This window comes from Sorangiineae bacterium MSr12523, assembly GCA_037157775.1.
Classification (GTDB): Bacteria; Myxococcota_A; Polyangia; order Polyangiales; family Polyangiaceae; genus Pendulispora; species Pendulispora brunnea.
On record CP089982.1, the window covers coordinates 7,320,674 to 7,378,344 of the forward strand.

Annotated in this window: 47 protein-coding genes and 2 pseudogenes (1 of these 49 cut by a window edge); 29 read left to right on the forward strand and 20 right to left on the reverse strand. The window is 62.7% G+C overall.

All coding sequences use genetic code 11. From position 1 onward, the window contains the following. The first annotated feature begins 198 nt into the window (after positions 1–198). The 4 genes from LZC95_28585 (at position 199) to LZC95_28600 (ending at position 2,057) form a co-directional block, all read left to right on the forward strand. Positions 199–813 carry a hypothetical protein gene (locus LZC95_28585; protein ID WXA90408.1) on the forward strand — a complete coding sequence of 205 codons (615 nt, stop codon included), beginning with the start codon at positions 199–201 and terminating at the stop codon, positions 811–813. A 125-nt stretch (positions 814–938) separates the two neighbouring features. Continuing rightward, entirely contained in the window at positions 939–1,142 is a 204-nt protein-coding gene (locus LZC95_28590; protein ID WXA90409.1) for a hypothetical protein, read from the forward strand. A gap of 37 nt (positions 1,143–1,179) precedes the next feature. Further along, entirely contained in the window at positions 1,180–1,641 is a 462-nt protein-coding gene (locus LZC95_28595; protein WXA90410.1) for an Hsp20/alpha crystallin family protein, read from the forward strand. Between the two features lie 26 nt (positions 1,642–1,667). After that, positions 1,668–2,057, forward strand: a complete 390-nt coding sequence (locus LZC95_28600) for an Hsp20/alpha crystallin family protein (protein WXA90411.1) — start codon at positions 1,668–1,670, stop codon at positions 2,055–2,057. 24 nt (positions 2,058–2,081) lie between these two features. Here LZC95_28600 and LZC95_28605 read toward each other — a convergent pair whose 3' ends face one another. After that, positions 2,082–2,951 carry an NmrA family NAD(P)-binding protein gene (locus LZC95_28605; protein ID WXA90412.1) on the reverse strand — a complete coding sequence of 290 codons (870 nt, stop codon included), beginning with the start codon at positions 2,949–2,951 and terminating at the stop codon, positions 2,082–2,084. A 95-nt stretch (positions 2,952–3,046) separates the two neighbouring features. On the opposite strand from LZC95_28605, the gene LZC95_28610 reads away from it, so the two are divergent. Beyond that, positions 3,047–3,940, forward strand: coding sequence for a LysR family transcriptional regulator (locus LZC95_28610; protein ID WXA90413.1), 894 nt, complete (start codon positions 3,047–3,049; stop codon positions 3,938–3,940). 51 nt (positions 3,941–3,991) lie between these two features. Continuing rightward, a complete protein-coding gene (locus tag LZC95_28615; protein WXA90414.1) occupies positions 3,992–5,032 on the forward strand; it encodes a zinc-dependent alcohol dehydrogenase family protein in 1,041 nt (346 codons plus the stop codon). Between the two features lie 11 nt (positions 5,033–5,043). Here LZC95_28615 and LZC95_28620 read toward each other — a convergent pair whose 3' ends face one another. Further along, positions 5,044–6,933, reverse strand: coding sequence for a beta-lactamase family protein (locus tag LZC95_28620; protein WXA90415.1), 1,890 nt, complete (start codon positions 6,931–6,933; stop codon positions 5,044–5,046). 95 nt (positions 6,934–7,028) lie between these two features. On the opposite strand from LZC95_28620, the gene LZC95_28625 reads away from it, so the two are divergent. Further along, positions 7,029–7,907, forward strand: coding sequence for an arginase family protein (locus LZC95_28625; protein WXA90416.1), 879 nt, complete (start codon positions 7,029–7,031; stop codon positions 7,905–7,907). Here LZC95_28625 and LZC95_28630 read toward each other — a convergent pair. The 3 genes from LZC95_28630 to LZC95_28640 all read right to left on the reverse strand — a co-directional run bounded on the left by LZC95_28630 (position 7,870) and on the right by LZC95_28640 (position 13,065). Then, the gene (locus LZC95_28630) at positions 7,870–8,514 is read right to left on the reverse strand and encodes a YdeI/OmpD-associated family protein (GenBank protein ID WXA90417.1); all 645 of its coding nucleotides are present in this window, start codon (positions 8,512–8,514) and stop codon (positions 7,870–7,872) included. The genes LZC95_28625 and LZC95_28630 overlap by 38 nt on opposite strands. Positions 8,515–8,536: 22 nt before the next feature. Then, complete coding sequence (locus tag LZC95_28635; protein ID WXA90418.1) at positions 8,537–11,497, reverse strand: carboxypeptidase regulatory-like domain-containing protein; 2,961 nt, start codon at positions 11,495–11,497, stop codon at positions 8,537–8,539. Positions 11,498–11,844: 347 nt separating this feature from the next. Further along, positions 11,845–13,065: a serine/threonine protein kinase gene (locus tag LZC95_28640; GenBank protein ID WXA90419.1), complete on the reverse strand. Its 1,221-nt coding sequence runs from the start codon at positions 13,063–13,065 to the stop codon at positions 11,845–11,847. Positions 13,066–13,280: 215 nt separating this feature from the next. On the opposite strand from LZC95_28640, the gene LZC95_28645 reads away from it, so the two are divergent. From LZC95_28645 to LZC95_28655, 3 genes are all read left to right on the forward strand, one after another. After that, entirely contained in the window at positions 13,281–13,448 is a 168-nt protein-coding gene (locus LZC95_28645; protein WXA90420.1) for a DUF1328 domain-containing protein, read from the forward strand. 98 nt (positions 13,449–13,546) lie between these two features. Then, positions 13,547–14,473 (forward strand): phosphatase PAP2 family protein, encoded by a 927-nt coding sequence (locus tag LZC95_28650; protein WXA90421.1) that lies wholly within the window; start codon positions 13,547–13,549, stop codon positions 14,471–14,473. Positions 14,474–14,751: 278 nt separating this feature from the next. Further along, complete coding sequence (locus LZC95_28655; GenBank protein WXA90422.1) at positions 14,752–15,930, forward strand: serine/threonine protein kinase; 1,179 nt, start codon at positions 14,752–14,754, stop codon at positions 15,928–15,930. Here the strand turns inward: LZC95_28655 and LZC95_28660 are convergent. Genes LZC95_28660 through LZC95_28670 form a run of 3 tightly spaced genes read right to left on the reverse strand, consistent with a single transcriptional unit; the run spans position 15,911 to position 20,061 of the window. Next, complete coding sequence (locus LZC95_28660; GenBank protein WXA90423.1) at positions 15,911–17,017, reverse strand: DUF2236 domain-containing protein; 1,107 nt, start codon at positions 17,015–17,017, stop codon at positions 15,911–15,913. The genes LZC95_28655 and LZC95_28660 overlap by 20 nt on opposite strands. Before the next feature lie 12 nt (positions 17,018–17,029). Further along, positions 17,030–19,324, reverse strand: coding sequence for a serine/threonine protein kinase (locus LZC95_28665; protein WXA90424.1), 2,295 nt, complete (start codon positions 19,322–19,324; stop codon positions 17,030–17,032). Beyond that, positions 19,324–20,061 (reverse strand): sigma-70 family RNA polymerase sigma factor, encoded by a 738-nt coding sequence (locus tag LZC95_28670; protein WXA90425.1) that lies wholly within the window; start codon positions 20,059–20,061, stop codon positions 19,324–19,326. Before LZC95_28670 ends, LZC95_28665 begins: the two co-directional genes overlap by 1 nt. A 501-nt stretch (positions 20,062–20,562) precedes the next feature. On the opposite strand from LZC95_28670, the gene LZC95_28675 reads away from it, so the two are divergent. Genes LZC95_28675 through LZC95_28700 form a run of 6 tightly spaced genes read left to right on the forward strand, consistent with a single transcriptional unit; the run spans position 20,563 to position 27,755 of the window. Further along, entirely contained in the window at positions 20,563–21,789 is a 1,227-nt protein-coding gene (locus LZC95_28675) for a serine/threonine protein kinase (protein WXA90426.1), read from the forward strand. Positions 21,790–21,793: 4 nt separating this feature from the next. After that, entirely contained in the window at positions 21,794–24,073 is a 2,280-nt protein-coding gene (vgrG, locus tag LZC95_28680) for a type VI secretion system tip protein VgrG (GenBank protein ID WXA90427.1), read from the forward strand. Between the two features lie 10 nt (positions 24,074–24,083). After that, positions 24,084–25,076, forward strand: a complete 993-nt coding sequence (locus LZC95_28685) for a DUF2169 domain-containing protein (protein ID WXA90428.1) — start codon at positions 24,084–24,086, stop codon at positions 25,074–25,076. A 6-nt stretch (positions 25,077–25,082) separates the two neighbouring features. Next, positions 25,083–25,982: a hypothetical protein gene (locus tag LZC95_28690; GenBank protein ID WXA90429.1), complete on the forward strand. Its 900-nt coding sequence runs from the start codon at positions 25,083–25,085 to the stop codon at positions 25,980–25,982. Further along, positions 25,979–27,202 carry a DUF2169 domain-containing protein gene (locus LZC95_28695; GenBank protein ID WXA90430.1) on the forward strand — a complete coding sequence of 408 codons (1,224 nt, stop codon included), beginning with the start codon at positions 25,979–25,981 and terminating at the stop codon, positions 27,200–27,202. Before LZC95_28690 ends, LZC95_28695 begins: the two co-directional genes overlap by 4 nt. Before the next feature lie 16 nt (positions 27,203–27,218). Next, complete coding sequence (locus LZC95_28700; GenBank protein ID WXA90431.1) at positions 27,219–27,755, forward strand: hypothetical protein; 537 nt, start codon at positions 27,219–27,221, stop codon at positions 27,753–27,755. Between the two features lie 88 nt (positions 27,756–27,843). Here the strand turns inward: LZC95_28700 and LZC95_28705 are convergent, their stop codons facing one another. After that, positions 27,844–28,569, reverse strand: coding sequence for a polysaccharide lyase (locus LZC95_28705; protein WXB00235.1), 726 nt, complete (start codon positions 28,567–28,569; stop codon positions 27,844–27,846). Positions 28,570–28,931: 362 nt separating this feature from the next. On the opposite strand from LZC95_28705, the gene LZC95_28710 reads away from it, so the two are divergent. Then, the gene (locus tag LZC95_28710) at positions 28,932–30,113 is read left to right on the forward strand and encodes a hypothetical protein (GenBank protein WXA90432.1); all 1,182 of its coding nucleotides are present in this window, start codon (positions 28,932–28,934) and stop codon (positions 30,111–30,113) included. A gap of 79 nt (positions 30,114–30,192) precedes the next feature. Here LZC95_28710 and LZC95_28715 read toward each other — a convergent pair. Beyond that, positions 30,193–30,509 (reverse strand): annotated as a pseudogene (locus LZC95_28715) (hypothetical protein). Beyond that, a pseudogene (locus LZC95_28720) lies at positions 30,506–30,753 on the reverse strand (ArsR family transcriptional regulator). The pseudogenes LZC95_28715 and LZC95_28720 overlap by 4 nt, the downstream one beginning before the upstream one ends. A gap of 43 nt (positions 30,754–30,796) precedes the next feature. On the opposite strand from LZC95_28720, the gene LZC95_28725 reads away from it, so the two are divergent. The 3 genes from LZC95_28725 to LZC95_28735 are packed head-to-tail and all read left to right on the forward strand — an operon-like array spanning position 30,797 to position 36,002. Beyond that, entirely contained in the window at positions 30,797–32,119 is a 1,323-nt protein-coding gene (locus LZC95_28725; protein WXA90433.1) for an amino acid permease, read from the forward strand. Next, positions 32,116–33,996, forward strand: a complete 1,881-nt coding sequence (locus LZC95_28730) for a hypothetical protein (protein ID WXA90434.1) — start codon at positions 32,116–32,118, stop codon at positions 33,994–33,996. Before LZC95_28725 ends, LZC95_28730 begins: the two co-directional genes overlap by 4 nt. Beyond that, complete coding sequence (locus tag LZC95_28735) at positions 33,993–36,002, forward strand: formylglycine-generating enzyme family protein (protein ID WXA90435.1); 2,010 nt, start codon at positions 33,993–33,995, stop codon at positions 36,000–36,002. The genes LZC95_28730 and LZC95_28735 overlap by 4 nt, the downstream gene beginning before the upstream one ends. Here LZC95_28735 and LZC95_28740 read toward each other — a convergent pair. Beyond that, a complete protein-coding gene (locus tag LZC95_28740; GenBank protein WXA90436.1) occupies positions 35,995–36,432 on the reverse strand; it encodes a MarR family transcriptional regulator in 438 nt (145 codons plus the stop codon). The two genes, LZC95_28735 and LZC95_28740, sit on opposite strands and share 8 nt — an antisense overlap. Positions 36,433–36,483: 51 nt before the next feature. Here LZC95_28740 and LZC95_28745 point away from each other — a divergent pair, with 51 nt between their 5' ends. Together LZC95_28745 and LZC95_28750 are read left to right on the forward strand one after the other, a co-directional pair. Then, positions 36,484–37,185 (forward strand): DUF899 family protein, encoded by a 702-nt coding sequence (locus tag LZC95_28745; GenBank protein WXA90437.1) that lies wholly within the window; start codon positions 36,484–36,486, stop codon positions 37,183–37,185. Between the two features lie 570 nt (positions 37,186–37,755). Further along, entirely contained in the window at positions 37,756–38,439 is a 684-nt protein-coding gene (locus tag LZC95_28750) for a transposase (GenBank protein WXA90438.1), read from the forward strand. Between the two features lie 901 nt (positions 38,440–39,340). Here the strand turns inward: LZC95_28750 and LZC95_28755 are convergent. The 3 genes from LZC95_28755 to LZC95_28765 all read right to left on the reverse strand — a co-directional run bounded on the left by LZC95_28755 (position 39,341) and on the right by LZC95_28765 (position 42,243). Next, on the reverse strand, positions 39,341–40,465 hold the full coding sequence (locus LZC95_28755; protein WXA90439.1) for a hypothetical protein: 1,125 nt from the start codon (positions 40,463–40,465) through the stop codon (positions 39,341–39,343). A gap of 243 nt (positions 40,466–40,708) precedes the next feature. Then, positions 40,709–41,524: an ABC transporter substrate-binding protein gene (locus LZC95_28760; GenBank protein ID WXA90440.1), complete on the reverse strand. Its 816-nt coding sequence runs from the start codon at positions 41,522–41,524 to the stop codon at positions 40,709–40,711. 212 nt (positions 41,525–41,736) lie between these two features. Next, entirely contained in the window at positions 41,737–42,243 is a 507-nt protein-coding gene (locus LZC95_28765) for a hypothetical protein (protein ID WXA90441.1), read from the reverse strand. 427 nt (positions 42,244–42,670) lie between these two features. On the opposite strand from LZC95_28765, the gene LZC95_28770 reads away from it, so the two are divergent. The 3 genes from LZC95_28770 (at position 42,671) to LZC95_28780 (ending at position 45,809) form a co-directional block, all read left to right on the forward strand. Continuing rightward, the gene (locus tag LZC95_28770) at positions 42,671–43,684 is read left to right on the forward strand and encodes a hypothetical protein (protein WXA90442.1); all 1,014 of its coding nucleotides are present in this window, start codon (positions 42,671–42,673) and stop codon (positions 43,682–43,684) included. A gap of 379 nt (positions 43,685–44,063) precedes the next feature. After that, a complete protein-coding gene (locus LZC95_28775) occupies positions 44,064–44,762 on the forward strand; it encodes a hypothetical protein (GenBank protein ID WXA90443.1) in 699 nt (232 codons plus the stop codon). A gap of 39 nt (positions 44,763–44,801) precedes the next feature. Further along, the gene (locus LZC95_28780; GenBank protein WXA90444.1) at positions 44,802–45,809 is read left to right on the forward strand and encodes an AraC family transcriptional regulator; all 1,008 of its coding nucleotides are present in this window, start codon (positions 44,802–44,804) and stop codon (positions 45,807–45,809) included. A 17-nt stretch (positions 45,810–45,826) separates the two neighbouring features. On the opposite strand, the gene LZC95_28785 is transcribed toward LZC95_28780, so the two are convergent. The 3 genes from LZC95_28785 to fusA form a co-directional block, all read right to left on the reverse strand. Further along, positions 45,827–47,590 carry a monovalent cation:proton antiporter-2 (CPA2) family protein gene (locus LZC95_28785; protein WXA90445.1) on the reverse strand — a complete coding sequence of 588 codons (1,764 nt, stop codon included), beginning with the start codon at positions 47,588–47,590 and terminating at the stop codon, positions 45,827–45,829. Positions 47,591–47,665: 75 nt separating this feature from the next. Further along, positions 47,666–49,141, reverse strand: coding sequence for a hypothetical protein (locus tag LZC95_28790; protein ID WXA90446.1), 1,476 nt, complete (start codon positions 49,139–49,141; stop codon positions 47,666–47,668). 129 nt (positions 49,142–49,270) lie between these two features. Next, on the reverse strand, positions 49,271–51,400 hold the full coding sequence (gene fusA, locus LZC95_28795; GenBank protein WXA90447.1) for an elongation factor G: 2,130 nt from the start codon (positions 51,398–51,400) through the stop codon (positions 49,271–49,273). Between the two features lie 257 nt (positions 51,401–51,657). Between fusA and LZC95_28800 the strand changes: the two genes are divergently transcribed. Both LZC95_28800 and LZC95_28805 read left to right on the forward strand, forming a co-directional pair. Next, the gene (locus LZC95_28800) at positions 51,658–52,632 is read left to right on the forward strand and encodes a hypothetical protein (protein ID WXA90448.1); all 975 of its coding nucleotides are present in this window, start codon (positions 51,658–51,660) and stop codon (positions 52,630–52,632) included. A 140-nt stretch (positions 52,633–52,772) separates the two neighbouring features. Continuing rightward, positions 52,773–53,744, forward strand: coding sequence for a hypothetical protein (locus tag LZC95_28805; GenBank protein ID WXA90449.1), 972 nt, complete (start codon positions 52,773–52,775; stop codon positions 53,742–53,744). Between the two features lie 3 nt (positions 53,745–53,747). Here LZC95_28805 and LZC95_28810 read toward each other — a convergent pair whose 3' ends face one another. After that, on the reverse strand, positions 53,748–54,851 hold the full coding sequence (locus LZC95_28810; GenBank protein WXA90450.1) for a hypothetical protein: 1,104 nt from the start codon (positions 54,849–54,851) through the stop codon (positions 53,748–53,750). A gap of 187 nt (positions 54,852–55,038) precedes the next feature. Between LZC95_28810 and LZC95_28815 the strand changes: the two genes are divergently transcribed. Further along, a complete protein-coding gene (locus LZC95_28815) occupies positions 55,039–56,541 on the forward strand; it encodes a protein kinase (protein ID WXA90451.1) in 1,503 nt (500 codons plus the stop codon). Here LZC95_28815 and LZC95_28820 read toward each other — a convergent pair whose 3' ends face one another. Beyond that, positions 56,542–57,183 (reverse strand): HD domain-containing protein, encoded by a 642-nt coding sequence (locus tag LZC95_28820; protein WXA90452.1) that lies wholly within the window; start codon positions 57,181–57,183, stop codon positions 56,542–56,544. Between the two features lie 66 nt (positions 57,184–57,249). Here LZC95_28820 and LZC95_28825 point away from each other — a divergent pair, with 66 nt between their 5' ends. Continuing rightward, positions 57,250–57,671, forward strand: the beginning of a protein-coding gene (locus LZC95_28825; protein ID WXA90453.1) for a DJ-1/PfpI family protein. Its footprint extends 586 nt past the window's final position; 422 of the gene's 1,008 nt are visible here — the first part of the coding sequence; its start codon is at positions 57,250–57,252; the stop codon falls past the right edge of the window.

The window sequence follows — 57,671 nt, forward strand, 5'->3', positions numbered from 1 at the left end:
TCCATCGGCGTAGGCGCAAATGATGCGCCCGCGCGGATCCGTGCGGCTGCGCACATCGATATTGCACGCGTGTGCTCGCGCCGGCCGGCCGCGCTGCACTATCTTCGGTGCTCGAGGGGCAACTTCCCGGTGGGACGCGTGATATTAAACGCGTAACCTACGCTGGGCGATTTCGCTCGAGCACCCGGAGGGGAAAACATGATTCGTAAAGCAGTCTTCCTGTGGATTGCCGTGGCCGCCGCCATGGCCTTCGCGTGCGGTTCGTCGCAAACGACGACGGAGACCACCCCATCGGCCGCGACGCTATCCGGCGATGCCGGCCCCAAATTCGCATATTGCCCTCCTTCCAATTTTGCCAATTGCACCATCGCATCATGCGAACCGGAGAAGGACGGCTACTTGTGCAAATGCTTTGCCGACAATCGGTATTCGGCCACCGCGTACGATTCGGGATGCAAGCCGCAGGAGGGAGACAAATTGCAATCCCGATATCACCCCGTGGACAGCTACCAAGAATGCACCAATGCCAAGACGCAAACGCCGCAATGGGCCTGGTGCCTCGGCCAGCCCTGCGAGCTGACGCCCAACGGCGTGTTCTGCCACTGCATCCAGCCGCCCTCCGGCGTCTCGGCCTTCCCGTACGTCGTGGTCACCCCAAGGTACAAGGCCAGCGCCTGCGCGCTCGGCCAGACGGGGAAGTACTGGTCCTCGGCCAGCCCGAAAAACGTCTCCCAGATCACCGCCTTTCTGCAGGCTCAGCCGGGGCTGAAAGGCCTGCCCGCACCGGAGATCGTGCTCACCCCCAAGCAGTAACGGTTGAGCCTCCTTGCACCGCGAACGCGGGGTCTTGACCCGCTTCGGCGCGTGCTTATCCAGTTCGTGGATTCACGGTTCTCACCGTGTCCGTCAACGCAAGCCACGGGCTTGAGGAGGCGTGCATGCGTACAAGAGATCCTTGGGACGAATTGGCATCACTCGACGAGCTTCCGGATGACGAGCCGGCAGACCCCTTGGCGATCATGCCGGAGATCAAGCCGTACCTTCGCGAAGAGACGCAGGACGACGACATTGGATTGCGTTCGCTGCTCGAGCAACCGGAAGCTCTCTCCAAGTACATCTGGCGCCGCCACTTGCCGGCGTAGTGCCCATTGTCATTTCCAATCAGAGAGGAGGTTCATCATGTTTACCGGGTTCGGAGATTTCGACAAAACACTCACCACGTTCGACGAGCTGAGGCGCCGCATGGACCGCCTCTGGAGCGAGTTCGATGGCTCGTGGGACGACCCGCGCTGGCCGTCCACGTCCCTCGCGTCCTCCACGTGGCCGCTGGTGAATCTGTACGACGCTGGCGCGAACCTCGTCGTCAAAGCCGACGTACCGGGCGTGAGCGAGAAAGACCTGCAGATCCACATCAGCAACGGCACCCTATCCATCGGCGGGGAACGCAAGTCCGTCGTGCCGGAAGGCTACACGGCGCACCGCCAGGAGCGCGGGGAGGTGAAGTTCCTGCGCAGCTTCAGCGTGCCCTCCAAGGTGGATGCGGAGCGCATCACCGCCACCATCAAAGACGGTGTTCTGACCGTCACGATGCCCAAGGCTCCGGAAGCGCAACCCCGTCAAATCACCGTTCAAGCGCAGTGATCGCCAAAGGAAGGAGGAACACAGTCATGAATACGAGTCAGAATCTCGCGCAGCGCCCACGACACACGACGGACCCCATTCAACAACACGCCACAGTCGCCGCGCGCGTCGACGTTTTCGAGAACAAGGATGAAGTCCTCCTTCTCGCGGAAATGCCCGGCGCCACGGCCGACGGTGTGAATGTGCATCTGGATCAGGGCAAGCTCACCATTTCTGGGCGCCGGCCTCCGCTCGACGCGCCGGGCGTTCTACTCGCGGGCGAATTTCAGCCGCGCGATTACCACCGCACCTTCGCCATTCCGCAGGGCATCGACGGTGCGAAGATCGCAGCCAAGTTCGTCGACGGCGTCCTGCAGATCCACCTGCCCAAGTCGGAAACGCTCAAGCCGCGTCGCATCGAGGTCAAGGCCGGCTGACGGCGGGCGAAAGTACGATCCAGACTACCTCGAGCGGGCCAGCTCGCCGACGTACGCGCGCATCGTTCGCGGCGAGCGCCCCAACAAGGTTCGCAATACGGTGCTGTTTCCGCGCACGCCGTGCTCGTTGTAATAGGCAAAGATGTTCGCCAACGAGCCGAGCTGACGCTCGTCGTAAGGAGGGTTCGCCATCGTCCTCCATTCCTCGAAGCTCGGCTCGGCCGCGGCAATGGGTCGGCCGAGCACCTCGCCCATGATGGCGACGATGTCTTCGCGCGTGAGCTTCTCTTCGCCGCATAGCTCGAAGGTGCCATATGCGAGATGGTCCTCGGTGAGTGCCTTGGCGGCGACCTCGGCGACGTCACGGTAGTCGATGCGCGCGACGTTGGCCGACTTCGCGAAGGGCTCGGCGAACACGCCGTGGGCGAGCACGGCAGGCCATGCGGCCTCGATGTTCTGGTAGAAATTCGTCGGCTGCAAAATCGTGTACTGGAGCCCCGAGCCGAAGAGCGCCTCCTCGACGGGCTGCTTCATGGCGTGGGTGCCCAAGCGGCCGTTGGTCGGATGCATCACGCTCGAAAAGACGAACCTTCGCGCGCCGGCTCGCCTCGCCGTGTCCACCATGCGCAGTCCCAGCTCGGATTCGTCGGGCGCGAAGGCCGGGCCAATGTGAAATACGCCGTGAACCCCGCGGGCCGCCGCTTCGAGGCTGCGCGCGTCGCGCAGATCGCCAAGGGCGACTTCGGCGGCGCCAGCCCTGCGCGCCACGGCGGCATTGGCATCGTTCCGCACCAGCGCACGCACGGTAGCGCCGCGCCGTACGAGCTCCGGGACCAACAACCCCGCAAATCGACCAGCAGCCCCCACGACCAGGACAATCGGATTGGACATCATCGCCTCCTTCGTTCCTTGGTTCCATAGGCTTGGCCGATCTTCGATACAATGAGTCGATTTTGCGATATTGTCTTCCGATCTTCGGAAGAATCATCGTGGACCGAATCGACGACCTGGAAGCCTTCTTGGCGGTGGTGGACAAAGGGAGCCTCACGGCGGCCGCCCGTGCCCAGCGACGCTCGTTGCAATCGATCAGCCGCTCGCTTACGGCCTTGGAGGGACGTCTCGGGGTCGAGCTCGTGCACCGCACGACGCGGCAATCGACACCCACGGAGGAAGGCCTCGCCTTCTATCGCAGGGTCAAACCCGCCCTGGCCGAGATCCACGCAGCAAAACTCGATGCGATCCACCGCCGGAACGAGGTGTCGGGTGTCTTGCGTATCAGCTCCTCGGTGCTCTTCGCGCCCATTTACCTGGTGCCGGCGATTGCAGCCTTCATGGATAGGCACCCGAAAATCGAGGTCGAGCTCGTGCTCTCGGAGAGGTACGTCGACCTGGTGGAAGAGGGCTTCGACCTGGCCATCCGGATCGGCGAGATGCCCGATTCCGATTTGCGGGCGCGGCGCCTCGGCAGCCTTCGCGCGGTCGTCTACGGTGCACCGCGCTACTTCGCCAAGCATGGGAAGCCGAAGCACCCGCGGGATCTCGCGCACCATCAGTGCGTAATACGAACGGTGGATCGCCAGGCCCATCAATGGCGCTTTCGCATCGGTGGGAAAGCGACCACGGTCAAGGTCGATGGGCGCTTTCGGGTCGATGGATCCGCGGCCGCACATGCGGCAGCGGTGCACGGGCTTGGCCTCGGGTTCGGCCCGCTTTGGCAGATCCGCAAATTCGTCGATGAGGGAGCCCTCGAATTGGTGCTCGTCGACTACGAGCTGCCGACCATCCCCATCCATGCCGTGTCGCCGGCGAGCCAAGCGCCGCTGGCCAAAACGCGTCTCTTCACCGAGTTCCTCGCCGCCCAGTTGAAGCGCGAACGTTGGTGAAAGGGCGCTGGCCAGCCACCCGGGCGACAGCACTTCGCATACCATGGCCTCATGAGAGCCATCTACTTCGAGCAGTTCCGTCAGCCGCCGCGCCTCGAGACGCTTGCCGATCCCACGCCGTCGCCGCGCGGCGTGGTCGTCCGGGTGGGGGCCACGGGACTATGCCGAAGCGATTGGCACGGCTGGATGGGGCACGACGCCGATATCGTGCTGCCCCACGTCCCAGGGCACGAGCTGGCTGGCACCATCCAAGCCGTCGGCCGCGACGTGCGACGATGGCGTGTGGGCGATCGCGTGACGGTGCCCTTCGTCGGAGGATGTGGCGATTGCTTCGAATGTCGAACCGGCAATCATCAGGTTTGCGAAAAGCAATTTCAGCCCGGATTCACCGGGTGGGGCTCCTTCGCCGAATACGTCGCCATCGACTACGCGGACACGAACCTCGTCGCCCTACCCGATTGGCTCGACTTCACCACCGCGGCCTCCCTCGGATGCCGTTTCGTCACCTCGTTTCGAGCCATCGTCGACCAAGCGCGCGTTCAGCCCGGCGAATGGGTTGCCATTCACGGCTGCGGCGGCATCGGCCTTTCGGCCATCATGATCGCCGCGGCGATGGGCGCCCACGTCGTGGCCATCGACGTCACCGATGAAAAGCTGGAGTTTGCCCGCAGCATCGGCGCACACGCCACCATCAACGCCCAGACCACCACCGACATCGTTGGCGCGGTCAAAGAGATCACCGGCGGCGGCGCACACGTCTCCATGGACGCCCTCGGGCACCCGGCCACGTGCTTCAACTCCATTGCCAACTTGCGGCGCCGTGGCCGTCACTTGCAAGTCGGCCTCATGGTCGACGACCACGCGCACCCACGCATCCCCATGGACAAAGTCCTTGCCCACGAGCTGCAAATCCTTGGCAGCCACGGCATGCAAGCCTTCCGTTACGAGGCCATGCTGAGCATGATCGAGACCGGAAGGCTCGCCCCGCGAAAGCTCATTGGAAGCGAAATCAGTTTGGACGATGCCGTGGACGCCCTCGTGCAAATGGACCGATTCCAGGGTACGGGCATCACCGTGATCACGCGTCTTTAGTGCAGCCTGGATCACGGCGGCGCGGCGCGGCGGATTTTCTTCTCCATGCGCGCCGCGAATGCGGCTTTCTCGGCGGCGGTCGCCAGCGCGCTGCGATTCATCACCGCAATGGCGAAACGGTATGCCTCCGTCGCTTGTGCGCGTTGCCCCATCCACGCGTACATCTCTCCGAGATCCTCGTACGCCGCCGGCGAGTCCGAATGGACCGCTGCGCGAAGGCGCGCAACGCGAATCGCGGCCGCGTCGTGCTGTTTGCCGAGCAGATTCCAACCGATGCCGTCCAAGGTCCGCTCCGACGCTGCGACATCTTTCGGATCGGCAGAAAGCCGCTTGCGGAACGCTGCAACCGCGTCATCGAACCGGTCTGGGGTTTCCAGCAGGAAAATCGGCGTCGCAGCATCGCTCGTCACGCGCGAAAGGCGTCGCGGCGATTTCTCGTCCCCGAGCTCGACGGAATTGTCCGCCGTCAGCCTGAGGCGGGTGCCGCTCTCACGGCCGACGAAGTGGCCGTCCCCCGTGGGAACGAGCTCCTCGGGATCGTGCATGGGGAATCGACGCTCGAAGCGACCATCGCGAACCGCGAGCTCGAAGGCCAGTGCCCCACCGTCCGTCCAGCGCCCCACGAAGGGCGTCACGCGCGCAATATCGAGCGTTTTCCGCTCGACCGGCGCCTCGTCGTACCCTTCCCATCGGTACTCATGCGCGATGGCGCGGAGCAGTTCGTCGAAGAGCAATTCGCTCCCGTTGGAGTTGGCCATGATGACGGCGCCATACCCCTTGCCCTTGCGGGCGAGCGCGGTGGCCTCGAATCCCAAGTTCGAACCGCCGTGACCAAAGTACTCCGCATCGCCCTTTTTCGAAATGAACGTGCCCAGCGAGACGTCCTGAACGGGCCCCACCTCGGCGACCCTCGTCGTCATGAGGGTCGCGATCTCTTTCGACGCGTGCGATTCACGCCCGCCCAGCGCGCGCTGAATCTCAATGAAGAAACGCGAGAGATCGCCCGCGGTGGTCCACAGTCCGGCCGCCCCCATTTCTGGATACGTATTGCGCTTTCCGGGAATCGGTTTCCCAAACATGTGACCTGCCGATGCGAAGGCGAGACGCTCCGATGGCAGCGGCTGTTCGTAGGTGCTGTGGGTCATCCCCCACGGACCGAGCACACGTTCCGCGGCAATGCGCGGATAGGGCTGCCCGCCCTCGACATCGAGCACCGCCTGCTGAACGATGCTGATCCCTCCGCCCGAGTAACGAAACTTCGAACCCGGCAGAAGGTCGACCACGATGGCGGGTGTATTGGCGGGTCCTTGTCCGTCCAAAACCTGGCGCAACGAGGGCACCCCCTCGTCGGTGGCATATCCGGGAAAACCGTGCACGGTAATACCGGCCGTGTGGCTCAAAAGCCGCCGCAATGTGACGGGTGTCCGCCGCGCGAGTTCGCTTTCAGGGACCTTCCAGCTTTTCAGCGCCGTGTTGATGTCCGCGTCGAGCGAAAGCTTGCCCGCGCGAACCTCCTCCAGCGCCACGGCTGCCGCAACGGATTTGCTGATGGAACCACATTGCATCAAGGTATCTTCCGTCATGCGCGCGCCCGTGGACACGTCCGCCGCCCCATAGGCCTTGGTCCACGCGACGCGATAATCTTCGAACACGGCTACGACCAGACCGGGAACGCGGTACGCCCGCATGCGCTCTTCGATGGACCACGGCACGGTCTCGCCTTGGATGCGGACCGGTGGGAGCAACCCGTGCTCGACCTGCGCGATCTTCTCCGACGGTCGTGAGGACGCGACGCTCGCGGCCGAGATGCCCGAAGGCGCTGCCCTGGGCGGGGCCGTGCACGCTGAAAGGAAAAGGACGAGGAGCAGTGTTGGGGTCGAAATCTTTTCCGTAGCGCGCATATCGATAGCTTCGGCGAACACTACGGCAAAATTTCAGACGTGCCTACATGGGGTGCATCCCCATTGGGTGCAGCATTTGCTTCGGAATGCCGGGCATGCCGTACGCCATCATCGAAGCCCCATCCATTTTAGGGCTGAGGCCCAGCGGTGTGGAGAAGTTGCCCGAGCGATTGCTCTCGCATGGTCTGGCCGAGCGAATCCATGCCCGCAAGGCCTCGCGGCTGGACACGCCGCCGTACCGCACCGAGCGCGATCCTGAAACGAGCGTCCTCAACGCGCGTGCCATTGCCGAATGGTCTCCGCGGCTGGCCGATGCCGTCGGGAAAGTGATGGACGCGGGCGAATTCCCGCTGGTGTTGGGCGGCGATTGCTCCATCGTGCTCGGCTCGACCTTGGCGCTCAAACGGCGTGGCCGCTATGGGCTCTTGTTCATCGATGGCCATGCGGACTTCTATCAGCCCGAGGCAAGTCCCACGGGCGAGGCGGCCGATATGGACTTGGCGCTGGCCACGGGGCATGGGCCAGCGTTGCTGACGGATCTCGAAGGACGCGGGCCGCTGGTGCGCAACGAGGATGCGGTCGTCTTCGGCTTTCGCGATGCCGAGGATCAAAGGCAATACGGCTGTCAGCCCCTGCCCTCTGCTTTGCGTGCCGTCGATCTCGAGGCCGTACGACGGCTGGGCATCGAATCGGCTGCACGCATGGCCATCGAGCACGTCGCACGCCCCGAGCTCGATGGATTCTTCGTTCACGTCGATGCCGATTGCCTGGACGACGCCATCATGCCGGCGGTGGATTACCGCATGCCCGGTGGACTGCAGTGGAACGAGCTGGAGACCGTTCTGTCCATGGCCTTGGCGAGCGGATGGTGCGTCGGGCTGGAAGTGGCCATTTACAATCCGGCCTTGGACGAAGATGGCTCCTCGGGGCGCGGGCTCACCGAGGTGCTGGCCGGCGCGCTGGGGCCTTCGTAGCCTTCGCGGCCTTCTTGGCCCTGGGCGCGTGAATCGTCTCGTGCTTGGCGAGCATCTCGACGAACTGGGCAATGCGCGACGCCCGCGTTTCAGGCTTCTTGGCGGCTTGCACGCGGTACAAAATGGCATATCGATTGGCCGAATCGATGGTCTCGAAAAATTTCGCCGCCCGGGCATTCGCCGCCAAGGCACGCGCGAGATCGTCGGGCACGGACGCATTGCGCGGCGAATCGTAGGCGGCGTCCCATCGGCCGTCGGCCTTGGCGCGTTCCACTTCCGCGAGGCCCGGAGCTTTCATCTTCCCACTCGCGATGAGCGCCTCGGCCTTGTCCCGGTTGATCTTGGACCACGGGCTGCGCGGACGACGCGGTGTAAACCGCTGCAGCCACGAGGTCTCGTCACCCGGCATGGCTTGCCCATCGATCCAGCCCCACGCCAGAGCGCCCTCCACCGCTTGCGGCCGCGTCATGGATTCGATCCCACTGTCCTTTTTCGCCAATCGAACCCAAATACCCGCCGACGAGGCGTGGTGCTTCGCCAGCCAAGCCTCCCATTGTTTGGGGCGCGCGAAGAGAATCGGCCCGTCGTCACTCGCTCGTTCTTTCATTCCAGAAGAGACTCTAGCCCAATCAAAGAGGCTTCTCCGCTCGGATGACGATCGAGGCTCCGCGCCGTAGGCCGAGTGTCACCGAGGCGCCCTCCGGCGTTTCCGTGAGTGTATGATACAGATATCCAAGGGCACCCACCACATCCTGCCCCTCGACGGAGACGATTTCGTCGCCGACGGTAAGCCCGGCCTTCGCGGCCGGACCATGGGGGCGAACGGCGCTGACGATGAATCGGGTTTGTTCGAGGTCGGAGTCGGGAGGCATCTCCTGGGTCATGAAACCGAGATCGCCTCCTCTGCCGAGTCCCTTCGTCCTCCGACGGGGAACGCGGAGCGGAGGTGCTTCGTTGGCCATTCCGCTCTGGAGTGTCAGCGGCACGTGCGCAAAGCCGTACTCGGATGCAGCGTAATCACTGGGAAAGGCAAGCAGCATGACACGGCCGGGGGGACAATGTTGGATCTCGAAGCGGCCATCGGTATCGGTCACATTTTTTCGATTCCCCTCGTCGGGCATGCCCATCGGTCGTCCATTGGTGCCCTTCGCGGACTCCACGAACACGACCATCCCTGCGACCGGCTGGCCGGTGTCGAAGCTCAGGACGCGGCCGCGGAGCGATGCGCCTTCTTCGAGGGTCAGCGCGAGTCCATCGTACTTTTCGCCTTGCGCGAGCGGAACCTGTGCGAGGGCCCGCCCCTCCGAGGCCTCGGCAGAAACCTCGAAATCGCCGGGTGGCAAATCACGAAGTTTGAATTTGCCATCGGTCCGGAAGAAGGACTCCTCCCGCACGAAAGCTTTTTTCTTGTCGACAACCGCCACGGTAAACCGCTCGGGGCTTCTCCCTCGGGCACCGGAGACCGTTCCCGCGATCGATCCCGCGCGGCGAATCGTCAGGGTAACATGGCTTCCTACCTGCACGTGCTCGGTCACCGCCTCGCCGCCGCCCTTTCGATGGGCGCGCACCGTGTACGTGCCGGGGGACAGCTTCTTCACGGTGAACTTGCCGTCGAGATCCGTCAGCGGAGGGCTCTCGCGGTCCCACCCCCACCGCGTCTCGCGCTCCGCGTCGCCAGCGGACTTGCCCGCACTGTCCGATTCGCGCGCAGCCTCGATGAAGGCATCGGTCACCGGTTGTCCGCCGTCATCCACGACACGCCCGCGGATCTCACCGCGCTGGGCCTCCACCACGAGCTTTGCGCGCGTCGAGCTTCGTGCGCGCACGGTCACCACGACGCCCTGCACGTCATCGTCCTTCGTCCCTGGCGCTCGAATCACCGCCCACGAACGGTTCGTGGCCTGCAGACGGTATTCACCCGGGGGCAACCCCTTCAGCACGAAGGTCCCATCGTCCAGGGCCAGTGTATCGCCCCTGCGATCGAAACGATCGCCCTGCGCTTCGACACGTAGCTTCGGGACGGGCACCCCGGTGGCATCCACGACGGTCCCCTCGATGGTCCCGCTGGCCGGAAGCACGATGCGAAGGGCATCGATGTTTCGATGGACCTTGACCTCCACGGGATCCTTCATCGGCGTGGTTCCGTGATCGTCGACCTGCACCCGATACGTCGCCGCCGGGAGGCCCCGCAGGCGAAACGCACCATCCTTCTCGGTTCGCATTTCTCTCCAGGCGACTCGTGCCCGCGGGTCGCGCCCTTCGCCAATCGTCCCCGCCAACACGGTGGCCCCAGCAACGGGCTGGCCCGTGGCATCGACGACTTTGCCTTGGACGGTAAACCCCGTTTGCACCGTCCACGTCACACCCGTTACGTCCTCGGCGGCCACCGTGATCGGCGGATAGGTGTCTTCGAGCGCGGCATCGGGGCATGTGATGGCCACGTCGTAGTGGCCCGGGAGCACGCCTTCGATGCGCACGCGCCCATCTTGGTCCGGCTTCGCGCCGCGTCGCTCGCCCGTCGTGACCTCGACGAGATCCAGGGAGCCTTCGCTGCAGGCCGGAGCCTTGCTGTCGGTGATCCCGATGCGGCCACTCACCGTGAACGCCGGATGCAACTCGATGGTCACCTCGCTCGAGGACTCTCCTACACCGAGAAGAACGCTCTCGGCTGCGATTCCCCAGCGATGTGCGCTCCTTGCCTCCGGCTTGTAGCGCCCGGGCCCGAGCCCCGAAAGGCGAAAATGCCCTTCGGCATCGGTGAGCGCCGTCGCTGGATACGCCGAGACACGCGCCCCCGCAACCGGGGTATCCGTACCGGCCTCCACGACCCGCCCTTCCAGCACCGATTCGGGCGTCAGCCATACTTCGATGAATTGACCCGGGGCCATTCCCTCCGCGGAGCCTTCCGCATACCCCGTTGCCGTGGCGTGCACTTGGATCTCTCCCGGAGCGACCCAGGCCTGCCATTCGCCTTTGATATCCGTCTCGGCGACCGCTTCGTTGCCAATGGTGACCACTGCACCGGTGACGATTCCGCCGGCGATATCATTGACTCGACCGCGCACCTCGACGCCGCCCGGAAGAAGAACGAGATCGACGCCCTCGCGCGTTTCACCGGTTCGCAATTCCAGAGTACGCGCGTCCGTCGTGGGATTTCGCCATCGGGCTGGTTGATAGCGCGGCGCCGTTGCGCTGATTTCGTATCCGGCCACGAGAAGCCCCTCGATGCGATATCGCCCGTCGGCGCCGCTCGTCGCACAACGAGGAATACGTGTTTCGGCCGAAACGAGGCGCTCCGACCGTGCAAACGCGCAAACCGAAGCGCCTTGTATCGGCTTCGAGGCCGGATCGGTGACTTTGCCCGCAAGGGTGGCGCGAGGCAAGGTGGCGTCGCTGCTCGGTTCATCGGGAAGGCCCAGTTGCGAACCCGCAGATGGCTCGACGGCCGCTGCGTCCGCTGCAGCCGCAACCCCGCGGGCCAGACGGTGGCGAAGCGCCAGCCATGCGAATCCTGCGAGGACGAGCGCCAGCAATATCCAGGAAAGCCGTCGGGTCGGCGATGCGCGCATCATGTCGAAGAAAGGACGCATCAATGGCCACTTCGGTGCAGCCCGCGCGCGCGATTTTCGCGCACACGATGGGCTCTTCGGACGATCATGAGCAAAGAACGACGCGCCACGGCGAGGCAATCCGCGTATGGGACGAAATCGTTCGCGGTCGACTTGACCTCGCGGTCGGCGTAAGACAGCTCCATGCTGCGCACGCACCGACGAACTTGAAATACCACGAGGCACTCCTCGCCTTGGCTCGAAGAGCACATGGTCTTACTTGCCCGAATTGGGCATTCAAGGCAATTCGCATATGCTCATGATGGACAGCAACTCCGACGACGTCGAAGAGCGGATCCATCGTTGGATCGAGGCGAATGTTCACTGACTCACAAGGTGTCGTCGTCGTCCGCCGTCTCTTCTTCGTTTTCCGTGGCGACCTTGGCCGCTGCAGCAGCAACGGGACGGCTCTTGACGACGGGAGCTTTGGTCGCGCTGCGCGCTGGAGGCGGCGTCGGAGCGCTGCACGACGCAGACGGCGCGGGTAATTCCACCGGTGGTGGCACAATCACCACGGGCGGGGGCGATGCGGGGCTCGCGGCAACCGGTGCCGGCGTAAAGCGCAAATTCCCCGTGAACACGAGGGTGGCGAGCGCGCCGCCGAGAAGGCCCACGAAAACGGCGGGCCAACGGTTCCATGATGCGACCGCGTTGCGAGGTGCCGGGGCACGCCGCGACGTGGCGACGGCGCGTACGAAGGAATCGGCGAGCTCGCGTGCGGAGGCGAAGCGGTGTTGGATTCGGATCGCAAAGGCCTTGCGGAACCATGCGTCGACAGCCGGCCCGAGCTCCGGCCGCACCTGACTGGGCGGCGTGTACCGCCCGCGCGCCGCAGCAAGGAAGATGGCGCTCATGGTGCCACCGGCGAAGGGCAAGCTGCCGGTCAGCATCTCGTAGGCGACGACGGCGAGCGCCCAGAGATCGCACCGATGGTCGACATCGCCCGCGTCGGTGAATTGCTCCGGGCTCATGAAGCAAGGCGTGCCGCACATCTTGCCTTCCTCTTCGGCTGCGATGTCATCGCGCCCCTGTTGCACCATGGCCACACCGAAGTCGAGCACCTTCACGGTGTGCTCGGGGCCTTCGAGGAAGACGTTCTCCGGCTTGATATCGCGGTGCACGATGCCGCGCTCGTGCGCTGTCTCCAGCACGCTCGCGATGGCGCGAAAAATCGCCACCGCCTCACCGATATCCAGCGGGCCAACTCGGCGGATGTAGCGTTCCAGATCCTCACCTTCGAGCAACTCCATCACCATGTACGGCGGTTCGTCCGAGGGCGTCGGAAATCGGAAATCGAAGATGCGGACCACGTTCGGGTGGCGCAACTGCGCAGCCGCACGCGCCTCGCGCGTAAAGCGCTCCACGGCATTGGGCTCGTCCCGAAAAATGGCCTGGGACATGAACTTCAAGGCCACCGGCAAATCGAGCGCGGTATGGCGCGCAAGCCACACGCTGCCCATGCCGCCCTTTGCAATCGGGCGCTCCAGGCGGAGATTGTCGTTGATCACCGCCCCCGAGAACGGCTCGAAGGAAGATGCGCATGTCGTCATCGTGCATGCCGCTCGAGCAACGGCCGTGCCCATTCATCACCGCATCGTCGCGCGCGCATGAGAGAGTCTCGGGCGGCATGCGGTCCGAACACACCGTCACACGCGAGGCAATCCGCCACATCGCATTCTTACTTGCCTGGCGAAACGCTTGAATGGCATATGCATTGCGAAGTCTCGTACCTGCAGACGGGGTCGGGAGAAAGGTCGCAACGACGATGGCTCACTGGACGGCTGTCTTCTCCATCTTGGCCGTGGTTGCCGCCATCCTCGGATTCGGCGGCGGCGCGGCGGAGGCGGTGGGCGTCGCAAAGGCGCTCTTCTTCGTCTTTCTCGCGCTCGCTCTGCTCTCGGCGCTTTTGGGTCGCCGCAGGCCCATGCTGTAGCCGATCATCCAACCGCCGCGCTCGCCCAGCGGTCTAGAAGGCCCCCGCTGCATCGAGCAGCTTCATCCGTCGCGTACTTCCCGTTAGGGTGGAATGCGATGTCGACCCCGACCGGGAAGAGCAAGCGATGCGCAGCGGCCGCCGCCGTCATGTTCCTAGCGCACGCCGTTGCGCGTCCTGCGGCAGCGCAATCCGAACCGCGCGTCGACCTTTCGGCTGCGCCGGACACGGCCATCATCGCGGGGGCGCTCGCGGGCACCTGGCTGGTGTCGCAAATTCCGGTGGAACGACGGCGGTGGACCAGCGAGCTTCTCCCCTTCGACGGGGCGACGCGAGGAACCTTTTCCAAGACGCACGCGATCATCAGCGATTTCCTCCTCGCGGGCACCATCATGACGCCCATGTTCGCGAATCTGCTGACCCGCGATCCCGACGCGCTTCCGAAGACCATCGTCACGGGGGAGGCCCTTTCCCTGTGCATCTTCCTCAATGCGCTGTCCAAGTACTCGGTGCAACGGCCGAGACCTTATACCTACGCCACCGATCGGGAGATCCTTGGTTTCGCGGCCTCGCGCCGCGGCGAAGCGTACCTCTCTTTCTATTCGAGTCATTCGACCAATGCCTTTGCGGCGGCCGTCAGCGGCGGCCTTCTCTTTGGGTACGGCAATTCGGATACGGAACTGCGCGCCGTCGTCTGGGGAGTCGAAATGGCCCTCGCCAGCGCCACGGCCACGGAGCGCGTTCGTGCCGGTCAACACTTTCCCTCCGACGTCCTCTTGGGCGCCGTCGTGGGAACGGCCATCGGCATCCTCGTCCCCCGCGCCCATATGCGCGATCGCGCCGCCCTCACCGTGCACCCCATCGAATGGGCCGCCATCGGCAGCGGCCTGGTATTCGGAACCACGGTCGCCGCCGTGCTGCCGAGCTTTCATTGGCCAGCCTACGACACGCGCACCCTGACTGTGCGGCTCATGCCGTCATTCTCGACCACGGGCGCCAGCCTCGTGGCCCGCGGGGCGTTCTGAAGCGGATCGAGGCGGAGCCTCCACGAGGGTTTACGTCGATTCCGTAAACTCCGACGGCCGTCTTTTCTCGATGCGCGAATTCGCCCTCGAACCTACGAGAAACGTCTCGGCCCGCGAATAAGAGCGTATGGAAGCGTTCATGGGCGTTGCGCAATGAACCGTAGCGACCTCACAACGGCCGGGGTTTACCCCGTTCACGTAAACGCCAAACCTTTTGCAGTCGCATTGTGCCTGAGGCAAACATCACCATCGGCGCCATCACCGATGAGGGGATCCGAATGAGTGCTGTCGAGAGAAAGACACGTCGACGTGAAGTCGTCGTCACTGCAGACGCTTGGACGCGTTCACTCGGCCACGAGTCGACGCTCGACGACGTCACGCCCATCACCAGGGTACGGGCGTTGCGGCGCAAGAGGCGCCATGCGAAAGCGGAACCTCCGATTCTCGTGGGGGACCTGGTCGCAAGCAAGTATCGCATCGAACGTGTACTCGGATACGGCGATATGGGCTTGGTGGTCGCCGCACGTCACCTGCAGCTTGGCTTTCTGGTCGCCATCAAATTCATGCGTCCCGAAGCCCAAAGCGAATCCCGCGCGGCCCGCTTCTTTCGCGAAGCCCGCGCGGTTGCGCGCCTACGGGGAGAACACACGGCTCGCATAACCGATTATGGCTCCCCCGATGGCGGTGCGCCCTACATCGTGATGGAACACCTCGAGGGGATAGACTTGAAAGCCTTGGTGCAGAGGCGTGGCAAGCTCCCCATCGAGGAAGCCGTGGGGTATCTGATCGATGCGTGCAAGGCGATGGATGAAGCCCATCGAGTGGGGATCGTTCATCGCGATCTCAAGCCCAAGAACCTGTTTCTCACCCACCGCCCCGACGGGACGCCGCTGGTGAAGGTGCTCGACTTCGGCATCTCCAAATTGACCGAAACGGCGGAGGACGAACACGCGTCATCGACCGAAAGCGGCTCCATCCTCGGCTCGCCGGGATTCATGTCGCCCGAGCAAATTCGCGACTCCAAGCAAGTCGACGCACGATCGGACATTTATGGCCTGGGTGCGGTGCTCTATTACCTCCTCGCGAACGATTATCCCTTTTCGGCCATTAGCGTAAGCGATCTACTCGAAAAGATTCTGCACGAGCCGCCGCATTCCCTACGCGATCGCCGTCCGGATGTGCCGGCGGCCATCGAGGCGATCGTATCGCGTTGTTTGCAGAAAGACCCCAGCGATCGCTATCCCAATGTAAAAGAGCTCATGGATGCCCTTCGCGGCGCGCTCGAGCAGAAAGAGCAGCCCTCCACGGTGCTGCGCGACGGCGTGGTAGGGGCGCGGCTTCCCGCCGTCGTGCTCATGGCATCGGTGGCCATGGGGGCACTCTTGGCGCGCTGCGCTCCTTATTCCGCATGCATGTTCCGCGATTTCGCAGTCCGCGCTACATCTTCGGCGCCGTGAGGCGCCATCGCTGCAAAAGGTCGGGCGGGACCTCGAAGGGCGATTGCTTGTCCGGTCGTTTCCACAGAATGAGCTTTTGCGCAAAGTACGATGAGACGACCCTGCGGCGCGCCCGAGCCCCTGGGACGCGATTCAACCAGCGGAAAATCACCTGCTTCTGCGCGGCACGGGCGCGCACCAGGACACGCGTCCAGTTGGCGGGCGGCAAATCGAGGGTTTCGGCGAGGTTGATTCCGAAGACACTCTCGTCGAGGAAGAAGTGCATCAAGCTCGTCCCGTAACCGGGAATCGGAAATAGCCCCTCGCTCACCACCATCAGATCGTGCATGAGCCGCCGCCCCTCCGGCGAGGGGCGGAACTGCCGGCGCCCAATGAGCTCGGCCAATGCTTTCGCCTCGTCGAGGCTCCGCGAGGCGAGGCGCGCGTCGATCCCCAGCACGAGAGCCAGATGATGCCAAGTCTCGAGATATCCCCTTTCCTCCTCCTGCGACAGATGCGCCCCGATCTTGCGGAGCCCGTCCAACACCAGCAACGAGAAGGTCAAAAGGGTACCGGCCAAGTCCTCCTGGTTGATCGGTTCCCCGTACTCGGCTGTCGACCACTCCTTGGAGCGAACATGTTGCCGAATGAGCGCATGCATGATGCGCACCTTGATCGCGGATCGGTATCCGATGCCGCCGTGTGCGAGGCCGCCTGGCGTCATCGCATTGATGAGCATTTGCGCGGTTTCGCAGAGGCGGCGTTGTGTATCGTCCTCCAGACGGCGCGCGCGGTGAATGACCTGCACGCCATTGGCCGCCGCATACGCTGCGGGCAATCCATAGCAGCCCAGGATGAGAAGAACCTCCGGCCCATACAGCTCGAACACGCGCTGCCCGGCCTCCACCAACGCAGCATTCTCCAAGGGCACGATGGGCAGCGCTTCGAGCAATTCCCGAAATCGCGGATCGTCGGCCGGAATGCGGTCCGTCCGAAACAAGGCACCGAGCATCTGCCCCACATCGCCGGGGGCCAGCGCCTGCATCAGCGGATCGAGCACATCGTCCGTCCGCATGCGCAAAACATCGAGTTCTTGGTCGGTCACCATCGTTCAAACCCGTTATTGTCGCGTGTCTTTCGTCGGTTCGTACGCGTCCGGCAAATTCGGAGCTGGCAACGACGGTATCGGCGCCGGCTCCGCATCGGGGGCGACGCGCCGCGCGCGCTCTTGGCGACCCGATTCGCTTTTCTCCGTGTGGCGAGGAGTGCGTCCACGGCGCGCGATCGCCGAGTCGTCCGAGGCCGACGGTGCGGCTCCATCGTTCGAATTGTTCTCTTTCGTTTCGACGCTCGCGACGGGCAAAGGCCCTTTCAACACCACCGTCTGGGCTGCCCAAGTTTCCGGCGACATGCCGGTCACGCGGGGCACCGGCGCCTGTTCGAACGAGACAGTCGAAGTCTTCGATTTGCCCGCGTCGGAGCCCGACCGCAGAATGCCTTCTCCGGTCGCAACGACGAAGGCAATCGTCACTCCGAAAAGAACGGCCAATCGCAGACGCTCCGTTTTCAGCGAGGACCGAACCTCGCTTTGCTGCGATTTGCCGCGCGGCACGACCATGCCGGAGGCGCTCGGCTTCGGCCGTTCTTCCTCGATGTATTGCTGAATGGCCCCCGTCAAATCCGAAGCGATGCCCGCTGGCTCCTGCCTGGTGCTCGCCTCCAGCTCCTCGAGCAGGGCCTCCATCGTAGGGAATCGTTCGCTGCGCTCCTCTCGAAGGGCTCTGCGAACGACCGCCGCAACCCCGCGAGGGACCTGCGCCCACTCGGGGCCGAAGTTCACCATGGCCGCGCCAACTTGGAAAAAAGGTGTATCGGCCCAGGGATACCGACCGGTGATGAACTCGAACGCCATCACCGCCCAAGCAAATTGATCGACTGCAGCGTCAACGGGTCTTCCTCGGCTTCGCTCCGGCGCGATGTACTTGGATCCGACTTTGTCCGTTGCGATTTCGATGTTCTCGAATCGGACGTTTACAATCTTGACGACGTCTTCGAGCGGATTGTCCGTCTGCACATCCGCAATGATCACGTTGTCGGGATTCACTTCGCCGTGAACCACCCCGGCGCGATGCAATGCCGCAAGACCGCGCGCAATGGCACCGAGCCATCGGACCCTTCGAGCCCGATCGATGCAAGGATCATCGATGTACCTTCGCAGGGATTTACCCGAAAGATGTTCGCTTGCGACGAATGGAACGCGAGCACGCTCCCCGACGTCGTAAATCACAGTTACGTTCGGATGGCTCACGCCCGCCACGGCCCGGGCCTTCGCGAGCAATTCGTCGATGGCACCCCGTTCCCGGGTACCGGCAAACACTTCGAGCACCACGTTCCGATCGAGAAGGGAATCCCGCACACGAAACGATCCCGATTTGTCCGACAGCCGATCCTGGAGAATGTAGCGGCCGAAGAGAACGTCGGGGGCGGATTCCAAAGTCGGGGTTGCGTTCGATACGGCGGGCTTCGGCCAATCATGATGGGCGATGATGCGTTCGAGCTCCATCCGCACCGTCGCCGCGCTCTCGGGCCGCTTTTCGGGCTCCGTGGCGAGCAGACGGGCGACCAGATCGTCCATCGAAGGCGGAACGTCGGTCCGAAATTCGGATGCTCGCGGCGAATCGAGAAGCACCATTCGCGCAAACGCGTTGAACTCGGGTGTTTCCTCGAATGCTTCCACCCCGGTCAAACACCGAAAGAGCAGGCAGCCCAGGGAAAAGAGGTCCGCACGGCCGTCGAGAATGCGAGCACCACGTGCCTGTTCCGGTGCCATGTAGCCGGGCGTCCCCAGAACGGTTCGCGCCGACAGCGTATCCACCATGACATCTTCTCGATCCACGCGACCCGACTTGCGCGATTGCGCCAAGCCAAAATCGACGAGCTTGGCCTCGTGCCAATTGCCGGATGGCAATAAAACATTGAGCGGCTTTATGTCACAATGAATGATCCCAATCGCGTGCATCGCTTCGAGCGCGCTCGCAAGGTGGCAACCAAGGGCCGCGGTGTCGCGAATCGAGAGCGGGCCTTCGCGCAGTCGCGCATGCAGCGTTTCACCCGCAATCCACTCCATGGCCAAATAGGCGTCCCCCTCCGCATCGACGCCGTGTGCAACGTATTGAACGACGCCAGGGTGTCGAAGATCTTCGAGCGCGCTGACCTCCGCGTTGAAGCGATGCAGCGTCGCCGGATCCGTACGGTGAAGAATCTTGAGCGCCACGGATTCTTCGCGAACGTGGTCGAACGCCCGGTACACGACCCCCATGCCGCCAACGCCGGCCTCCGCCTCGATGGCGAATCGGCCGGCAAATAGCTCCTTTTCCAATCGAAGGGCCTGCGCGAGGTCGCCAGGGACACGCATCAGGGACCGTCCCCCAGCACGATACGGGCTTCGGCGTTCAGCTCTTCCTCGCTTGCCGTACATTCGCGAAGGGCCATGAGAATGGCTGCGCGAAAGTGACGGCGTGCGTACACCAGCCGATTGTTCACGTCGTTGACCGAAATCCCCAGTTGGGCGGCAATGGCCTCGTACGATGGCCGGTCCTGTTCCTCGGCAAGATGAAACAACTCGAAAGCTTGGAAGTGGACGAGCTTACCTTTGCGTTCACACTCCTCACGCAGGCACTCCACGGCACTCTGAAGAAGACTCTTCACCCACTCGGCCTCGAACAACTCTTCGGCATTGTAGACCGTCGCATCGTCGCGCTGAATACCAATTTCGAGCTCGGCTGCCTCGAAATCGAACGGTACGAAGGCAATGCCGCCACCGCGCTTTTTGGCATGCCGATGCCGCTGGTAGCTCGCCACGAAACGATCGACACAGACACGGACGAAGGTACGAAAACGCGCGCGCTGCGGATCGAAGCTCGAAAAGATATTCTTCGCCGTGGCGAGCAAGAAGAATTCCTGTGTAAATTCCTCGGCCTCGAGCGCCGTTTTTCGCCAGCGGAGCCGAATGTACTTGTAGACGGGCTTCCAATACCTCCGTGCCAGAACCTTTAGCGACCGCTCGCGCTCGGCGGGATTGTCATCGCGCACGCCGAGGACCGCCGAAGGCGGAGTGTGGGGAAAGCTCTCTCCGTCCTCCGCGCGCCCCATCGTTGCCTCGCGAATTGGACGAACCGCGCCATTTGACACTTCTCGTCCACCGGATGTCACTTTGAACCTCCCGAGCCAGAAATTACAATATGACACACATTCGCTCCCATGGGCGCTCGACACGGTGAGCAATTTTTCGAGGGCAACCTACGAGCGCAGCCGGCGGCGGGCGAATAAGAGGGTATGAGTTGCTGGGATCGCACGACGTGCACGTTCGCGTAAGCAGGGGGGCGCGAGCACCACATCGTCATTGACGCTAACACCGGCGCGCGTAGCCCGCAATGCTGAGGCGCCGGCGCAAAGCAATCCACGAACCGCGCACAACGAACTTTTGCCGTTTGCGCAACACTCGAGTTTACGTCGTAGACGTAAGCCGAGTCGTTTCGTGAGTGGCCGATCGTGCTCGAGAAACATCATGGGTCCGCCTTGGACCACTTACGGCGTGGCCTTCGTCTCGAATGCCCCTGGGACGAGGTGCGCCATCCGTCGAAGAGGAATGGAATGAGTGCTGTCGAAAAGAAGCAAAACCCACCTGATACCTGGAGGCGTCCGCGCGGCAACGGGGCGACGCTCGATGAGCCGACCCACACCGGCGTGAGAACGTCCTCGCGAAAGATTGCCGACGAAGAAGGCAAGTCGCCCGTTCGACCGGGGGAAGTGATTGCGGCGAAGTACCGCGTCGAGCGCATCATTGGCTCGGGCGACATGGGCGTCGTGGTCGCCGCAAGGCACGTGCAGCTTGGCTTTTTGGTCGCGATCAAGTTCATGCATCCGGAAGCCGTGAACTCGCCACACGCGGCAAAACGATTCTTTCGCGAAGCGCGCGCAGTGGCGCGCTTGCGGGGGGAATACGCCACTCGCGTGAGGGACTTTGGCACCCTCGCAAGCGGTCCGCCTTACATCGTCATGGACCTTCTGGAGGGCAGCGATCTCGAAAGCCTGCTCCAAAAGCGCGGTGCACTCCCAGTCTCCGAGGCCGTGGCGTATGTGCTCGATGCGTGCGCCGCGATGGACGAAGCCCACCAAGCAGGTATCGTTCATCGCGATCTCAAGCCCAAAAACCTGTTTCTCACGCGTCGGCCGGACGGGACGCCGTTGGTGAAGGTCCTCGACTTCGGTATTTCGAAGTTGGCCGCGACGGAAGAGGATCGGGCCGGATCCCCCACGCGAACGGGATCCATCCTCGGCTCGCCCGGATTCATGTCACCCGAGCAGATTCGAGACTCGAAGCGCGTCGATGCTCGCGCCGATATTTATGGCCTGGGCGCGGTGCTCTATTACCTACTTGCAAATGATTACCCCTTTGCGGCGGTGGGTGTAAGTGAACTCTTCGGGAAGATCCTCTACGACCCGCCACGGTCCCTCCGCGACCGGCGGCCCGACGTACCCGTGGCTCTGGAGGCGGTCGTCGGGCGTTGTTTGCAGAAAAAGGCCACCGATCGATATTCCAACGTGAAAGAACTCATGGCCGCGCTCCGTGAGGCGATGGACCGAAGCTCGGACTCCCTCGAGCAGACGGTGGTCGACGCTCCGTTCGTACGTGCCTACGTGGCTCCAGGGGCGGCCACGGTGGCGATCCAGCCACGATTGCACGCGCGCGCTCGGCTCGGCGCACTCGTGATTGCCGGCGCAATCACATCGGTTCTCTTGGGAGCACTACTGGCTCGTTGCGTCGAGCCTTCCATCCAGCCAAGTCCACCAACGCCCCATCACACGACGACGAGATGAATGCATGAATACGCGAGGAACTCTTTTGAACGGATCCGTATCGCTGCTCGCGGCCAACTACGATGATTTGCGGTGCCGCCTACGAATTGCCAATGTCGACGAGGCCGCGCTCACGGTGACGTCGTTCGAAGGGCGAGAAGGGCTTTCATCTCTCTTCTCCTATACGATTGCCGTCGTCAGCGAGCCGGAAGACGTGCAAGATCTCGAGGTAGCCCTGGGGAGCGATGCCTCGTTCACGGTAGCGCGCGGGGGGAACGTCGAGCTGGTCGTTCATGGCATGATCACCGAGGTGGTGCCCGATGGGGCGTATGTCGGTGAGGGGCGCGCCTCGACATCGCTCGTCCTCGAGCCACGCCTGGCCAACTTGCGGTATTCGGGCGGTTATCAGATCTTTCAACGAAAGACCGTCGAGGAGATCATTCGCGAACTCGTTCGCACCGAGCGAATCCAGACGGCTTGGCATGTCTACCCTCCCCTCGCCACGCACGAATACACCGTACAGGCCGACGAGACGGATCTCGATTTTCTCGCTCGGCTCGCCGCGCACGAAGGGCTTCATTATTATTTCGACCATACGCCGGACGACAGCATTCTCGTCTTCACGAATCGCCGCGATGGCTTCGCCGATCTCCCCAACGACGCCGACCTCGACTTCCGCCATGAAAGCGGTGCCGTTTCCGGAGAGCACGTCTGCAGCATCCAGCGCGCGCAACGCGTCCGCACCGGAGCCATCGAGCAGCGTGATTACGACTTTCGCAATCCCTCCGCGCGCCTCCAAGGGCGCGCCGAACTCGATGGGCATACTCGTCGCGAGCGCCGCACCTACGCCGCCGGATTTCGCGATATGCACGACCTCGCGGAAAGGCGGGCACAAATACGCCTCGGACAAGAGCGCGCCGATGCGTTCACGCTCACCGGGGCGGCGTCCACGTTGCGCTTCTTTCCTGGAAAGACGTTTACCCTTCATGGCCACCGCGATGGCGCCTTCAATCGCAAACTCCTGATTACGGAGGTCTCGGTCGCCGGCAAGGTTCACGGCGCTCTTTCCTTGCCCGGCAACGGCGCCGAGGTCGCGGGCCGCACCAGCGAAGAGCTCACGCGATTCAGCGCCGTCCCGGCGGAGATGACCATCCACCCGCCCCATTTGCCGAAGCCGAACTCGCACCTCGAGAGCGCGCGCGTGGTGGGTCCCCAGGTGGGCGACCCCTACGTCGACGAATACGGCCGCATCAAAGTGCAATTCCATTGGGATCGCGATGGAAAACACGACGAGAACAGCTCCTGCTGGATCCGCATGATGACCCCCGTCGCCAACTTCGACGAAGGCTTCTGGCAAGCGCACAAAGTCGGTTCCGAGGTCCTCGTCGACTTCATCGACGGCGACATCGACCGCCCCGTCGTCATCGGCGCCGTCTACAACGCCATCGACGCCCAGCCGTACAAAATGCCCGTCGACGTCGCCAATAGCACCTGGAAGACGAAGAGCGTTCCCGGCGGCGGCGGCCACAACGAGATTACGCAGGACAACCACGCCGGCGCGGAGAAGATTTATATCCATGCGCAGCGCAACATGGATGTCACGGTTCAGAATGCGCATACGGAGAACATCGGCGGAAATAAAACCTGCGTGATCGGCAAAGACCGGTCAATCACGATTCACGGATCGCGAACGGCGACGATAGATGGCAACGACACCACGAATGTCGGCGGAAGCCAGACGGCAAGCGCAAAGGGGAATCAAACGCTGTCGGCGCTTCGCGAGCAATCACTCTCCTCCGGACTTGACCAAAGGATATCATCCAACAAGGATCAGCATCTGTCCGCAAGTATGGATCAAATCATCTCCTGCGGTCGAAACCAGACAATTTCTTCGCAGGGAGACCAGACCATCACGGCGATATACAATCAAACCATCGACGTGACCGGCGATCGGGAACTCACGGTACGAAGCAACGACAAAGCGACCATCTTCGGCACACACACGTTCCGATGCAATGACCAGGTAACCGTGAACGCCAAGCACATCGATGTCACGGTCACTAAGGGATTCACCGTCTGGTGCGGCAAGAAGGCTTACATTGCATTTTCGGAAAAAGGACTAGAAGTCAAAGTCGATGGACCAATCAAATTTACCAATAGAGAAGGCGCTCATTTGAACCTTCTACGGGACGCAGCAAGACTCGATTCCGAGAACGTATCGATTCATTCAACGAAAGGCACAGTCGACATTACGACCGGCGGCGGCTGCGTGAACATCAAAGCGCCGACCAACTTGAACACATAATTCGGCATTCATGAATTTCGTCAACAACACGCCTTGGCAAGCACGATTCCATTTCGGGAGTGCAGGCCAGGAAGTCAATGTGGCGTCGGTGGTGGCGCGCGCAACGTTCCAGCTCGTGAGCCCGACGATGCTGGTGCCGGCAAACGATCCATGGCCAGTCTTCGCTGCTCCGATACATACGATATTCGGCACCTTTCCCGCAGACAGTTCACCGAATCGAGTTGGATGCGACTTGATCGCCCTGGGCACGGCCACGTCTAGAACCCCCGTTACATGGCTCAACGCCCGAGTCCGCGCAGGGAACTTCGCAAGCGAGATTCTGGTCGTCGGGGATCGCGTATGGACAAAAAGGGGAGGTACACTTGCCGCGAGCGCGCCACGTGCTTTCACGGAGATGCCCATCAATTGGTCGCGAGCTCTCGGGGGAACTCTCCTTCAGGACGGGCAATCCGTACCCGATCCGCTCAATCCCGAAGGCCGCGGCGCTTACTTGACAGAAATGGACGCGGTCGACAATCCGCTTCCGAATCTCATGGACCCCTGCCAGCCTATTTCGTCTTGGGATGACCGGCTCTTGCCGGTCGCGTGGGGCCCAATCAGCAATGCTCCCGCTTGGCAAATGGCGGCATGGCTCATGGAACGAAATCGACTACGGCGGCCATCGCCTACGGAGGCAGAGTGCTTTCAACGCGCGGCAGAGTGCTTCATGTGCGCCGCTCCGCCACGGAATCTGATGCAAAGACTCGAAATCGACGACCCCGTGAGTATCGAGTTCGGAGATACTGTCGCATCGTTTCGAGTGCCGCGTCTGGCCCTCGCGTTGGACGCAGAGATTGGGACCGAACGGGTCACCTACCCCTTGACCTTCAGCGGCCTATGGATCTTGCTGGACGCCAAACTGGTCATTTTTACATTACAAACTGTATTTCGATACGCGCTGCGGCCCTATGATGTGCGAACCGCAATCCTGCGTGAAACAAGCCCCGCCATCAACGGCGGATGAGGAACCATGCCTTTTTCTTGTCCGATCGTGAGCAAGTGGTGTCTCGTCTTCGGCTTCGACTTGCACGAAGCATTGGGACCGCTCGGTATCCATCCCTGGCAGCGATGGATTTCCATATCCACCGCTCGATGGCTTGGTGGCGATTCTCAATCTTCATCGGTTTTTGGTGATGGCAATGGTTTCTTGAAGCGCGGAAGCGATACGCGCTACCTACGTCCGCATATTTGTCTTAGCAACGCGGCTCCTCCGATCTCGTTTTTCTGGGACAGCGGGCTCATTATCCCCAACATACTGCTAGGGGCCACCAAGACAATATGGGGTCCTTACTCCATCAAGGCCAACATTACGGACAAGGGAGACAACCCAGCTGTTCACTTGCCTCTACTGAACGTGGGGGTCGATCTTGCAATTGCCAGTTCAACGGTTTGCTCCAAACCGTTCGATCTCCCAAGCACAGTATCGATACAACTGGCCAGCTCCGTCCTGCTCGGCATGACGATTGGAGATCTCGTCGGCAATGCAAGCAACATGTTGTTGGACTCGATTCTCTCGATGTTCTTGAGTCTAGGGCTTGGACACTCGATGAACGGGTTGCACCGGCTGCTGACGAACCCCAAAAGAGGCCCGGCGCTCCGCTCGCTCGGTGAAAAATTGGCGCCTATCCTCAGTAGCGAGATGGCCGAGGGAAAGATTTCGCAAACGTTCTTGCGCGAGTTCATCATCAAAGGGATCGGCGACATCATGAAGGACGGCCACTACGTTTCGCATGGTCTGCACGACGGGGCCATGAAGCTCGTCGAAGCGTTGGGCGAACGGATCTCCGGAAACGTCAACGATGCCTCCGATCGAATAGCCCGTGGCGGGCTGTCTGCCTTTCTCTCGCCGGTGGGAGGGTCCGTTCGATGACGCAAGGACCTCTCCTCTCCTTGCTCGACTACACCGACGCGCCGAATGATACGTCGATCCTCCACGTTTTCGCGAAACGCACGTACACCTTTGCTCCCGGACATCGTCCCATTGTAGCTCCACTGCAAGTGCCTTTGCACCTTGACGCCGAATATCATCCGCCCACCGGGCAGGGTGATGAAGGCGCGCCACGGACCGATTGCGACATCTTCTGTCTCCGGAAAGCAGGCACCGACGTCGTCGTTCAAGGAAGCGCCCACTCCACGAAAGGTCCCGTACCTTGCATGGACGTCGGCGTCAGCATCTTGGGAACGAGAGAGCCGGAGCGCGCGGGGCGCCGCATTCGCGTGACCGGAGATCGACACGCGGAGTACCGCGGCAACGGCAACCACGTCGTGTTCTCACCTCCCGAGTCTTTCGAGAAAATGCCGCTCACGTATGCGCGCGCATACGGAGGATGCGACCTATGGTCGGCGGCGGATCATCCGGATGAAATGGGCGATTGGCTCGCGAAGCATTCCGCGTTTTCAGGTAGCGAGCTCTCGCTCTATCGGTATCCACGAAATCCCGCGGGTCGCGGGTTTCTGGTGCATCCTTCGCGCGCGGCATTCGATGCGCTCATGCTTCCGAATCTCGAGTTCCCGGAGGATATGCTCACTCCCTCGCGGCTCTGTACAGGTGATTTGTACCGCTGGCCAACGGCCCCGTTTCCGGCGGGGTTCGATTGGTTCGACACATCGTGGTTCCCTCGCCTCGCATTCCTCCTCGCCACGAGCACGCCACATCGATGCGACCCTGCCGACTTCAGCGAAGTACGCGGCGGCGTTGTCCCGCGAGAACTCGTCGCCAGCACTTCTGTACAAGGCGAATCGGGCTCCAACGCGGGTGCAGCCGGCCGAGATCGCTTTTACCACGGAGCCTCACCGTGGCTGGCCGTCGCCCCGCTCTCCGGCCGTGAAACCATCGTGCTGTGGGGCATGCACCCTCTGGCGCCGCGCCTGGACGTTCCCCTGCCCGCCGAGACTCCGCAGGTGCTCTTCGAGCTCCCCAATGGGCGCGTCATCGAGTCCGAGGCTTCGCTCCGCACGGTGGTCGTGCGACCCGATGACGGACAGCTCACAACGGTGTGGGTTGCCCGCCATTGGGCAGGCCAAGCGCTCACCCCAGCCCAGGCTGTGCGCATTCGCCACGCAGTGCGCTGGCGCGCCCGTTCATCGTGAGGGAACCAACATGCCAATGACGAAACTCGCCGTCCCGGCCACCATCGACGACTGCACCGTCGCGCTCGCGTCGGGCCGTAGCCTCGAGGTTCGGCGCCCCAGTGGCGACCACGAAATATTGCGCGTACTCGGAAGTAGCGGACGGATCGAGCTCACCGTCGTCCTCACGGACGCTGGCCCAAAGCTCATTTTCGAGGCCGCCGACATCGAACTTCGAGCGACACACGCCGTTTCCGTCGCGTGCGAACGCTTCGATGTACATGCGAGCCAGGAGGCGCGCATCGAGGCGCACCATGCCACCATCGAGACAACGGCGGGCGATATCGCACTACGCGCAAACGACAACGTGGTCGTCGTCGGCGAGCAGATTCGCCTCAATTGCGACAAACCCGACGAGGTCCCGCCTTGGATGAAGGAAACGCTCGGGGCTCGACTTCCGGGGCCGAGCGATCTTCTTCCCTCGATTCCCGCCTCCGACATCACGGGCGACGCTGAAGTCGTCGCGAAGTTCGACGACTCGCCTCGAGCCACGTCCGAAAGCTCGGATTCTTAGCGCGACAACGGACAAAATGCTTCCTTCCCTCTCCTCGAAAATAGAGGAGAGGAAGAGGAAGGCACTCGTTGCGAGGATTACGGCCCGCTCACCAGCCGTCGGGATCCGCTTCGGCGTACGTCGTGCCGGCGCCGATGTTGTCGTACCAGATTTGGCGCGTGCCTTGATTGCCGACCAGGCGGCCGTCGTCGTGCCAGCTGTTGGCGTAGAGGCCTACGCGGAAGTCGAATGCGCGGTCGTCCGACACGGTGGTGGCGATGTTGAGGCGCTCGAAGACTTTGTTGCCGTCGTACCAGACCTTGAAGTAGCCGTTCGACCCGCTCTGCCAATTTACCTGCATTTCGAAGCGGTGCCAGACGCCGGCGGTGACGTTGGCGACGCCGTTGAAGTTCGTGGTGCGCTGTGCGCAGATGCTCCCCGTCTTGACGCGCGTGTTGAGGCTGGAGCCGTTCAGCCAGACCATGGTGCTGGGCATCCAGTCGTCACAGCCCGTGTTGGAGAAATCCGCGATGAATTGGGCGATGTTGTAGTTCTGATTGGTGAATTGCCAGTCGCCCTGCAGGCGGAAGGCGAACCCGTAGAAGCCCATGTCGCCGCGATTGTATACGTCGTTGCGCACCCACTCCGAGTGGTACCGGCCGCTGTAGTTCGGGTCGTACACTTGCATCGCCTTGAGGGCGGTGGTGCCGTCGTACACGATGTTGGTGACTTGCGAGATGCTTCCATTGTGCTCTGCAAGCGTGGCGCTCCAACCCGACATCGTTCCCGTATTGTGGAAGATGACCGTTGCAAAGCTCTCGCGGCTGCACAGCATGCAGCCTGCCAGGACGAGACCAGCTCCTAATCCCTTAACACGCGTCATCTGACCCTCCTCGATAGTGGTCGCACCGTTGCCGGGGGATACAACGTCGTAATTCGAAGAAGGACCGACGTCAATCAAATTTGACACCGGTTTCCAAGCCACCGAAGCGCCAGCGATTACTATCAATGGGATAGGCACATGTATGCACACGATCCATTCGATCCATTGAGCAAATTTTCGTCTTCACCAGATTCGGTTTTACCAATGCACTCAAATGCGCTGCGGGGAGGCATGATACTTTTTGCATAGTTTAAAAACGGCGCGCCGGACGATTTCCACTTGCATGGATGGGCGCGCCCCCGACAATGGCGCTCATGGCGAGCCGTCTCTACGTCCTCGTTGCCTGCGCGGCCATCGCAGTTTTCCTGCCCTACCCTAGCGAAGCTCCTGAGCCGAATGGGTTCCAGAAAAGCGCATCCTCGCCTCATTCCGCACCCGCGCAGCCCTCGGCCACCGCAGGGCCCCCGCCCGCGCAGCTCGCGCCGGAGGATCCCGAGCGGCTCGTGCGCCTCTATGATTTCGGCCCCGCGGCCAATGACAATCCGGTGCTGGCCCGGGTGGATGGCACCTCCATCGAGATTCCAATCAGCGAATTTCGGGCCTACCTAAAGGCCGAGGTCAGCGAAGAGGAACGCAAAAAGCTGGATACCGCCGGGAGAAGAAAACACCTCGATCGGCTCATCGACGACCTTCTCTTCCTGCGGGACGCCTATCGCCGCAACATCGACACCCGCGAAAATATGGTCCGCTCACTCGACAGCACACGGCGGCTCTTGCTCATCGAATTTTTGACGCGGGAAGACGTAGGCGACAAAGCCAAGTCCGCAGAACATTACGCACTGCTTCAAAGTGCGTTGGAGGACAGATTGTTCGAAAAAGCAGAGGTCATTGTCTCCAATGAGGGATATGCGCACCTCAAAGATGCGATTGCGCAACACGGCTCGGACAAGGCCGAAGACCTGCCGACCGATATTGCAGCACACCCACTTGCACAATGCGGCGAGATGAAGGTCACCGTCGGTGATGCGTTTGCGGCGTACGTCGGCCTACCGCCCGCGAAGCGCCCGAATGTCGCCACCCAAGAAGGTGTCTCCAAGCTGCTCAAGCACATTCTTACGGACGGCCTCAAAATCAACGAGGCGCGCGCACGCGGAATCGACAAGAGCCGGGCGTACCGCGAAACCGTGGCGGCCAATCGCGCCTCGCTCACACGGATGTGGCTTCAAGATCGCATCACCGCCAAAGCCGCCCAACGAATGAAGGCTCCGGAAACGGAGGCACACCTCCGCAAATGGTACGACGACAACCTGAAGACCCGTTACACGTACAAGGACGACAAGGGCGTCGAGAAGGTCATGAGCTTCGAGGGCGAGAGACAATCGATCCGCAACGACTACTTCGATACGGTGCGCGAACAGGTGCGCGCCGAACGGGCCGCCCAGCTCCGCGAAGGTTCCAAAATTGAAATCGACGAACGGCTCCTATCCAGCGGGTAGTCTGTTTCGAATGTTTCCTCGACTATCGTCCGAAAGGGAAAACCGTTGAGCCGTCGTCCGGTTCCGTCAACGGAGTTTTCTAGATTTGCGCGAAGCGTTTATCCAACTTCGCAAGCTGGCTCGCAAAGCCCAAGGACGACAGCCTCGTAAATTCCGCGTCATGCAGCGGCTCCAAGGCGACCACCATGCGCACGTGTCCTCCCTGACGGAAAAACTCCACCTCGATGGTGTTCTCGTAGGGCGGGACCCCAGGCGCGCATCGATGGTGTGCACCTCGACACGGTAGCCTTCGGGCCCGCACCACGACGCGAAGCCCTCCTTCGTGGTCCATAGCGCCCAGAGCTCCTCGATTCGAGCTTGGTACGTCCGTTCGAAAATGACTTTCGGCGTGCTCATGTTCGTTTTCCTTTCGCGAGGGCGGCCCCGAAGCGGTCGAGCCGCGCTCCCAGAGGCCGCGGTATTGGGCGAGCCACGCATCGAGCTCGCGAAACGGCTCGGGCCGAAGCGAATAGAGGCGGCGCTGCCCGTCCGGACGCATGGCCACGAAACCGGCTTCGTGAAGGATGCGCAGGTGCCGGGACACGCCGGATTGGTGGATGCCCGGCTGCTCGACGATGCAGCGGCGGGTCGGATCGGTCAGGGATTGAAACGCGTCAAGCGGGCAGTGCGTATATCGTCTTCGGGTGCATCGATCCGAGCTTGAAGACGAGCGGCCGCTGGGCCCATGGCATGTGGCGGCCGTGGTCATTGGCGCGATGGTGGGGGTGGGCATCTTTTTCACGCCGGCGACGCTCGCGCGTGCGGTGCCGAATGCGGCGTGGGTGCTCGGCATCTGGGTGCTCGGTGGGATCGCCTCGATCGCGGGCGCACTCGTTTTCGCGGACCTCGGCGCGCGGTGGCCGCAGGCCGGGGGGCTCTACGTCTTTTTGCGCGAGGGCTTCGGCAAACCCGTAGGATCGGCGCTTTCGTTCTTGTACGGGTGGCTGCAGTTGCTCGTCGTTCAGCCAGGGGCCATGGCGGTCATTGCCCTGGTGTTGGTGGATCATCTCGCCTTCGTGGCCGGTCCCATCGGCTCCGTCGCGCGAAGCGTAGGGGCGTGTGCGGCGATTGCCCTGTTCACCGCGGCGAACCTGCTCGGCTTGCGGGTGGGCGGGCGCATTCAAATCGGGATGGCTGCGCTCAAGCTTGCGGCCTTGGCCGCGCTCGCGCTCGTGGGCGCATGTTGGGGACACGCGTCGCGAGTATTTTCTGCGGGGCCGCAAACGATGGCTCCGCAGGGGACGATGTCATCGTGGCTGCTGTTCGGCATCATCCCGGTGCTGTTCACCTTCGGCGGGGCGTACCACGGCACATTCATCGCCGGCTCGGTGCGCGATCCCGAGCGCTCACTTCCGCGCGGGATCATCGCGGCGATTTCGGTCGTGCTGGTGGCGTACCTGGGCGTGAATGTCGCTTACCTCGCGCTGCTCGGGCATGCGGGGCTGGCTGCAAGCACGAGCCCGGCCGCGGATGCGGTGGGCATTGCGCTCGGACCTGCCGCGGGAAAGGTGCTGGCGCTCACCATCGTGGTCTCCGCGGCGGGGCTCCTGAACACGGTTTGCCTTGGGTTCCCCTTCGTGATTTACGCAATGGCCAAGGATGGCGTGTTCTTCGAGCGCGCGGGCCGGCTGGATCCGCGCACGGGGCGGCCCACATTCGCGGTGGCATTGCAGGGGACGCTCGCCTGCATCGCCGTGCTCGTGGGATCGTCACGCATCGATGTGCTGCTCACGGGCATTGCCTTTGCCGATGCGACGTTTCAAGCGGCCATTGCCGTGGTTCGCCTGCGCGCGCCGAAGTCCGCGGGCATGCCGCGGTATGCACCACCGCCCGCGGCGTGGGCCTTCCTTCTCATTCAAATGGGCATTGCGCTGGGCTGCTTGCTCCGTGCACCGCTCGAATCGGCCTACGGCGCGTGCGCGCTGGTCGTGGGAGGATTCGTGTGGCTTTCCTGGAGACGTGCATGAGATTCGAACTTCCCGATGGTCGCGCACTCCATGTCATTTCATCGAAGGGGCAAGTCTCGTTCGTGGATGGCGCATTCGAGCTTTGCGGTGTATTCGGCGCCGAGGACGCGGCCATCGAACTCGCAATCGAGCATCCCTTTGCAAACGCGAAGCACGTGTGGGTTCCCCATCTCACGCCCGAGGAAGGCTATGTCATGGGCGATGCGATTTTCCGGTCGCCGGCCATCGTGCTCGCCGACGATGCGCTGGCGCTGGCCTTCGTTCCCGATTTGGACGATGTGCGCGATGTGGCCAACGCCGGCGCTTACCGCGTTTGGCTCGATTGCGACCACCCGCGACGAACGGTGACCATGGCCGCAGGCGCTTACCGCGAAGAGGGGCACGTATTTTATGTCCGTGAACATGCCCGCGCCGAGGGATGCGCCGTTGGAATGCGATTGCACCTCGTGGCAAGCTGCGAGGCGCGCGATTGCGCAAATCCGTATGGCATGGTGGCACGCTGGATGTGGAATCGGTGGGGCCGCCCCGGCATGACACGCGCCCACGACCTCGCGCCGCTCTTGCGGCACATCGTGCACTGGGCTTTCTCGCAAGACGGCTGGGCCGAGAGCGTATGGCAAAGCATCGACGAGCGTGCGGCCGCCCCCGTGTTCATCGTCGACGTGAGCCGCCATCCCTCGATTCCGCCGGAGCAGCGGCGCTGGCGCGAGCCGCGCAGCATCTGGAATCAAGCGTGGTTCTCCACGCAACGCTGCGCCAATGGACTTCTGCGTCATGCGCGCCAAACGGGATCGGCGGATCTGGAAGACCGCGCGCGCCGCATGACGGAGGTTGCGCTCGCCGCACCCCAGCACAATGGCCTTTTTCCCTCGAGGATCGTGGCCGACGCCTCGGGCACGTGGCGTTGGTCCAATTCCGATCGACGGCCAGCCTCCGCATCGGAGGACGCGTGCCATATCGTGGATGCGGCGTTCACCGGCCGCATGCTCCTCGAGTGGCACGCGCTCACCGGCGATGCGCGGGCGCGCGATTACGTGCTTCGCTTTGCCGAGAGGCTCGTCGCGTTGCAGCGGCCGAGCGGCGCGTTTCCCGGCTGGGTGGAGCCCGATGGTCGTATTCCCACCGAACTCGCGGAGGGCCCCGAATCCGCCGTTTCGGTGACATTGCTCCTCGAGCTCGCGCGCACGACGAGCCATGCGGCATGGGAAAAGGCCGCGCTGGCCGCCCTGCCCTTTCTCGAGGATGTGGCGCGCGAAGGTCGCTGGGAGGACTTCGAGACGTATTACTCGTGCGCCCCCTGGGGTGTTCCCGGCCAACGCGTGGCTCGCAATGGCGTGTACAAGCAGAACACGCTGTCGATCGCTTGGTGTGCGGCGGCCTTTTTCGAAGCATGGCAGACCACCCAAGAAGAGCGCCTGCTCGCACTGGCCCGTCGCTGCATCGATGAATTGTCGCTGTATCAAGCGGTATGGAATCCGCCGTTCTTGCCGGCCCCCGCCCACGGCGGCTTCGGTGTGATGAACGCCGACAGCGAATGGAATGACGCCCGACAGAGCCTTTTTGCGCCGCTCTACTTGGAGCTCGGACGCGCCACCGGCGATCGAGAGCTCACCGAGCGCGGAATCAGCGCGCTGCGCGCTTCGTTCAGCATGCTCTATTGTCCGGAGAATGCCGCACTGGCACGCGCGTACGAAAAGCGTTTTCCCTTTTTCGGCCCCGAGTCGTACGGCTTCATGATGGAGAATCAAGCCCACTCGGGCGCCGAGCCCATTGGGACATTCACGATTTTCACTTGGGGAAACGGCTCGGCGCTCGCCACGGCGGCGACGGTGTATGACCGGTTTCCCGAATTGCGAACGGAGTGTGGCCTCCTATGAGCCTTCGAACGACGCCCGACGCCTACATCGGCCTGGACGCGCCCTCCAGCGACGCATGGAACGCGTGGCACAGCGCCATGCTCCGCGAGCGAGAGGCGATCGATGTCGCCTACGATCCCGCGACGGATTGGAGCGACGCGACATTTCGGCAAATGTTCCTCTTCATGTACGACGCGGCATTTTACGACCGCGACCGGGGCTATCGGACGCGCGAACTCGTCGAGCGGTGGCGGGCCCAATTCGGGCGGGTCGATTCGGTGCTTTTGTGGCAAGGCTACCCGAGGTTGGGTTTCGACACGCGGGATCAATTCGATTTTTACCGCGATATGCCGGGCGGCATCGCCAAACTGCGCACGGACGTGGTCGACGTATTTCACCGGTGCGGATTGCGCGTCTTCGTCGATTACAATCCTTGGGCACCGGGCACGTACGACGAGCTCGGGGACATCGTCGCGGGGGTGGATGCCGATGGAGTCATGCTGGACACGCTTCCTTCTGCCCCGGAAAGCTTGGAACGAGCCGTCCTCCAGCGAAAAAGCGGGGTGGTCTTCGCGCCGGAGCTTCGGCCCGAGGCGGCGCAGCTTGGCCGCTATCGCCAGGCCTGGGCGCAATGGAGCGACATCGGTGATGCGCATACGCCGTCGATCTTGCGCCATGCGTGGCTCTTGCCAAGGCATCGACAATTCATGATTCGGCGATGGGACGAGACGCGCAAGCTGGATATCGTTTATAGCTTTTTCAATGGTACGGGGCTTTTGCTCTGGGACAATGTCTTCGGTGCGTGGAATCCGTATGGCCGCGAGGACCGGCGGCTCATCGCGGAGACGGGTGCCCTATTGGATCATTACGCCGCGCTCTTCGTCCATGGAGATTGGCTGCCGTTGATTCCGACTGGCGTCTCCGGACTGGACGCCAATCGATGGGATCTGGGCGCGCGGGCCATCATCACCCTGCGCAATCGCACGCAGGAGCCCCTCGCCTATCGGCTTCCCGAAGCGGACGGTGCTGCGTATTTCGCCTTTTGGGGCGATCGCCACGAGCTCCGCGGGGGAGACACCGTGACGGTCGCGCCGAATGGCATTCAGGCGGTCGTGCGGGATGGTGCGATGGACGCACGACGCGCGCTGGAGCATTTCGAGCGACTCGGACGAAACGCCGACGTGGAGCTCGAGGGCTACGACGAACGCCGCCCGTACCCGCGACCCTTGCGCCCGCCCGCGGTTTCGCGACCGCGGCAGATGGCGAACCTCATTGAAATACCCGGCGGCGAATTTCAAATGCGCATTCGGCATGAACGGCGAGAGTGCGGCTGTTATGCGGTGGGGGCCACGGAGCACGGTAGCCTCCCCTCGGGGGACAATGCGCTTTGGGGGTGGTTCTACAAGGATATTCTCGAGCACGTAATCCCGTGTTCGGTCACGCGCTTCGCCATTCGTGCCACGGCGGTGACCAATGCCGAGTTTCTCGCCTTCGTGCACGCGGCGCGGTACCGGCCGGGCGACGACGAGCATTTTCTGAAGCACCTGCGCGATCGTGGGGTGCTTCCGGCGACGGTCGCCGGTGATCGCGCGAACGAGCCGGTGACATTCGTCAGCTTGGATGATGCTCGCGCCTTCGCCGCATGGCATGGCCAACGGCTTCCCACCGAGGCCGAATGGCAATGGACGGCGGAGGGCGCAGGCGCCGGTCACCGCTATCCATGGGGAAACGAGCCGCGAAGCTTTCCGAGCGTGCTGCAGCCGGCGGCCACGCCCGAAACGGCCACGCCACAAGGGATCATGGGCCTATCGGGGAATGCGTGGGAATTCACGGAGAGCGAATATTCCGATGGGCACACGCGTTTCGTGATGCTGCGCGGCGGTGTATTTCTGCCGCCGGCCGAGACGGAATGGATCGTGGCCCGCGGGCCGAGGCCCAACGACTACCACGCCAAATACATTTTGCGCAGCGACGGGCTCGATCGAAGCGAGACCATCTCCTTTCGAACCGTGGCCGAGCTCACGTAGCCGTCAGGGCGCGCAGCCCCTGGCGCAAGCTCTCGGGATCCTCGAGCTGCGTATCGAGCTCGGCGTGCTTCGCGCGCCAGATGGGGACCGCCCGGGCCAATAGCTTTCGCCCCTTTGCCGTCAACGCGAGGCGCCGGCCCCGCCGGTCCTCTTGGTCCACGGTGACCTTGAGCAGACCGCGCCGCGCCAACGGCTTGAGCGCTGCCGTCAACGTGGTTCGATCCATCGCAAGAAGCGAGGCCACGGAACCAAGGCTCGGCGGCTCGGGACGGTTGAGGGACATGAGCAGCGAAAATTGCCCATTGGTGAGGCCGAGCGGGCGGAACGCATCGTCGAAGCAACGGGCCAACGCACGCGCTGCCCGTTGCGCGTGAAGGCACAAGCAGTGATCGCGAACGTGAAGCGTCGTGTCGAACGAAAGGTCGGCCATCCTTGACGTGAATTATATAGGTTGATATCAACGTATCAAGGAGGAAACAGCATGGCCAGTCGAGAGCTCACGCCGGCAACGGAGCTGGTGAAGAAGAACCGCAGCCACTTTCCCAATGAAAGCGAAGAATACCGAAGGGCTCGCAACGCCCTCCTGGTCGAGGAAATCGAATTGCGCCGCCACCTCGAGCGGGTCGCGGAAATGCGCCGTCAGCTCCCACCGGGCGGCCAGATCCCCATGGATTACCGCTTCGAGGGCGAAAACGGTCCCGTAACCTTGTCCAGCCTCTTCGGCGACAAGGACACGCTTCTCGTCTACAGCTACATGTTCGGGCCGAAGCGCGAACGCCCCTGTCCTTCGTGCACGTCGTTCATGAGCACATGGGAGACCAAGCTTCCCGATCTCGAGCAGCGCGTGTCCATCGCCATGGTGGCACGCTCCCCCATCGATCGATTGCGCGCCGCCAAGCAGGCCCGCGGCTGGACGCGCCTCAAAGTATATTCCGACACCGAGGGCCACTACACGCGCACCTACGTGAGCGCCGAAGACGCCGACGCACCCGGCTTCAACGTGTTCACGCGCAAAGACGGCATCATCCGCCATTTCTGGAGCGGCGAAATGGGCCCCGGCATGGCCGACCCCGGCCAAGATCCACGCGGCGCCCCCGACCTCGATCCCCTCTGGACAATGCTCGACTTCACCCCCGAAGGCCGCGGCACCAACTGGTATCCCAAATTGGAATACGGGCGCTAAAGGGTTTTCGCAGGGGGGGCAACGTTGGCCTCACGGCGCTTCGCTCCGAGTGCCGTGAGCCGAGGTTTGCGGATGGGCGAGTAAGGGAGGGGTCGAAGCGAGGGGAACCGGGAAGTCGCGAAGAATGCGAAGGGTGTTTCTCGGCGCTTCGGTACATTTGGGTGCCTTGGCGTGGGATTAAGATTATCTACGAAGAGTCAAGGGAACCCACTGGCTACCATCCTGTCAATGGAGGACCTAAGCCTCGTTGCGAAGTTCGATATTCGGATCTATCGAGCTTTGCGGGCGCGTTGGGTGAGCCAGTGGCGGCTGCCTCGATGACGAGATTCTACGAGGTCGGCAACGTGGAGTGATCAAACGGTTTCGCGAAACGATCAGGGCGACACGCATGCTTTCGTGGCCCTCGTCGTGAGTTGGGTTTCGAACTCGTTATCGGACAAGCTTGTAGCCACGCCATCCGAATCTCGCGGACGGAACCTGTCCCCATCTCTCTAGTAGGCACCGAATCCAGGAAAAACAGCTTGATTTGTCCGCCGCAGGTTATATGCCTTATTCAAGATGAAGCGCTCAATGAAGCCGCTGCAGCTCGAGCTGCCTTCCGGTCGCACATGGGGTGGACGGCGGCGGGGAGCCGGTCGGAAGCGCAATCCAAAGTCCGGGGTGCCCCATCGCGCGCGCCCCGTTCACAGGGCGGCGCACCCCGTTCATGTCACATTGCGGGCCCGAGACGCTGTCCACGGTCTGCGAGCGCCTCCCGTATTCGCATTCGTATTGAGAAGCATCAAGGAGGCATCCCGCACCGAATTTCGGGTCGTGCATTTCTCGGTTCAGCATGACCATATCCATCTCATCGTGGAGGCACACGACAAGGTGAGCCTGTCACGCGGAATGCACGGTCTCTCGATTCGGCTCGCGCGCGCGATCAATCGTGGCCTAATGCGCAGGGGGCCAGTCTGGAAAGAGCGATATCACGCTCATGCGCTGACACGACCACGCGAAGTCCGCAACGCGCTTCTCTACGTACTCATGAATCACAGAAAGCACGGTGCGTCCCTCGCCTGGCTCGACCCTCGTTCATCCGCCGCATGGTTCGACGGCTGGCGCCAAGACTTCCTTCTCAAGTACGCCGCGCGCGACCTCGACGGCATCGCCGGATTGCCACCCCCCGTCCAACCTGCACAAACCTGGCTCGCTCGCAAAGGTTGGCGTCGCCACCGCTTACTCGGCATCGACGAAGGGCCCCGTCCCCCTTAGGCACGAGTGTCGGCAATGAATGGGGAATGATCGACGGCACCAGCTATACGAATCAGCTCTCCATTTCCAGTCACGAGTCGTGCTCAAGATCGCCCGTCACCCTACGCCGACGAACGTCAACTCGCTTCTCTCTCGTATGACAATCGCTACGCTGAGCTCTTCTTCGAAGTCTTGACAGATTCATTAATCACCCCGCCATTCTGGTCATGCGACGACAGCATGGCGAGGCGCTTCTCGACGTCGTTGAAGTATGGCGGTGGCGGCCCTCGCCGGATGCGGCGCCTTCCAAGCATCACGACTTGTAGCGCCTCGACGATGGCCGTCAACTTGCCTGACGCGCGTGACTTGTTTGCGGCCAACCGGGACTCGAGGCGTTGATCTCTGGCAGGGTCTCGACGAGACCGAGGTCGACGTCCTGAATCGCGCACGTACGTGCAGAGCATCGACAAGTTCGAGCCCAAGGTTCGAATCATAAGTCGACGGTCCACATATCGTTCGGATGGTTCGCCCGCACCTGTGGTGCACGTTCACGATGTTCATCGGTCGGCGACGACGACATTCACGAAATTTTATTGGCCCTTTTCAAGATTCTTGCGCTGGTTCGATCTTCGACTCTGCTCCTCGAGAGACCGATCTTCTCCCCGTTCGCCGCCCACTCGACGAACTCCATCTTCAGACTCATCGTTCGGGACTCCTTCCAAGGCATTCGCCATCAGGCCTGTCAACGATGTCCCGGCACCAGACCGGTACGGCGTGGACGATGGCATGGCCGACGTACGGCCCCGCTCGTGGCCACCTCGCCGATGGTGACGTCGACGGCGGCACGCCCCCCATGGCCCGAGTCAGCTCGTGCGAGACTTCGCGAACATGGAGCGAAAATACGAATTCAAACCAGAATTGATCACCACGAGTCCGGCGTAATCGACTGGCCGATGAAACGGGACTCGAACTCGTCGAAATCGCCCGAGAGACGACGCCATCGAAGCTCCCCGCGAACGTCTTCCGAGTACATGAGGCTCGGGGGGTCGAGGCGATAGTCGAGTGCGATCATGCGACCGTCCATATTGCTCGCCAGGACAAGCGTGCGCTCCTCGTCGAGGCAGCCACTCGCGTCCTTGTCGAAACCCAACCGGCGCTTTTCATCGGCACCCAATGCGCGAAGCCGCAGGATTTCGGCTTCTATTTCCGAGGGCGACAAGAAAATATCGAGTTCGCGGGCCCACCCCGTGGCGCATAAGAGGCGAGTTCCGTTCAGGAGCCCGGGGCGCCAACGATTCTCGCGGATTGAAGCGATGAAGCACTCCGGCAAGGGAAGGCCCAAAATGCGTGGGTGAGTATGGGGCAAGTTCGTTGCCCAAGGCACGACCTCGACCGAATGTGCATGGATGCTTCGGGCGGGGCCAATCCCCCCGCGTTGATCGACAATCCAGAGACCTTGCACACGAACGCGCGTCGGACGGTCCGGTTCCGGGTGGCCGGGCGGGAACACCAGGATACTGCCCGATACGAAACTGGGCGCTTCGTGAGCGCGCTGCCAGCGCCCTTCCACGGCGATCAAGGAGCCATGGTAACGATGCGGATTGCTCGAGAGTTCTGCCTCGGTCGGGGTAAGCAGGGGACCGAGCGCCCGCGGAAGGGCCAAACGAGCACGGAGGCCGATAAGAAGCTGCTCGGCCGTCGTGGCATCCCACGGGCCGAGCCAAACGTGCCTCGTCGGCGGGCAGGCGTGTTGGACGACGACGGCGACTCCATTCCGATAGTCGCGCAGCATGGCGTCTCCTGCGAGTGCGGTCGCCATGCTGAACTCGATGATGGTGCCGAGGGTGCATCCTGCGGGCGTCTCCGGTGCGCTCGCCGTTCCGATGTGGGGCCCCGCCTCCAACAGCGTTTCCAGGTGCTCCGTGGGGTCCGCGACCGACGAATGAGCGATGGGCGAAGGCCAGCATACGTTCAGGAGGCCGCCCTCGGTGATCCAGGCTGCACACGTGTCCGTGAGAAGAATCGGTTCGAGCGATTCACGAGCCAAGATTCGTTCGACACGAGTGCGAAAGTCGGGGTCCATATGGAAATACTACCCCATGAAACACTATTTCCGAGGCGCAGCCGTCCGCCTCCGCGTAAGCCAAGCGGAAAATCGGCGAAGCTCCCCCGCGGGCCGCTGAAATGGCAGCTCGCGGTGAAGCAAGCCATTCTACCCTGTGCGCTTTTCGCGCGAGAGATACTCCGCACAGGCGACCCGTTGCGACAGGCAAGTACCCTTGCTGGGCGGCTAAGGCTTCGCCAGCGTCGTCACGGGTACGGCGCCCAAGGATTCCCCGAACCATTGATCGCGGAGGCGCTTTTGCGTGCCGTCGGTGCGGGCTTGCGCCATCACTTCGTTGATGATGGTGAGAAGCTTGGTATTGCCTTTTTTGACGGCAATACCGAGTTGCTCGCCCGTGTCCACGTAGGCGGCAATTTGGAAGGCGATGTTGCCCGAATCTTTCATCCACGTTTGCACGGCGGGGTGATCGACGATGGCCGCTTCCACACGGCCCGTGCGGAGGGCAAGCAGCACGGCGTCCGAGCTCTCGAAGGGAAGCAGGTTGAGCTCTTTCGTTTTGGCGAGATCCTCGCCGATGGTTTGCGATTGGACCCCTACCCTCTTTGCACTGTTCTTGACGGCGTCGAGGCTCGTCATGCCGGTTCCACGCTTGACGACCAGCGCCTGGTACGCGTCGAAATATGGCTCCGAGAAGTCGACGCTTTTGCGTCGTGCATCGGTCATGGTCAGTCCTGCCGCCACGAGATCACACTGATTCGAATCGAGCATCGCGCCCGTCGTGAGGTTCTCCACCGACGTGTCGACGAACTGGACCTTCACCCCGAGCCTCTGCGCGACCAATTCCACGACATCGACGTCGAAGCCCGTAATTTTGCCATCTCGCTCGAATTCGAAAGGGGCAAACGGGACGTGCGTACAGGTCACGAGCTTGCCCGACTTAACCAGGGGCACGCCGGCCGATCTGTCTTTGCTGCAACCGGCAATCAACGCAGACACCACCACGGCCGCGCCAAAGACGAGGCACTTGCTACGAACGAACAAAAGGGTCCCTCCTCCCGAGTCGAAAAATTACCCAGCGCGTCATCCCGCGCAGGCCCCCAAGCCATAGCGCATGGATCAAACACGTCAACACAGTGTGCGCAGATCGGCGCGATAGGGCACGGGAATCGTAAGGGTTTTCCAATGTTCGTTGCAAAATACACCCCCACGTAACGCCATTTCGCGCCACGCGGGGGTGTGAGAAGCCGCAGTGCTCAGTAGGGAACGAATCCGGACCAGCTCACGGCGAAGTTTCCCTGGATGCAAGCCGAGGAACCGCTCGGAATCGGGATTCTCGCGCCATGGACCTCACCTTGTGCCTCGAGGATGCGGTAATCGAAAATCGGCCCCGAGCAATCCGTACCCGCCGGGACGACGTACACGGAAACGAAGGGCGGTGATGATCCCATGGAGAGATCCGTCAGCACGAAGGGGCCATTGACGGCGAACTTTGCCCCTTGGTCCGTGAACATGAAACCAGCGCGGAGTTGACGCATATCCGTATCCGCCGTGGCGACGGCGGTGGGTTCTGCAGCAACGGACGGTGAGGCGGCCGACGCGACGTGCACACCCAAGACCGGAGCAACATGGTTCTCCACCTGGGTGGGACGTCCCTGTTCGCGTGAACCCGCAGCAGGGTGGCCGCTGCCAAACGAAACAACGGATGCGACACCGGCAATGACGCCCAATCCAATGAGCGAAACCTTCCCCAAACCAATCATGGTCCGTCATCCTTTTTCTTGAATTCGAAAGACAATCGTCTTTCGGTCTCACGACACTCGTGACAACGACACCAACCTTCTCATCGCCCCCGAGAACGCAATGGATAATGCGACGGTCTGACAATTGCGATTACCCAATCTTTTCGCTATTACGATATCCGCAATGACGCCCTCACTGTTCCCATCGACCGCACGCCCCCATTGGTTGCGAACAAAAAGCATTCTCCCACTGACGGCCGTCGCATTGGCGTCGTTGGTCGGATGCCGCTCTCCCAAGTCGACGGGTACAACTGCCTCCGATGCACCCGATACATCTCATGCATCTTCCGCACCCGTCGCCACCCCCGACGCAACAGCGCCACTCGCAGTTGCCGATGCGGCCGCACAGCCCCTCGCGCATCAACCCAGGAGAGCTCCATCGGGTCCGGTGCCCTGCATCGATTACGCGGCGGCGATGGCGCAAGGGCGCGCAGCGACTCGGGAAAAGCGGTACGACGATGCGATTCGCGCTTTTCGGTCGGCGGTGCGGCGGCGTCCTTTTGACGCCGCGGCCTGGGCGGAGCAGGGGTATGCCGAGTTGCTCGGTGGGTACGATGCCCATGCGACGCTGGCCTTCGCCAAAACGCGGACCAAGAAAGCGGCGCTCCTATCGGCCATTTGGTTCAACGATGCGGAGGCTTACGCGCGTGAAGGCAATGGCGAATGGGCGCGCATCCACTATGCCGTGGCCGCGAGCCATGGGAACCAGGCGGCCGCCGCCAAACTCGGCGCCCAATCGCGATGCACCGCTACATGGGATACCAACGTCCCCTCACTCAAGGTGCAAAAAGGCTGGGTCCAAGTACTTCAAGCCATGCCCGAAACGATGTGCGCTGGGAAACGCGAGCCCAAGACCACCGAAAAAGAGGCGCGTAAGGAAGCCTGCCGCGACTGCGGCTCGGGAGCGGGGGCCTCTCTCGAGGAAAGCGACAATTGCGAAGGCAAAGGGCCTTGGCGCATTTCCAATGGCTATATGAATTGCCACGTCTTTTCCTTGTCGATACAGCCCCTGGGCGGAAACCATTTCACCGTGCTCGACGAAGGCGAGCCATCGCTCACGCCCACGTCCGCCGGTTGGAAATCCGTATCCGACGGAGGTGGCGCGGAGTTCAGCCCGCACAGCGAATGGCCACGCGACGAAACGGAACACGCGGAATGCCCTCCCGACGATGCAAAGCCCGAAGTCGAACCGGGCGAGCCTTCCGCTCCGGTCTGCGGCGAAGCCGGTGAACCCACCGCGGTCGCCTTCGTACCCTCCGTACAGCGCTATTACGACAAGGCCGGCAAAGGCCGTATCGAGGTGACCATCTGGGCCGGCTCACCGCAAGTCACCATCGCGGGAAACACCGCCACCATCCAGGGTGCGGGCTGCCAGGAAAAGGTGGCGCTATCCGCCGAATGAAGATTCGTCGCCGAATGGCGTCCCACGAAGAGAGAACTCCCAGTTCCCTATGGCTCGACGAGAGCCAAATACCATTCAGCCGAAGCTGCACAATCGCGTTCTGCCGTGCACATCGGTGATATTCGGCGCATCCCGCCACGATGAACACGGTTGCGGTTTGGCGCCGTGGGACAAGCGTTCGGCGCGGGCGAACAAGTGCACCGGACTCACGATGTGTTACTTCAAGCGCGCATCATACCGTTGCGAAGATGGCCGATTGACGCGCACGAATTTCGTGCGCGAGCTCTCGCTCTTCGCAACTTTGGTTGAGCGCAGGATCCGTATGTCATTTCCAATACAGAGTTTTTCCGAATACCCCAGCACGACCTTGAAACACGTCGTGCTTTCCCCCATCGACCAGGATGCACTTCCGAGCTACGCGCCCGGTGTCGTGAGCAACATGGCGACATATACGACGGCGGACCTTCGTCCGGCGGCGGGCGGACTGTTCGACGAAGGCATCTTCGGTCAGCCGAACGGCTCCGATGGTGAATCGAATGACGACGTGCTCGTTTGCGGTCCGCGGACGACCCGCTTCGGTCGGATCACCCTCGCCGAACCCGTGCCTCATCCACTCGTGCACGGTGTCTTGCTTCTCACCGTGCCGGTTCTGCCTGCGGATCTGCGGCGGGTCGCCCTTCAACGAGGGCAGCTCGTCCTTGGAGATCTCAACCGGCTTTATCTCGAAGTCCTTCGTTACAATGCGCGGATCGTTCGACTGCGGAAGCTCGGCATTCCGGATGCGCTCGATATGATTGCGCTCATCCGCAAAGAGTTGGCCCGAGCCGTGGCAGCGCTCATGAAGAACGAGCGGCTCGAGGACCCCGTGCGGGACGAGTCGGGGCGCGTCCTTACTTCCTTGTCAGGCTCCCTCAAGCCAAGTGTCGCGGAGGCGCTCGGCATGCTGGACGAATGCGCGATCCATGGCGCGATGCTCGGCGGACCGCTCCCCATGCCCGTGCACCGGATCGTGGCAACGCTGATTGCCATGGCGCTCGAGGTTCGGTCGAAGAACGGCACGATCCTTCGGCTTCATTGAACCTGTGATGCTACCAATTCCTCGATTTCGAGGGGTGTCATGAAGTTTCCTGTCATCGCCGCCAAGGTGATGCTCGAAGGCTTTCATGCACTCGGCCTCGACACCGAATTGATCCGCGAAAGCGCTGGGATCGACGCGAAGGCCCTGGCCGATGTCACGGGCCATCTTCCTGGGACGAGCTTCGGGCAGATGTGGGCGTGCGCGTTCGAGGTCGTGGGACGCGATTCGCTGGCCGTGGAGGTTGCACAAAACCTGCCTCTCGGCTCGGTTGGCATTCTCGATTACTTGTTCGCGTCGGCCAATTCGGTTGGCGCTGCGCTGGACGTCGTGAGTCAGTATTTCGGACTCGTGACCGAGCAAATCTCTCTCGAAATCGAGCGCACCCTGGGACGTCTTTGGATCCGCGTTCGCAACGACGCAAAGCTCGACGCGTACGAAGTGAGTGACGAGCTCGCGCTGAGTTGGACGCTCCGCCGCCTGCACGAATTCGCCGTTGTCCCCCCGAAGCTCATCGAAATGAGCCTCACACGCAAGTCCGTGACCGACGTGGCGAACTGGGAGCGCCTCCTGGGAACGAAGATCCGCTTTGGAAGCCTCGTTTCGGGCATTTGCTTCACCGCCGATGCCGCCGACATTCCGCTGAAAACGGCGGACCCTCGTTTGCAGCTCATCCTGCGTGGCGTGCTTCCCGAATTCAGCGGAAGTACGCCGTCGCAACTGCTCGTCGTCCGGGCCGCCGTGCGGAATCTGCTGCGAAAGGCGCAGCTGAGCGAGGCCAATCTCGCGCGAGAGCTGTCACTCTCCGTGCGTTCTCTTCAGCGCCGCTTGCAGGAAAGCGGATCCAGCTACCGAACCCTCGTCGAGGACGCGCGGCATGAAGAAGCGATTCGCATGCTTTCGTCGACCGAGTATTCCCTGGCCGAGATCGCACACGCTCTCGGATTTCGCGAACACGCGTCGTTCACCAAGGCATTTCGCCGCTGGACGGGGCTGTCTCCGTCGGCGTGGCTGCAAGAGAGGGCTCGTCTTGCGCCGCAATCGCATTGAGCCGCGCGAAATGGACCTCAATTCACCGCATTCGCATCTTCGTCGAGAATGCGCTGTAGCTCGGCCGCGTACTCCTTCGACGAAGCGATGAGCGCTTTCTCATCGTCGCGCAGGTGATAGAGCGCACGCATCCGCGTATCGTCGTATTCGGCAAATCGCTTCACCGCGCTGCGTGCCTCGCTCGTGGTGAGGCCCACCGCCTCGAGCGCCCATGCGGACATCTCGAGGCTGGCCGCGAACGTCTCGCGGGAAAGGACATCGATGCCCAGGCCGAGCAGCGCATACGCATGTTGGCGATTGCGAGCGCGCGCGATGATCTTCAAATGCGGAAAATGGTGCAGCACCGACTTGGCCACGGTCAGAGACGTCTCCATGTCGTCCACCGCGAGCACGAACAGCGTCGCTTGTTCGGCGCCGGCCGCACGGAGCAAGTCGGGCCGGGAAGCATCGCCATAATAAATCTTGTTACCGAATCGCTTCACGAAGTCCGTATGCTGCGCACTGGCGTCGAGTGCGGTGTACGCAATTCCTTTGGCGCGTAGGACGCGGCCGACAATCTGCCCTACCCGCCCGAACCCGGCGATGATCACGGGGTTGCCCTCGTTCGACGGTTCGTCGAACTCGCGTGCGGCGCCCGCATCTTTTCGCGCGAGAACCCGATCGCGCACGATGAACAGGAGCGGCGTCACCGCCATCGACAACGTGACGACCACCACGAGCAAATCGGCAATGGCCTTGTCCAGCACCGCCCCCTCCTGGGCCACGCCGAAGATGACGAATGCGAACTCACCGCCCTGCGAAATGGCCACGGCGAGGCTGGTCGACCCGCGCGCGGGCAGCTTCGCCAGACGCCCCACGCCCCAGAGAACCGCAAACTTGATCGCCGTGAGGCCCACGACGAGCCCCGCCACCGTGAGGGGACGGCCGAGCAGGATCTTCATATCGGCCGACATCCCCACGGCCATGAAGAACAGTCCCAACAGGAGGCCCTTGTACGGCTCGATGTTCGCTTCCAGCTCGTGCCGGTATTCGGAATCGGCCAACAGCACACCGGCCACGAAAGCCCCCAGCGCCTCCGAAAGGTCGATGGCGTGCATCAGCAGCGCGGTGCCGACGACCACCAGCAACGTGGCCGCCGCCGAGAGATCGTGGTTCTTCGCCCCCGCGATGAAGCGCAGCATGGGCCGAAGCAGGTAGCGCCCGGCCAGGCCGAGCCCCACCATCACCCCCAGCACGATGAGCGCGCGCAGGCCCGGGCTCGGGCCGTGTTCGCTCGCCCCGCCCGCGAGCATCGGAACGAGCGCCAATGTGGGAATGGCCGCGACGTCTTGAAAGAGCAAAATGCCGAATGCCACCTTGCCGTGAGGCCGCGCGAGCTCGTTTTTCTCTCCGAGAACCTGCAGCGCGAACGCCGTCGACGACATGGCCAAGGCCAGCCCGGCCACGAGGGCCGTGCGCCAGCCCACCCCGAAGAGCAGCCCTGCTCCGCCGAGGGCAGCCGCCGTCGCGAACACTTGTGCGCCGCCGATGCCGAACACCGTGCCGCGCATCTTCCAAAGGCGGGCTGGCTGCAGCTCCAACCCGATAAGGAAGAGCAGAAGCACGACCCCGAACTCCGCGAAATGCAGCGTCTCCTCGACCCGCGAGATCAGCCGAAGACCGCATGGCCCAATCAGAACGCCCGCCACCAGGTACCCGATCACGGTACCCAGGCCGAGCCGCTTGGAGATGGGGACCACGAACACGGCGGCCGCGAGAAAAATGGCAACGTCGACCAGCATCGGTCCCGCGAGAATGCCTCAGCTGAGCGGCCTCGCGGGCCAAATTCGACCTTACGAACCGATCAGTACGCTGCCTTACGGAGCGGCTTCGTCGATTCGACAGAGTCCATTCTTGTTGAGCACCAAGGTGCGCTCGATCTCTTCGTGGGTTTCCTCGAAGCGCAGGTCCGCGCGCACGGGAAGCTCGTAATTGCGCGGCACGTCCAGAATGACGATGTGCCCCGTTTCGACGTTCGGGGACGCAAAGCCGCGCACGGCGTCGTGCAAGCGCGGCAAAAGCGGCGAGAGATCCAATCGAAAGACGAGGCGCACCTGGGCGGATCCCTCGGCCGCCTCGGGGCGGGTGACGAAGCCGCGGTGGGAGAATCGAAGAACGGTGACGTCGAGCGTGGCCTGCGACTCGGGGCTCACAGGATCGGGGCGCCGCGCGGCACTCTGGGAAAACGATTCGCGCGCCGTGCCCACGATGGGGCCGCGTGCGCGGGGCGTAGGCGACGGAAGGCGGTAGCGGGTGACCCGCTGGGCGAACATGCTCTGCGCGCGGCCTTCGAGCCAATTGCGGCCGGCCTCTTTGAGCCGTTCGCGCGAGGCATACACGATGGCCGTGAGCAGCGCGAACACGAGCACGCCCGAGCCGATGGCCCCGGGAAACGGGTGCTTCTCCAGCGCGAGCTGCCAAAAGAAGAACCATAGATACGCGAGCATCGCCGCGGCAGCCGAGAACCAGCTGCCCAGGCGACTGGCCACGCGGTAGCTCTCCCCCTCGAGAAACAGCACGCGCTCGAAGTGCTTTTTCAACCATCGCAATCGGGAGACGAGGCGCTCGAGTTCTAGGGCATCGGCCGGCTCCGCGTGCGGGAACTTCGCCTCCTTGCGGTAGGCGATTTCCTCGCGCAGGGCCTCGGAGAGCCGCTCTTCGACGGCGTCGAGCTCGGCGGCGGCATCCTCCGATCGAATGGCGAGCCAGCGTTGCGTCTCGAAGAGCGCACGCGCGCAATCCGTGAGCACGCTCCAGAGTTGGACGCTGAGGAACTCGTCCGCGAGGGTGTGCTCGTTGTCGCGCTCTTCGCGTTTGCACCCGCAGGCGAGCATGCCCGCCCGCGCCTGCGCGAGGGCGCCCCGTGCGGCCGATATCCAGAGAATGAGCGACTGCACGTGGTCGGCCTCCTCGACGCTGCGGGCGCGCGCGCTGGAACGGACCAAGGTGCAGTGACGAACGAAGCCGTTTCGCGACCGGGCGAGCTTGAACGAGACGCCCATGATTTCGCGGCGAAAGACCGCCGGCGAGCCGTGCGGCTGCGTGCCGCGCTCGTCTGCGCCATCCAACCGAGCATACGATTGCAGCGCGCCCCACGGCTCGAACGAGCCCACCAGGTTCGTGGGCACCTCGAGCTCGACAGTGAGCTCGTACGTAAGCCGCCCGCTCTTCGCAACGGGAACCGTGACATTCCACGCGAGCCGCGATGCATCGTGGACGGATAACGAGACGCGCTCTTCGGTGAATTCCTCGAGAATCGTCCACGGCGCCGCATTGTTTCCGTCGCGCATCATGTCCGCCCTATGGCCCGTGCTCGTGTCTTCTGTAATGGGATTTTTCCACACGAGAGCCAAATGCAAAAACCCCGGAAGGGCCGTGACCCTTCCGAGGTTTTGCGTGCTTCGCCTACTGAAAAGCGATGACTACTTCTTCGCTTCGGCGGCGAGCTTCTCCTTGTACTTCTTGACCATTTCGTCCTGCTCCTGACGCGGCACGACTGCGTACTTGGAGAACTCCATGGTGAAGGTGCCCTTGCCCTGCGTGGCGGAGCGAAGGTCGGTCGAGTAACCGAACATCGCATTCAGCGGGACCTCGGCGGTGACGCTGACGCTGTCGCCGGAGACGGTCTCCAGGATGACGCCGCGGCGCTGGTTGACCTGGCCGACGACCGAGCCCTGGAACTCCGTGGGCGCGTCGATTTCGACCTTCATGATCGGCTCGAGGATGGTCGGGCCCGACTTCGCATAGGCCTCGCGGAAGCCCATGAGCGCGGCCGTCTTGAACGCCATTTCGGACGAATCGACCGCGTGGGATGCACCGTCGTTGATGACCGCACGCACGCCCACGACGGGGAAGCCGATGAGGGTGCCCTTCTTCACGCCCTCACGGAAGCCCTTGTCGCACGAGCCGATGAACTCACGCGGAATCGCACCGCCGGTGATGTCGTCGACGAACTCGTAGGTCTCGATGGCATCGGCCGGGAGCGGCTCGATGTAGCCCATGACCTTGGCGTACTGACCGGAGCCACCGGTCTGCTTCTTGTGCGTGTAGTTGATCTCGGCGCGCTTGGTGATCGCCTCGCGGTACGCAACCTGCGGCTTGCCGGCGACGACCTCGCAGTTGTACTCGCGCTTCATGCGCTCCATGTAGATGTCGAGGTGCAGCTCGCCCATGCCGCTGATGATGGTCTGCTGCGACTCTTCGTCCTGGTGCACGCGGAACGTCGGGTCTTCCTTCGTGAAGCGGTTGAGCGCCTTGGAGAAATTCGCCTCCGCCGAGCGGTCCTTGGGGGCAACCGCCAGCGAGATGACCGCCGCGGGCACGTGCATCGAGGTCAGGGTCCAATTGACCTTGCCGTCGGTGAACGTCTCGCCCGAGCTGGCCTCGACGCCGTAGAAGGCCACGATGTCGCCCGCCTCGGCCGTCTGAATCTCCTCGCGGTCGTCGGAGTGCATACGGAACATACGCGGCACGCGCACCTTCCGCATCTCGTTGCTGACGTTGAAGATGGTGTCGCCGGACGTGACCGAGCCTTGGTAGACGCGGAAGTAGGTCAGCTGGCCGTACTTGTCCTGCTGCAGTTTGAACGCCAGGCCGACGAACGGCTTCGTGGAGTCGGACTCCACGACGACCTTTTCTTCGTTGTTGGCCTGATCGTGCGCCTCGTTGAGGACTTCGGTCGGATTGGGGAGGTAGTGCACGACGGCGTCGAGCAGGAGCTGAACGCCCTTGTTCTTGATCGCCGAGCCGCACATGACCGGGGTCATCTTGAGGGCCAAGGTGGCGCGGCGGATGGCCGCACGCAGCTCGTCCACCGAGATGGGCTCCTCGGCGAGGAACTTCTCGGCCAACTCGTCGTCGACGTCGGCGACGTCGTGGATGATCTTCTCGCGGGCCGCCTTCGCCTTGTCGGCGAACTCCGCGGGGATCTCTTCCTCGCGAATGATCTCGCCGTCGTTGCCGTCGAAGTAAACGGCCTTCCCGATGATCGGGTCGATGATGCCGCGGAAGTCCGACTCGGCGCCGATCGGCACCTGGAGCTTCACCGGGTGGTGTCCGAGCTTCTCCTTGAGCATCTCGGCCACGCGCTCGTAGTTGGCGCCCGGGTTGTCCATCTTGTTGACGAAGGCGATGCGCGGAACGCGGTAGCGCTTCATCTGCTTGTCGACGGTGATCGACTGGCTCTGCACGCCCTTGCCCGAGTCGAGCACCAGGATCGCACCGTCGAGAACGCGCAGCGCGCGCTCCACTTCGATGGTGAAGTCGACGTGGCCTGGCGTGTCGATGATGTTGATGTTGTGCGGCTGCAGCTGCTGCTGCGACCCAGGCCACACACAGTACGTGGCGGCGGACTGGATGGTGATGCCCTTCTCGCGCTCGAGATCCATCGAGTCCATCTTGGCGCCGACGCCGTCTTTTCCACGCACCTCGTGGATCTTGTGGATCCGACCCGTGTAGAAGAGGACGCGCTCGGTTAGCGTCGTCTTGCCGGAGTCGATGTGCGCCGAAATACCAATGTTACGGATACGGTTGAGGGGGATGCGAGCAGCCACGGAATCTCTCTCTCTTCGCTAGGGGAACGCCAACGGGTACGCGCTGTTATCACGTCAGCCGTGTCCTGGCGAGCACTGCAAACCGGATTCTTCGGAAAAAGCCAGGCGAGGCCAACCTGTAGCCGTCCCGTGTGAGCGGAACGTCACGAGTTCGTCGCGGGCGGGTGGCAGCCGAACCATATACTTCGGCTCGCCATCTGATTTTTCACGCAAGGCGGACGGTACCGTCGGCACGGGACTTGTTAGCGTCCCGGACCGTGCGCACGAAACGGTCGCTCTTCTTCTTCCTCTTGCTGGGCGTGACGGCGGCATGCGTGTCGAGCGCGCCGGACTTCAACTTTCATGACGGAGGGCCAACCCCGCCCACGAGCGAGACGGGGCCTGCGGATGCTCGCATCTCGGACGCGGGGCCTTGCAATGTGAACGAGCCGTTCAAGCGAAGCCCGAACCAGCCCTTTCGGAACCTGAACACGTCGACGAGCCAGGTCGGGGCGAGTCTCTCGCCCGACGAACTCACGGTCTATTACGACGATGGCCGAAAGCTCTTCACGGCAACGCGAACGGACATCGGCAAGCCATTCGAGAACGCCCACCCGCTGCCCATGGAGGACGGAGGCTGCAAGAATTATGGACTGCCGGCCGTCACCAACGACGAGAAGCGGCTCTTCTTCCAGTGCAGCAACGACGACGACCAAACGACGTCGATTCGCACGATGACGCGCGGAGAGAGGGGCCAAACCTTCGGCAACCTGCAGGATGTCCGCTTCGATCTTCCGACGCTGTTCAAGTCGTTTCCCCGCCTCTACGAGAGCCAGGGCCGGGTCGAACTCTGGAGCTCCGTCACCGACGCCGACACCGGATCGCGGAACGGTGACCAGATCTATCAGCTCGTCTCCACGGACGGTGGTGCAGGCTTCGGCGCCGCCACCCCGAGGGATGATCTCAATGACGAGAATACGGGTGATAGCTTCGCGGTGCTGACGCCCGACGGCCTGCAGGTCTATTTTGCATCCGGGCGCGCTGACATAATGAATGCCGATATCTACGTGGCCACGCGCCCGAACACGAACGCGCGTTTTCAAGATATCACCCACGTCGACGCACTCAGTGACATCAACGGCGACGACGCGCCCAATTGGATTTCGCCAGATGGATGTCGCTTGTATTACTTTTCGAGCCGGGCGGGAGGAGCTGGCGGCTACGACCTTTACTTGGCGGAGCGCCCGAAATAGAGCCGTCAACCGTACCAGCCGCTGTACCAATCGCGTGAGGCGCGCCGGTACATGTACCGGCGTCGTTGATACAGTTTTGGCGCCCTTGGGCCACTTCAGGAAAGAAACGTGAGGTACGAGAGCATGGGGTCGGCACCGCAATGAAGTGGTTCGTATTCATCGTGTTGGCGACCGCCGTGGCGTGCGTGTCGAGCGCACCCGATTTGGGTGACATCTACGATGGGGGCGGGGGCCAGATCCTCTGGGGGGACGGCAGCGCTGGTTCAGGCAACGGTGGCAATTTTGGCGATGCTGGGAACGGCAGCGTCGACGCAGGACCTTGCGACCTCGATGGGGCGTTTCAGTTGAACACGACGACCAACGTGTTCGCCAACGTCAATGACGAGCGCGACCAAGCTGGCGCCAGCCTTTCACCCGACGAGCTCACGCTCTATGTCGATATCAACGGGCATTTTTACATCGCCCATCGGACGAACACCTCGGAGCCTTTCGGTAAGCCCGAAGCTCTCGTCATCGACGACGGCGGCTTTCCACGGTACGCACAGCCCAGCGTGACCGCCGATCAGAAGCGGCTCTTTTTCGAGTGCGGCTTGCCGCACCGTTCCCACATCTGCACGGTCGGCCTGGATCAAGGGGAGACCGACTTTCGCGCCCCGAGAGTCGTCACTGGCCTGCCGCGCAGCTCGCAGGCCGACCCCCGTGTGTACGAGGGGCAAGGACGTCTGGAGTTATGGTTCTCCGCCACCAATGACGAAACGAGCTATGACGGAGATGACCTCTACAGCGTCATCGCGAACGGAGACGGCCCATTCGCGGTCCACGAGCATCCGGAATTGAACGATTCGGATAAGGCGGACGGAATGCTCGTGCTCGATGGGACGGGGCGCCGCGCCATCTTTGGCTCGAACCGCAATACTGAGGTAGGTGACCTCTTCTGGGCCAGCCGTGAGGATCCGAACGGCACCTTCACGATGCACCAGCACATGGCCCAACTCAGCACGAGCACCGACGAGGGCCCTGATTGGATGTCACCCGATGGCTGTCGTCTCTACTTCTATTCCAATCGAAACGGCAACTACGACTTGTACCTGGCCGAGCGCCCCAAGAATTAGCCGCTAGAACGCCAACGAAGCACTCGCCCCCGCCACGTTCGGCCCAAGCATCGGCACGATGGCGGTCGTCGGCGTCTTCTTCGCCGTGACAATCAGATAAATGCCAACACCGAGCGCGACCGCGCCCGTGGCACCGGCGATGATGCCCACGGTCTGGCTCGAGATGGCACTATCGTGATCGCTCAGGCTCTTGTCGGCCAGACGCAGGGCCTCGGATCGATTTCCACCGGCGAATGCCGCACGCGCGGCGTCGGCATTCTTATTCGAATCATCGTTTTGGCTCAGTGCCCGCAGTCCAAAAAAGCCGCCCGCGCCAAGCGCGAGAACCCCCGCACCGGCCACCACGAACCCCACCGTTCGCTTCGCGTTTCCGCTCGACGAAACCGTGGCGCGATCCGTCTCCCGTTGGCGCGTATCCGCCGTATTCTCCGCCTTCAGCACGACCGGCGCGGCTGGCGCCTCCTGTGCGTCCTCGAGCGGAGGCACCTCGAAGGTCGACGTGCCAGGTCCCTCGGCCAAGGTCACGCTTTGGGTCCATGTCTTCTTTCCTGGCGCGGAAACCACGATTTCTTGCTCGCCCGGATCGACCGGCACCGGCGTGCCCGAGATGCTGCCCTGAAATTCCTGCCCCGCAAATCGGATGACCCGACCAGGCTGCGTCCCGCGGAGCGTGATGACCGCTTTGCGGAGCTTCTGTTCCAGTACGACGGCGTGCTCGCGCGCGAACTTCACGCGGTCCTTTCGATTGGTGCGCTCGGCCTCCTGGATAACGCGGTTGAACTCCATCCATGCGGTCGCCGTTTTGCCTTCTTTTTCGTGGCACGTCGCCAGGTTGATCAGCGTGCCGGTCGCAGGCTCGATGCGCTGACTTTCGGCCAATTTGATGCACGCCTCCCGGACCGATCCGGCCTCCAAGAGCCGCTGCCCTTCCCGATAAAGGGTCTCAGCCGGCGATGCCGTCTCCTGCGCCGCCGCCGGGCCCGCCGCGAGCACGCCCCCCAACGACATCACCGCGATCCAGAAATGCTTTCGAGCCCTCATCCCCACGCCGCCCATGCCTTCGTTCATTTCGCGCCGGCCCGCGTCGCAAACAGCGAGCCAAGCCACGATAGCGTGTCCCGCGCGTTCGTGGAGCGGCGGCCTCCAATGTGCAAGGTCACTCGTTCTTCAGATGGATGTAGGCTTCACACCTCATCGCTTTTCGTGAGGGAGCCAAATCCGGCCTTTCGAAATCGGACACCTCTTGAACCCTCTAGCCCTTGAGTCGAAGACCATTGGACGTAGGTTGAACACCGTGGAGGAAATTCTGAAGGTCGGACAGCTTTTCCTCGGTAAGTACCGAATCGAAAGGCTGGTCGGTAAGGGAGGAATGGGCGCCGTTTATGCGGCCGTGGACAGCGATCTTGCGCGCAAGGTCGCCATCAAGATTCTCCTTCCTCATATTGCGAGCTCGCGCACGGCGGCCACTCGGTTCGTCAACGAGGGTCGTGCGGCCGCGCGCATCGAGAGCGAACACGTCGCGCGCGTGTATTCGGCCGGGCGTACCCAACAAGGCCTCCCCTTCATGATTCTCGAGCTGCTCGACGGGACGGACGTCGCGGATCTGCTCGAGAAACGCAAGCGGCTCGGGGTCGAAGAAGCCGTCGACATCATGATCGACGCGTTGCAGGCCGTGGCCGAGGCGCACCGGCTCGGCATCGTGCACCGCGATCTCAAACCGTCGAACCTGTTTCTCCATCGCAGGGGCAATGGATCGCAGGTCGTCAAAGTTCTCGATTTCGGCATTTCGAAATTGACCCAGCCCATGTCGACCACGGGTGGCGATCAGGGGCTGACGGTGACGCAAGCGCTGCTCGGCACACCGAATTACATGTCGCCAGAGCAATTGCTGGATTCGAAGTCCGTGGACCATCGCACGGACATCTGGTCGCTCGGCGTCATTCTGTACGAAATGCTGGCGGGCACCGTGCCGTTCGGCGGGCCGACGTTGCGCGAGCTCTTCACCGCGATTCTGCACCAGCCGACGACCCCCCTCCCCCACCTGCGGTCCGACGTGCGGCCGGAGCTGCAAATGGCCATCGACCTTTGCCTGGCGCGCGATCCGCAGCGGCGCATGGGCGACGCTCTCGAGCTGGCGCACTTGCTCGCGCCATTTGGCTCGTCTGCGCGCATGGCGTTCGGGCGACCGCCCACCGTCGGGGAATCGACGGTGGTGGCGCCCCCACCGGCGATGTCGTCGGCGCCGCAGCTCGTTCCGGATCCTCCCGTCATGGCGACGATCACGAAGACGAACCCCTACGCGCAGGTCGTTTCGACGCCGGTGCAACAGCAGCCCGAGCCACAGTGGGCGCATACCAATCAAGCGAACATTACGCCCTCGCCCGTCCAAATGGATTCTCCCTGGGCCGGGCAGTATGCCGCCGCGGCCACGCGCCCTCGCATGCCGAGTCGGTCCTTGTTGCCTTATGCGATTGCCGTCCCCGTAATTGGCATTCTCGCCGCGGGCGCCATCATCGTGGCCGCACGTGTCGTGCAGACGAAAACGGACGCGGCCACGTCGGTGCTAACGGCAACGTCACCTCCGCCCGAACCGGCCGCGTCGCCATTTCGTAGTCCGCCCGCGTCGAGTGCGGAACCCCCTCGCGCCGAATCGGTGGACGCAGGTGCCGCCGTCTCGACGACGCCATCGGCATCGGCATCGAGTCCTGCGCCGATCGAGCGTCCCCCCCGCAGCGGAACGCCGCGCAATCCGAAACGGGAACCGGGGTTCAACCCGATGAAGGATTCTCGTTACTGACTACGACGGCCAGGCCGAGTTTAGAATGATATCGCAGAAGTCGCGGCGTACGAACTGCGGATCCATGCGCGCCAGAACATCGGCCTTGATGTTGCCAAACGTCGTATCCGGCTTGTGCCGAATGCCCTCGTAGAATGCGCCGATGATGTCCTGTTTGAAGGATGCACCCCGGGGATGCGCCTGGACGACCTGTGCGCGCGCATCCTCGGGCACGTTGGAAAAGCCCAAGCCCACCACGTCCATTTCGACGCCCGCCAGGACCAGGGCCACCTCGGACTTCTTGTGCTCAGGGATCCCAGGCGTCGTGTGCAGTGCGATCGCATCCCAAACGACGTCGATGGCCTCTTGCCCGATGCCATGGGAGCGCAGAAAACTCGCCGCTGCATTGGCACCATCGACCTCGAAGCGATCGTTCGCGCTGGCGTATTTCTTGGTGAGCCCCAGGTCGTGAAACATCGCCCCGACGTAGAGCAACTCCGGATCGAACGCCCGCCGCTGGCCCACCCCGGTCAGCGCACCGAAGTAATACACGCGCGACGAATGATGAAATAGCAACGGCGTCGCACAATCGCGAACCAGCTCGGTTGCTGCGCGCGCAAGTTTGCTATCGGGAATGGAAATACCGGCTATGGAGGAGCTCATGGAGTCGCTTCCTTTCTTTCGAAGGGGAAGCTAGCCCTCGATGGAAATGTCCGCTATTGATATTTTATGTCAAAAACGGACACACCGATCCAGAAGCAGCCACGGTTGGTGTCGATCTTTGCCGTGCCCGGCGTGCAATTGCTCGACGTGGCGGGACCGCTCGACGTGTTCGCCGAGGCCAATCGCCAATGCACTGGGCGCAAACCCATCTATCGATTTCGCCTCGTATCCCGCTCGGCGGGGCCGCTGACGTGCTCGTCGGGTGCCCGCTTGCTGCCCGACGCAACCATCGAGGATCGCCGCGAAAAGGTGGATACGCTTCTCGTGGCAGGCAGTCCGCACGCCGGGGAGACGCATCTCGATGCCGCCACCATGGCCTGGCTCACGGCGAGCGCCCGGACGGCGCGGCGCTATGGATCGGTTTGCAGCGGTGCATTCCTCCTCGCGCAGACCGGAGGGCTCGACGGGTGCCGCGTCACCACGCATTG

Coding starts and splice junctions, on each gene's coding strand:
- LZC95_28585 (WXA90408.1), top strand. CDS start 199: ATGATTCGTAAAGCAGTCTTCCTGTGGATTGCCGTGGCCGCCGCCATG.
- LZC95_28590 (WXA90409.1), top strand. CDS start 939: ATGCGTACAAGAGATCCTTGGGACGAATTGGCATCACTCGACGAGCTT.
- LZC95_28595 (WXA90410.1), top strand. CDS start 1,180: ATGTTTACCGGGTTCGGAGATTTCGACAAAACACTCACCACGTTCGAC.
- LZC95_28600 (WXA90411.1), top strand. CDS start 1,668: ATGAATACGAGTCAGAATCTCGCGCAGCGCCCACGACACACGACGGAC.
- LZC95_28605 (WXA90412.1), bottom strand. CDS start 2,951: ATGATGTCCAATCCGATTGTCCTGGTCGTGGGGGCTGCTGGTCGATTT.
- LZC95_28615 (WXA90414.1), top strand. CDS start 3,992: ATGAGAGCCATCTACTTCGAGCAGTTCCGTCAGCCGCCGCGCCTCGAG.
- LZC95_28620 (WXA90415.1), bottom strand. CDS start 6,933: ATGCGCGCTACGGAAAAGATTTCGACCCCAACACTGCTCCTCGTCCTT.
- LZC95_28625 (WXA90416.1), top strand. CDS start 7,029: ATGCCGTACGCCATCATCGAAGCCCCATCCATTTTAGGGCTGAGGCCC.
- LZC95_28630 (WXA90417.1), bottom strand. CDS start 8,514: ATGAAAGAACGAGCGAGTGACGACGGGCCGATTCTCTTCGCGCGCCCC.
- LZC95_28635 (WXA90418.1), bottom strand. CDS start 11,497: ATGCGTCCTTTCTTCGACATGATGCGCGCATCGCCGACCCGACGGCTT.
- LZC95_28640 (WXA90419.1), bottom strand. CDS start 13,065: ATGACGACATGCGCATCTTCCTTCGAGCCGTTCTCGGGGGCGGTGATC.
- LZC95_28645 (WXA90420.1), top strand. CDS start 13,281: ATGGCTCACTGGACGGCTGTCTTCTCCATCTTGGCCGTGGTTGCCGCC.
- LZC95_28650 (WXA90421.1), top strand. CDS start 13,547: ATGTCGACCCCGACCGGGAAGAGCAAGCGATGCGCAGCGGCCGCCGCC.
- LZC95_28655 (WXA90422.1), top strand. CDS start 14,752: ATGAGTGCTGTCGAGAGAAAGACACGTCGACGTGAAGTCGTCGTCACT.
- LZC95_28660 (WXA90423.1), bottom strand. CDS start 17,017: ATGGTGACCGACCAAGAACTCGATGTTTTGCGCATGCGGACGGACGAT.
- LZC95_28665 (WXA90424.1), bottom strand. CDS start 19,324: ATGCGTGTCCCTGGCGACCTCGCGCAGGCCCTTCGATTGGAAAAGGAG.
- LZC95_28670 (WXA90425.1), bottom strand. CDS start 20,061: ATGGGGCGCGCGGAGGACGGAGAGAGCTTTCCCCACACTCCGCCTTCG.
- LZC95_28675 (WXA90426.1), top strand. CDS start 20,563: ATGAGTGCTGTCGAAAAGAAGCAAAACCCACCTGATACCTGGAGGCGT.
- vgrG (WXA90427.1), top strand. CDS start 21,794: ATGAATACGCGAGGAACTCTTTTGAACGGATCCGTATCGCTGCTCGCG.
- LZC95_28685 (WXA90428.1), top strand. CDS start 24,084: ATGAATTTCGTCAACAACACGCCTTGGCAAGCACGATTCCATTTCGGG.
- LZC95_28690 (WXA90429.1), top strand. CDS start 25,083: ATGCCTTTTTCTTGTCCGATCGTGAGCAAGTGGTGTCTCGTCTTCGGC.
- LZC95_28695 (WXA90430.1), top strand. CDS start 25,979: ATGACGCAAGGACCTCTCCTCTCCTTGCTCGACTACACCGACGCGCCG.
- LZC95_28700 (WXA90431.1), top strand. CDS start 27,219: ATGACGAAACTCGCCGTCCCGGCCACCATCGACGACTGCACCGTCGCG.
- LZC95_28705 (WXB00235.1), bottom strand. CDS start 28,569: ATGCTGTGCAGCCGCGAGAGCTTTGCAACGGTCATCTTCCACAATACG.
- LZC95_28710 (WXA90432.1), top strand. CDS start 28,932: ATGGCGAGCCGTCTCTACGTCCTCGTTGCCTGCGCGGCCATCGCAGTT.
- LZC95_28730 (WXA90434.1), top strand. CDS start 32,116: ATGAGATTCGAACTTCCCGATGGTCGCGCACTCCATGTCATTTCATCG.
- LZC95_28735 (WXA90435.1), top strand. CDS start 33,993: ATGAGCCTTCGAACGACGCCCGACGCCTACATCGGCCTGGACGCGCCC.
- LZC95_28740 (WXA90436.1), bottom strand. CDS start 36,432: ATGGCCGACCTTTCGTTCGACACGACGCTTCACGTTCGCGATCACTGC.
- LZC95_28745 (WXA90437.1), top strand. CDS start 36,484: ATGGCCAGTCGAGAGCTCACGCCGGCAACGGAGCTGGTGAAGAAGAAC.
- LZC95_28750 (WXA90438.1), top strand. CDS start 37,756: ATGAAGCCGCTGCAGCTCGAGCTGCCTTCCGGTCGCACATGGGGTGGA.
- LZC95_28765 (WXA90441.1), bottom strand. CDS start 42,243: ATGATTGGTTTGGGGAAGGTTTCGCTCATTGGATTGGGCGTCATTGCC.
- LZC95_28780 (WXA90444.1), top strand. CDS start 44,802: ATGAAGTTTCCTGTCATCGCCGCCAAGGTGATGCTCGAAGGCTTTCAT.
- LZC95_28785 (WXA90445.1), bottom strand. CDS start 47,590: ATGCTGGTCGACGTTGCCATTTTTCTCGCGGCCGCCGTGTTCGTGGTC.
- LZC95_28790 (WXA90446.1), bottom strand. CDS start 49,141: ATGATGCGCGACGGAAACAATGCGGCGCCGTGGACGATTCTCGAGGAA.
- LZC95_28805 (WXA90449.1), top strand. CDS start 52,773: ATGAAGTGGTTCGTATTCATCGTGTTGGCGACCGCCGTGGCGTGCGTG.
- LZC95_28820 (WXA90452.1), bottom strand. CDS start 57,183: ATGAGCTCCTCCATAGCCGGTATTTCCATTCCCGATAGCAAACTTGCG.